This window comes from Streptomyces sp. NPDC014991 (assembly GCF_043080665.1).
In the GTDB taxonomy this organism is placed as follows: domain Bacteria; phylum Actinomycetota; class Actinomycetes; order Streptomycetales; family Streptomycetaceae; genus Streptomyces.
This window is the reverse complement of the sequence record NZ_JBIBVY010000027.1, coordinates 1-56238: the sequence shown is the minus strand read 5'-3', so window position 1 is coordinate 56238 and position 56238 is coordinate 1. Positions and strand designations below refer to the sequence as shown.

Sequence of the window (56238 nt, the reverse complement as noted above, 5' to 3'; positions counted from 1 at the left end):
TCGGCGGCGCTGCGGGCCGGGCCGTCGGCCAGGTCGGTCAGCTCGGCCGGCACCTTCACCGGGGCGCCCGGTTCGGCCAGCAACTCCTTCTCGTCCAGCCCGAAACGAGCCGCGAGTGAGGCCCGCAGGCCGGGGATCGCGTTGGCCTGCCCGCCCCACACCTGCGAGGCGCGCAGCACGGCGAGGACGAGGTTCACCCGGGGTTCGCCGACCGGTCCGCCGCCGAGGATGTGCAGTCCGTCCCGGATCTGCACGTCCTTGATCTCGCACAGATAGCCGTCGATGTGCATGACGAACTCGTCGAACGCGGTGTCGTCCGGCTGCTCGTCCACGTGCAGGTCGTGGTGCAGCTCCGCCGCCTTGACCAGGGTCCAGATCTGGGCGCGGACGGCCGGGGCCTTCGCCGGATCGAGGTCGGAGACGAGGGCGTACTCGTCGAGCAGCTGCTCCAGCTTGGCCAGGTCGCCGTACGTGTCGGCGCGGGCCATCGGCGGGACCAGGTGGTCGACGACCGTGGCGTGCCCGCGCCGCTTGGCCTGGGTGCCCTCGCCGGGGTCGTTCACGATGAACGGGTAGATCAGCGGCAGGTCACCGAGCACCGCGTCCGGCGCGCAGCCGGCGCTGAGCCCGAGGCCCTTGCCCGGCAGCCACTCCATCGTGCCGTGCTTGCCCATGTGCACGACCGCGTCGGCGCCGAAGCCTCCCTCCGACGCCGGGGCCTCCAGCCACCGGTAGGCCGCCATGTAGTGGTGGGAGGGCGGCATGTCGGGGTCGTGGTAGATCGCGATCGGGTTCTCGCCGAAGCCGCGCGGCGGCTGGATCATCACGACGACGTTCCCGAACCGGAGCGACGCCAGCACGATGTCGTCACCGTCCACGTACAGGCCGCCCGGCGGCTCGCCCCACGCCTCGGTCATCGCGTCCCGCAGCCCGGGGTCCAGCTTCTCGAACCACGCCCGGTAGTCGGCCAGCGGCACCCGGGCGGGCGCGGCGGCCAGCTGTTCCTCCGTCAGCCACTCCACGTCGTGGCCACCGGCCTCGATCAGCCGGTGGATCAGCTCGTCACCGCCGGCGGGGTACTCGGTCAGGGAGTAGCCGGCGTCCCGCAGCGCGTCCAGCACCCGCACCGCGGACGCGGGCGTGTCCAGGCCCACCGCGTTGCCGACCCGGGAGTGCTTGGTCGGGTACGCGGTGAAGACCAGGGCGATCTTCTTCTCGGCGTTCGGCTTGTGCTTCAGCCGGGCGTGCCGCAGGGCGATCCCGGCGACCCGCGAGGCCCGCTCGGGGTCGGCGACGTACACCGGCACGTCGTCGGGACCCTGCTCCTTGAAGGAGAACGGGACGGTGACGAGGCGGCCGTCGAACTCCGGGATCGCGACCTGCATCGCCGCGTCCATGGGGGACAGGGCCGCGTCGGACTCCTCCCACGCGGCCCGCGAGGAGGTGAGGCACAGGCCCTGGAGGACGGGCACGTCGAGGTCGGCGAGGGCGCCGATGTCCCAGGCCTCCTCGTCGCCGCCCGCCGATGCCTGGGAGGCGTGCGTGCCGCCGGCCGCGAGGACGGTGGCCACCAGCACGTCGGCCCGCTCCAGCAGCCGGTACAGCCCGGCGTCCGCGCCGCGCAGCGAACCGCAGTACACGGGAAGGGCGTTGGCGCCCCGTGCCTCGATCGCGTCGCACAGCGTGTCCACGAAGGCGGTGTTGCCGCTCAGTTCGTGCGCCCGGTAGAAGAGGACGCCCACGGTCGGGCGGCCGGCCACGACCGGGCGGTCGCCGTGCACGCCGTACTCCGGCATGCCGCGCGGCTCCTCGAAGCCCTCACCGGTCAGCAGCACGGTGTCCGACAGGAACCTGGACAGCTCCAGCAGGTTCTCGGGCCCGCCCTCGACCAGGTACTTCAGCGCCTCGGCGACCACACCGGCCGGCACGGACGACTCGGCCATCAGCTCGGCGTCCGGGACGGCCTCGCCGCCCAGCAGCACGGTCGGGATCCCGGACGCCCGCAGCACCGCCAGCCCGTCCTCCCAGGCGCGCTTGCCGCCCAGCAGCCGTACGACGACGATGTCCGCGCCCTCGACCAGGGCCGGCAGTTCCCCGGCGACGTCGACGCGGGTCGGGTTGCCGATGCGGTAACCGGCGCCACAGGCCCGGGCCGCCAGCAGGTCCGTGTCGGCGGTCGACAACAACAACACTGTGCTCATGCGGGCGCTCCCGGTGGAATGAAAGGCAGTCCTTGCGGCGCGCCCGACTCGATGAGCCGCCAGAGCGCGTCCGTGTCAGCGTGCTGTTCGATCAGGTCGCCGAGCCGGTCGAGCTGCTCCTCGCGCAGCGCGGCGAAAGAGGTGTCCGGCGCGGGTACGAAGCGGCGGCCCGCGGCGGCGGCCACCTCGCGCAGGAAGGCCCGCCGGAAGCCGTCCGACTCCAGCGAGCCGTGCCAGTGGGTGCCCCAGGTCGGGCCGACGCGGCAGCCGTCCAGGAAGGCCTCCCCGCCGGTGACCTCGGCGACCCCGTGATGGATCTCGTACCCCTCGACCCGTTCGCCGAGGGCCTGCCCGACGGGCCGGGTGAGGGTCTTCTCGGGGGCGAAGCGGACCCGGACGGGGAGCAGGCCGAGCCCGGGGACGTGTCCGGCGCGGGACTCGACCTCGTCCTCGATGTGCTCGCCGAGCATCTGGAAGCCGCCGCAGATGCCGAGCACGGGGCGCTCCTCGGCGGCCCGCCGTACGAGCGCGTCCGCCAGTCCGCGTTCCCGCAGCCACTGGAGCGCCCGTACGGTTCCGCGCGTGCCCGGGACCACCACGAGGTCGGCGTCGGCCAGCTCCTCCGGGCGGTCCACGAAGCGCACGACGACGCCCGGTTCGGCGGCGAGGGCGTCCACGTCGGTGAAGTTGGACATCAGCGGGACCGCGCAGACGGCGACCCGCAGCACGTCCGCGCCGACCGGGGGCGTCACGGAGGACTCGCGGACGGTGCCCCGCAGGGACACTCTCAGCCCGTCCTCCTCGTCGATGCCGAGGCCGTGCCGGAAGGGCAGGACGCCGTACGTCCGCCGTCCGGTGAGCCCGTGCAGCATGTCCAGGCCCGGTTCCAGCAGCGACACGTCGCCGCGGAACTTGTTGACGAGGAACCCGGCGACCAGTTCCTGGTCCTCGGGGGAGAGCAGGGCGACGGTGCCGAAGAAGGACGCGAAGACGCCCCCGCGGTCGATGTCCCCCACCACCAGCACGGGCAGCCGCGCGTCACGGGCGATGCCCATGTTGACGATGTCCGTCCGCCGCAGGTTGATCTCGGCCGGACTGCCCGCCCCCTCACAGATCACCGCGTCATACGTGCCCCGCAACTCGGCCAGGCAGTCCAGCACCGTGCCGAGCAGCCGCTGCTGGCGCCCCCCGTGGTAGCCGCGCGCGCTCAGCTCCCCGACGGGCTTGCCGAGCAGCACCACCTGGCTGCTCTGCTCGCCACCCGGCTTGAGCAGTACGGGGTTCATGAGCGCGGTGGGCTCGACCCGGCAGGCCTGCGCCTGCATGGCCTGCGCCCGCCCGATCTCCGCGCCCTCGAGGGTGACGAACGAGTTCAGCGACATGTTCTGCGCCTTGAACGGCGCCACCTTCACGCCCTGGCGGACCAGCCAGCGGCAGATCCCGGCCGTCACGACGCTCTTGCCGGCGTCGGAGGTGGTGCCGGCGACGAGGAGACCCCCGTTCACTTCCCACGTCCCTTCATCAGGCCGCGCGCGGCGAGCGTGGTGCCGAGCGCGAGCAGGCCGACGCGGCGGGAGAGCCGTACGGCCCGGTCGATGTCGGTGACCCGGACCGGTCGTCCGGTGCCGCCGTTGAGCACGGGCCGGTGTTCCACCCGGCCGCCGTAGGAGAGCGTTCCGCCCAGCCGTACGCCGAGGGCGCCCGCGAACGCGGCCTCCACGGGACCGGCGTTGGGGCTCGGATGCCGGGAGGCGTCGGCCCGCCAGGCCCGCGCGGCACCGCGCGGATCGGGTCCGGCGAGGGTGGCGAGTACGGCGGTGAGCCGGGCCCCGGGCCAGCCGGCGACGTCGTCGAGGCGGGCGGAGGCCCAGCCGTAGCGCCGGTGGCGGGGCGACCTGTGGCCCACCATCGCGTCCAGGGTGTTGACCGCCCGGAATCCGAGCAGCCCCGGGACGCCGGCCACGGCGCCCCAGACGAGGGCGCCGACCACGGCGTCGGAGGTGTTCTCGGCGACCGACTCGACCACGGCCCGGGCGATGCCGTCGGCGTCGAGCGCCTGCGGGTCCCGGCCGCACAGGTGGGGCAGCCGGGCCCGGGCGGCGTCGACGTCCCCGGCCTCCAGCGCGCGCCCGACGGTGCGCGCCTCGCGGGCGAGCGAGGTGCCGCCGACGACGGCCCAGGTGGCGGCGGCGGTCAGCGCGGCGGAGACGGCGGGACGGGGGCGTGCGGCGCGTGCGGCCGACGCGCCCAGCGCGACGGCGCCGCCGGCGCACACGACGGTGTGCAGGGCACCCCAGCCGCGGTGGTCGTGCCACAGGGCGCGTTCCACGGCTCCGGCCGCCCGGCCGAACGCGGCGACCGGATGCCCGCGGCGCGGATCGCCGAGGAGCAGGTCACCGAGGAGGCCGGCGGCGGCGCCGTACGCGTATGTGCGATCGGCACCCATCGGCTCAGCCGGCCGTGGGGAGGGGAGCGGTCCGGGTACGGGTCCTCGCTGGGCAGCCGAGCATGTCGCTGTAGGTCCTCACTCAGGGTGTCCGCGCCCTGGTTCGACGTGAATCGGCGGCGAGAGTTCCTGGCTCCCGGGGATCGCTCCCCGGTGACAGTGGCGGGACCGCGCCGGATTCGCACCGGCTTCCTCTTCTGCCGCCGTAGATGGCCTGGGCAGTCCACCACGCACCCGGAAGGGCCGTCAACTTGCCGTTGACCTGCGTGGGGAGAGTGTGCCGATCCCCACACCTCGCGGGATGTGCGGGCCGGGCGGGGACATGACGGAGGCTCCCCCGCACGACCGGTGCGGGGGAGCCTGTGAGGGAGTCCGGGTCAGGCCTTGGCCACGACCAGGTGGATGCCGTACGCCACCGCAGCCGCGCAGGCCGCGAAGCAGAGGTAGGCGCCGGTGACGGCGAGGCCGGCGGTGCCGCCCTGCGCAACGGCCTTCTCGCGCCGGTTCAGGCCCGCGATGCCGATGGTGAACAGGGTCACCAGGCCCACGGTGGCCACGAGGCTCACTCCGAAGACGGAGCCGAGGGCCGCCCAGTCGATCTTCATGGGGATGCTTCCTTCGGTAACCGGGGTGACCGGGCTCAGACGGTGGCGGCCGGGGCTGCCGGGGGAGCGGGCTCGGCGGCCGGGGCCGGGCTGGTGGCCTGCCGCGGGAAGGTGAGGTCCAGGTCGATGGCGACCGGGCCGGCCGGGGGCGGGGTGACGGCGGCGATGGCGGTGGTGACCACACCGGCCGGCTCGCCGGTCTCGTGCACCACGTTCGTGTGGTCCACGACCTCGCGGCGGGAGAACTTCCAGATCGCGGCGCTGGAGGCGACGAGGAAGACGGCGACGGCGGCGGTGCCCCAGTCACCGAGGTCGGTGACGGACTCGGCACCCGCGCCGACCAGCGCGGCGGCCGGGAGGGTGAGCGCCCAGGCGACGAACATGCGGGTCGCGGTGGACCAGCGGACCACACCGCCCTTGCGGCCGAGGCCCGCGCCCATCACCGAGCCGGAGACGACGTGGGTGGTGGAGAGGGAGAAACCGAGGTGGGCGGAGGCCAGGATGGCGGTCGCGGCGCTGGTCTGGGCGGCGAAGCCCTGGCGCGGCTCCAGGTCGGTCAGGCCCTTGCCCATGGTGCGGATGATGCGCCAGCCGCCGATGTAGGTGCCGAGCGCGATGGCCAGGCCGGCGGAGAGGATCACCCAGGTGGGAGGGTTGGAGCCGGGGGCGATGGAGCCGCCCGCGACGAGGGCGAGGGTGATGATGCCCATCGTCTTCTGGGCGTCGTTGGTGCCGTGGGCCAGGGAGACCAGGCCGGCGGAGGCGATCTGGCCGGCGCGGTAGCCCTTGCGGGTGGCCTCGCCGTCGGCGATGCCGCCGATGCCGTAGGAGAGCCGGGTGGCCAGCAGCGAGGCGAGGCCCGCCACGATCGGCGCGGCGACCGCCGGGAGCAGCACCTTGGTGACCAGGACGTCACCGTGGACGGCACCGAAGCCGGCGGAGGCGACGGTGGCGCCGACGAGGCCGCCCATCAGGGCGTGCGAGGAGCTGGAGGGCAGGCCCACCAGCCAGGTCAGCAGGTTCCAGAGGATCGCGCCGACCAGGGCGGCGAAGATGACCTCGGGACGGATGCCGCCCTCGTCGACGAGCCCCTTGGAGATCGTGTTCGCGACCTCCACGGAGAGGAAGGCGCCCACAAGATTGAGTGCGGCGGACAGGGCCACCGCGATCTTGGGCTTCAGGGCGCCTGTGGAGATGGTGGTGGCCATCGCGTTGGCGGTGTCGTGGAAACCGTTCGTGAAATCGAACGCGAGAGCGGTTACCACCACTATCGCGAGGATCAGCGAGAAGCTTTCCATTTACCCAGGCAATCGTTCGAGGTCATTGGCGGGTCGAACGTAAGCAACCTGGGTGAACGGAAGATGAACTGGGACCGGCATGAGAGTGACTGTCGGACGGGTTCGGTGTGCCGCTCGGCCCGGCCGCCCCAGACGCCCCTTGGCTGCCGGCCGCGTGCCGACGTCCGCAGCCGGCTCAGGGAGCCGTCGAAGAGATTCTGGTCACCCGGCAGCGCGCCCCCGATGCCGTACTGCCAGAACGTCCAGCACCGCCGGCCGCCCGGCAGCGCACCCGGCCGTGCGGTGCCGTGCCGGGCGATCCACGACGGGTGCGAGGCGGAGAAGGCGCGGCTGTCGCCGGTGCACAGCTTCCACCACGGGTTCGTGGTGTGGATCACCGGACGGCGGCCGGTCCGTCGCCTGACCTGGTCGCTGAACGACCGGATCCAGCCGACCGTCCGCGCCTTGCCCAGGCCGTAGCACCTGTGCCGGGTGCTGTACGGGTTGTACTCGATGTCCAGCGCCGGCGGCAGCGTCCAGCCGTCCGCCCGCCGCCGTGGTGCACGAAGTACGCGGCCTGCCGGGCGCCGGAGCAGCGGTCCGGCAGGGCGAAGTGGTACGCGCCCCGGACCAGGCCCGCCGTGCGCGCACCGGTGTACTGCCGGGAGAAGCAGGGATCGCGGTACGCCGTGGACTCGGCCGCCTTGACGTACACGAACCGCGCCCCTCGCCCGGGCGGCCGGCCGGGCGACCCGCTTGGGCTCCTCCCGGCACGGCTCGCGACGAGAACTGGCCGGCCGCCCCCGGGGCAGCGGGCCGGCTGGCAGGATCGCCGCATGGCTGAACTGCGGCGGAACCCGGCGGACGCGCAAGACACCCGGCCGGAAGAGACACGCCTGTGGACGGAACTGGTCGCGACGGCACGCCGGACCGTCGCCGACGGACTCGTGGTCGGCACCTCCGGCAACGTCTCCGCGCGTCTCGGGGACCTCGTGCTGGTCACCCCGACGGGCGTCCCCTACGACCGGCTCACCCCCGGCGACATCACCGGCGTCGACCTCACCGGCCGCCAGGTGCTGGGCAGCCTGGCACCGACCAGCGAACTGCCCATGCACCTCGCCGTCTACCGCACCACCGACGCCCGGGCCGTCGTCCACACCCACGCCGTGCACGCCACCGCCGTCTCCACGCTCGTGCCCGCGCTCCCGCTGATCCACTACATGGCCGGCGCCCTCGGCGGCCCCGTCCGGGTCGCCCCCTACGCCACCTACGGCACCGACGAGCTGGCCGAGCACATGCTCCGCGCCCTCGACGGCCGCTCCGGCTGCCTGCTCCGCAACCACGGCACGATCACGTACGGCGCCACCCTCGACCAGGCCTACGACCGCACCGCCCAGCTGGAGTGGATGTGCCGCCTGTGGCTCACGGCGTCCTCCGTGCCGGGCCTGACACCTTCCCTGCTGTCGGAGGCACAACTGGCCGAAGCCGGGGAACGCTTGAAGGGGTACGGCCAACGGAGGTGACCCCTTGCCACCCAGCTCCGCACCACGCCCACCGGACAGGACCCCCCGCACCCCGACCGTCGGCACGCCCCCGTCCCGCCTTCTCCGGCTCCGCCGCGGCTTCAAGAGCCGGGCCCTCCGGTTCCGCCGCGCCGCGGCAGGCCGGTCGCGACCGGCCCGGCCGCCCTGGTTCCGGCGCGGTTCCGGGGGCCGGCTGCGGTCGGCTCGGCCGCCTCGGCCCCGGCGCGGCTCCGCGGGCCGGTTGCCCTGGTTCCGCCGCGCGTCGGGAGACCGGCTCCCCTTCATCCGCCACGGCGGTGCTCGGCCACGGCGTACGGGGCCGGCGGCGGGCCGGGTCGCAACACCCCGGAACGCACCCCGGGTCGCACCGCCCCGGACCTCACCCCCGCCCACCGCTCCGCTGGCCGGTGGCGCACACCGCCCCGACACTGGACCCGTGCGCACCGTCAGAGCGACCGCCACCGCCCTCACCGCCGCCGTCGCCGCCGGCCTGGCCTCCGTGGCCGCCGGACGGCTCGCCAGCGACGCCGCGCTGAAGGCGCCGGCGGGCCGCCCCCTGCCCACCGAGCCCCGTCTCACCGTGCACGGCACGGACGCCGGCCGGATCACGCTGACCCGCGACCTGGCCACCCTGCGCCCCGGCACCTACGGCCTCGCCGGCAACGGCAGCCACGCGGTCGTCGGCCCCGTCCTGGAGGCGCCCCGGCACACCGCCGACACCGTCGTACGCCGCCTGGAACGCGTCACCCACGGCACCTTCGCCCCCGGCGACGCGGTGTGGCTCACCCCCAACCTGTACGTCGGCAACCCGGGCACCGCCCTCGGTCTCGACCACACCGACGTCGACCTGCCCGGCGAACTCGGCCCGCTGCCCGCCTGGTTCCTGCCCGGCCACCGGGACACCTGGGTGATCGCCGTGCACGGCCTCGGCACCACCCGCGAGCAGGCCCTGAACGTCATGGGCTTCCTGCAGGGCCGCAGCCTGCCGGTCCTCGCCCTCGCCTACCGCGGCGACCTCGGCGCCCCACGCCCGCCGGACGGGCTGAACCACCTGGGCGAGACCGAGTGGCGCGACGTCGACGCGGCGATCCGCTACGCCGTCGGCCGCGGCGCCCGCCGGGTCGTCCTGCTCGGCTGGTCCACCGGCGCCACCATGGCCCTGCACGCCGCCGGGCACTCCACCGTCCGCGAGCGCATCGCCGGACTCGTCCTCGACTCGCCGGTGCTCAGCTGGCAGGCCACACTGCGCGCCCTGGCCACGGCCCGCCACACGCCCCGGCCGCTGCTGCCGCTCGCGGTCCGGGCCGCGCAGGGCCGTGCCGGGCTGCACACCGGCCGCGTCACCGAGGACACCGGACCGGCCCTGCTCCGTGTCCCCACCCTGCTCATCCACGGCCCGGACGACCAGGTCGCCCCCTGGCAGTTCTCCCGCCGGCTCGCCCGGCGCCGCGCCGACCTCGTCGCCCTGCACACCGTGCCGGGGGCCCCGCACGCGGCGATGTGGAACGCGGACCCCGGAGAGTACGAGGAACAACTGCGCCGGTTCCTGACCCCGCTGATGTGACCCCCGGTGCCGGGGCGCGGCCTGCCCCGGCCCGAACCGTTCCGCTTGTGGCCGTACGACTGGCCGGAACACGTCCTCCCGAGCGCCCTGTCACCCCGTGCGTTGGCCACCCCCGTCGCCCCCCGTGACATTCCGTTTGGGTTTTCGGACCATCAACCGGAAGACTGCACCCGTGACGTCCCGTATCCCGCGCGACTCCAGGCTCCGCCTCGTCCGACCACGACCCCTGGCCGCCGCCCCCAGAGCTGTGAACCAGCGGCGCCCGCGCCGCGCCGCACCCCGGCCGCCGGAGGGCACGCCCGCACCCGCCGAACTGGCCGGAATGGCCCGCACCGGCCTGGCCGGCGCGGTCCGCGTGGCCCGCTGGGCGGACGCCGCCCTCGGCCCCGGCCGGGACGGCGCCACCGCCGACGGCAAGGCCACGCTCTCCGAGGCCACCGCGGAACGCGCCGCCACCGACCTGGGACTGAGCGCCGCTCAGATCCGCGCCGACTGGGACACCGCCCGCCTCGCCGGGCTCATCGAGGTGCACGGCGACGACGCCCGCCCCGGCTGGCGTCTGCGCGCGTGGGACCGCGACGACAGTGCCGTCCTGCGCGGCTGGGTCGCCCTCTTCGACGCCTGGTCGCTCGCCTGCCCGGAACCCGACGCGCACGAGCCCGCCGCCGTCGCCGAGGTCGTCTCGGCCATGCCCCAGGTGCTCTCCTTCCTCCAGCTGTCCGCCGGTCCCGTCCCGGTCGAGCAGCTGCTCGACCTGCTCCAGCAGCGGGTCACCGAACTGCGCACCGAACGCTGCGAGGTGTCCTACGAGCCCGGCACCGGCCGGCCCGCCGGATCCCCCGTCCCGGCGGATCCCGCCCCCGCCGTCGACGCCTCCCTCGCCCCGCTCCTCGACTGGGCGCTGCGGGCCCTCGCCTCCGTCGGCGCCCTCACCTACGGCGCCGGCCAGGCCACCCTCACCCCGCTGGGCAGTTGGGCGGTGTGGGTCAAGCTGGAGCAGATCTGCGTGGCCGCGCAGAGCCCGGCCGGCAACATCGAGCAGTCGGCCGAGGACATGCTCCGCGGCTGCGCCCAGCTCCGCCCCAACGCGGCCCGCGCCGAGTACCGCGCCTGGCTCGCCGCCCGCCCCGTCGGCAGCGCCGTCACCGAGCTGATCCACGCCGCCCGCGGCGACGACGCCCTGCTGCGCGGCCTGGCCTTCGAGGCGCTGCGCGTCGTCGGCGCCCCCGCCGAGCCGGACGTGCGGGCCGTCGTGGACGAGCCCGCCCTGCGGCCGTACGCCCTGCTCTGGCTCGCCGAGCACGACGGTGTCGACCCGGAGGACGCCCATGAGGTCCTCACCCGCGAGGAGGCCACCTGGCTGTGGGTGGACACCGCCGCCGCCGTCGCCGACCACGGCGAGGCGCCGATGCTGGTCCGGCATCTGGAGTCCGCGGTGCAGCCCACCGTCCCCCGGCTGCTCGACGAGGTCCGCGCCGTCGGCCACCCCCGCACCGTGCAGGTCCTGGTCGCGCTCGCCGCCGCCCACCCCGACCCGGCCCTGGCCAAGGCCGTGCGCCGGGCCGCGTTCCAGGTGCACACCGGCAGGTGAGCGGAGCGGCGCCGGGTCAGACGCCGATCTCGGGGGCGTACGTGCCGAAGCTCCAGACGTTGCCCTCGGTGTCCCGGGCGAGGTAGTCCCGCGAGCCGTACTCCTGGTCCGTCGGCGGCATCAGGATCTCCACGCCGTGCGCCACGGCCCGCTCGTGGTGGGCGTCCACATCGTCCACCACGACGTACACCCCGGCGGGCCCGCCGTCCCTCAGCGCCGTGTCGAAGACGCCGCCGCGGCCCCTGGAGCCGATCATCACCGCGCCGTTGCCCTGGACCAGCTCGGCGTGCAGCACCGTGCCGTCCACCGTCTCGTACACCGACAGCTCGGTGAAGCCGAGGGCCTCCGTCAGCTGTCTGATCGCCGCCTTCGCGTCCACGTACAGCAGCGTGGGGCAGATGCCCGGCCGTGCGCCGCCCGTGCCCGCCATGCCGACCACTCCTTCGCGCATAGCTTCCGGTGCCTCCGAGTGTCGCAGGCACCCCCGGCAACGCCCCGGGCCGAGCGGCCCGCGCGCCGGCGCCGCCCGGCCACCCGGACGGGCGACGGACCGGCCCCGCCGGCGCCCCGGCACCCCCGCCCGGCCCCCGGATGCGGGCTACGCTCGCGCCCGGTCCATGGCCGGGAACAGCGGAAAGGGGGGCCGAGGTGGCGGCTCCATCCCACCGGACCCGTCCGTCCCGAACCGTCCCCGAGTACCCCCGGGAGGCCGCCGAGGCCCCGCGAACCGCCGGGCGGGACCGCGCGGCCCCCGCTTCCCGCCACCCCGCCGCCCGCCCCGTCCCACCGCTTCGGACGGTGCCGCCGTACGCCCGCCGGGTCTGCGGTCTCCTTCTCGCGTTCTGCCTCCTCGTGGTGGCCCATCACCTGCGGCCCGCCCCCTACGGCGACCGCCTGACGACCTCCGCGCGCGTGGCGCGGCAGCCGCGCGGCGGGCCCTGGACGCCGAGCGCGCGGGGGAGCGCCGTGGCCGCCCGTGACGCCCGTACCGGCGCCGTCCGCTGGCGGTACGCGCGGGTGGGGCACCGGCCGGCCGCCGTGCTCTCCGCCCGCGCGGAGGTGATCGCGCTCTGGGAGGACGGGCTGCTCACGGACACCGACGGCCGCTCCGTGCGCTGGCACCGCGCCCTGCCGGACGCGGCCGAGTGGCTCCCCGCCCAGGGCGGCACCGGCGTCCTGCGCCCCCTCGGCCGGGGCATCCTCGGGGTCGTCACCCCGCACCGCGTCACCGCGTACCGCATCGCCGACGGCGACCTGCGCTGGGTGCTGCCCGCCCACGAGGGCTGCGCCTTCCGGCCGCGCGGCGCCGTACGGCGGGGCGCGGCCCTGCTGCTCGCCCAGCCGTGCGCGCACACCGCCTGGACCGGGCAGCTCGTCGCCCTGGACGACCGGGGCCGGATCACCCCCGGCCGCACCCCGCTCGGCAACGGCCTCCCGCGCCGGGGCCCTCACGCGGACGTAGGAAAACCGCTTGCCCGGCCCCGTTAGACTTGGCCCATGGCCATTCTCCTCGCGCATTAGACGGCGGGAACGTCCGCAGCCGCCCACCCGCCAATCCCGTACGCCCTGGAGTCTGTCCGTGATTTCCGCCTCCGGTATCGAGCTGCGCGCCGGTGCGCGCGTCCTCCTCGAGAACGCCACCTTCCGTGTCGCCAAGGGCGACCGCATCGGTCTCGTCGGCCGCAACGGCGCCGGCAAGACCACCCTCACCAAGTGCCTGGCCGGTGAGGGCGTCCCCGCCGGGGGCACGATCACCCGCTCCGGCGAGGTCGGCTACCTGCCGCAGGACCCCCGCACCGGTGACCTGGACGTCCTCGCCCGCGACCGCATCCTGTCCGCGCGCGGCCTCGACATACTGATCCGCAAGATGCGCGACAACGAGCAGCGCATCGCCAACGGCCAGGGCGCCACCCGCGAGAAGGCCCTCAGGCAGTACGAGCGCCAGGAGACCGAGTTCCTCACCAAGGGCGGGTACTCCGCCGAGGCCGAGGCCGCCACCATCGCCGCCGCGCTGAACCTGCCCGACCGGGTGCTCGGCCAGCCGCTGCACACCCTCTCCGGTGGCCAGCGCCGCCGTATCGAACTGGCCCGGATCCTGTTCTCGGACGCGGACACCCTGCTGCTCGACGAGCCGACCAACCACCTCGACGCCGACTCGATCGTCTGGCTGCGCGACTACCTGAAGACCTACCGCGGCGGCTTCATCGTGATCTCCCACGACGTCGACCTGGTCGAGACGGTCGTCAACAAGGTGTTCTACCTGGACGCCAACCGCTCCCAGATCGACGTCTACAACATGGGCTGGAAGCTGTACCAGCAGCAGCGCGAGGCCGACGAGAAGCGCCGCAAGCGCGAGCGCGCCAACGCCGAGAAGAAGGCCGCCGCGCTGCACTCGCAGGCCGACAAGATGCGCGCCAAGGCCACCAAGACGGTCGCCGCGCAGAACATGGCCCGCCGCGCGGACAAGCTGCTGTCCGGACTGGAGGCGGTCCGCCAGTCCGACAAGGTCGCCAAGCTGCGCTTCCCCGACCCCTCGCCCTGCGGCAAGACCCCGCTGATGGCCGAGGGCCTGTCGAAGTCGTACGGCTCGCTGGAGATCTTCACCGACGTCGACCTGGCCATCGACCGGGGCTCCCGGGTCGTCATCCTCGGCCTCAACGGCGCCGGCAAGACGACACTGCTGCGTCTGCTCGGCGGGGTCGAGAAGCCGGACACCGGTCAGGTCGTCCCCGGTCACGGCCTCAAGCTCGGCTACTACGCGCAGGAGCACGAGACCCTCGACCCCGAGCGCACGGTCCTGGAGAACATGCGCTCGGCCGCCCCCGACATGGACCTGGTCGAGGTCCGCAAGGTGCTCGGCTCGTTCCTGTTCTCCGGCGACGACGTCGACAAGCCCGCCGGTGTCCTCTCCGGCGGTGAGAAGACCCGGCTGGCCCTCGCCACGCTCGTCGTCTCCTCGGCGAACGTGCTGCTCCTGGACGAGCCGACCAACAACCTCGACCCGGCCAGCCGCGAGGAGATCCTCGGCGCCCTGCGCACGTACAAGGGCGCGGTCGTCCTCGTCACCCACGACGAGGGCGCCGTCGAGGCACTCCAGCCGGAGCGGATCATCCTGCTCCCGGACGGCGTCGAGGACCTGTGGGGTTCCGACTACGCGGACCTCGTCGCCCTGGCGTGATCGAAAGTCTGATCCACTGAGTATGGATCATTCGGCCGATCCGTGATCCACCATCTGTGTGAGATCTCCTCGTATCGAGGTGTGTCGTACACGGATTTTCCGGCCGATCCCCCGGCAGTCGGGGGATCGGCCGTTTCGCGTCTCTGACCTGGCACTTCGCGAATCCACCCGTTCGGACCCACGAACGCCACCGCTCGGATTGTCTGATTCCGATTGTGGGGACCGACTCCTGTCGTCACAACGATGTCGCACGGACCTTGCCGAATGGGTGGCCATCACGCCCGGAAGGGGTGATCATGAGGAGACCAGAGCGCACTTCCCATGAGGAGGCACGGGTGGCCGAGACTCTGAAGAAGGGCAGCCGGGTGACCGGCGCCGCGCGCGACAAGCTCGCGGCAGACCTGAAGAAGAAGTACGACTCCGGTGCGAGCATCCGGGCGCTGGCCGAGGAGACCGGCCGCTCGTATGGCTTCGTGCACCGGATGCTCAGTGAGTCGGGTGTCACGCTGCGTGGACGCGGCGGGGCCACCCGGGGCAAGAAGGCCGCATCGTCCTGACGTCGGGCGGCCCATCGGCTTCGATGGTGGCCACCCGGTCGGCGGACTGACCGGCCGGGTGGTTACTGTGCAGTCACTTAGCTCTGCTCTGCTGACCGCACCCATCGGAGGCGCCCCATGGCTTCGCCCGACCAGGACCTCGCTCCAGTACTCGACAAGGACGGCGTACGGCTCACCGTCGACGACGCGCTCGCCACGGTGACGCTGACCAACCCGGCCAAGCGCAACGCGCAGAGCCCCGCTCTGTGGCGGGCGCTGGCCGAGGCCGGTCAGCTGCTGCCGGGCTCCGTCCGGGTGGTCGTGCTGCGCGGCGAGGGCAGGTCCTTCTCCGCCGGGCTGGACCGGCAGATGTTCACCCCGGAGGGGATTGAGGGCGAGCCGTCCTTCATGGAACTCGCGCGCCGTGACGACGCCGGGCTCGACGCGACCATCGCCGAGTACCAGGAGGCGTTCACCTGGTGGCGGCGGAACGACATCGTGTCCATCGCCGCCGTCCAGGGCCATGCCATCGGCGCCGGCTTCCAGCTCGCGCTCGGCTGCGACCTCCGGGTCGTCGCCGAGGACGTGCAGTTCGCCATGCGCGAGACCAGCCTCGGACTCGTCCCCGACCTGACCGGCACCCACCCGCTGGTGAGCCTCGTCGGATACGCCCGCGCGCTCGAGATCTGCGTGACCGGACGGTTCGTCGGGGCAGAGGAGGCGGTGACGAGCGGCCTGGCCAACCTCGCCGTGCCCGCGGCGGAACTCGACGCGGCGGTGCGGGACCTGGCCGCGGCGGTGCTGGCCGCGCCGCGGGACGCCGTGGTGGAGACCAAGGCGCTGGTGCGGGGTGCGCAGGACCGGGACTACGACACCCAGCGCGCCGCCGAGCGCGCCGCACAGACCCGCCGCCTGCGAGACCTGGCCGGCCTCGGCGAATAACCCCACACGCGCGTGACGGTCGTACCACCGCCGCCGGCACCGGCCGGCTCCGGTACGGCGTCCGGGCCGCCGGGCCGATCCACGGTCCGGCGGTCCGCCGCCATCGGGTGCTAGAACCCGTGCATCATGCCCCCGTCGACGGGCACCATGAGGCCTGTCAGATAGGACGCGGCCGGGGACAGCAGGAACGCGGCCACCTTGCCGAACTCCTCCGGGGTCCCGTACCGGCGCAGCGGGATCCGCGACTCGTTCGCCGTCCGGGTGGCCTCGGGGTCCGCGGACAGGGCGTCGAGTTCACGCACCCGGTCCGTGTCGATCCGCGACGGCAGCACCCCCACCACCCGGATCCCGCGCGGCCCCAGCTCGTCCGCGAGCGACTTGGCGAATCCCGCGAGCCCGGGCCGCAGGCCGTTGGAGATGGTCAGCCCCGGGATGGGCTCGTACACCGACCCCGACAGCACGAACCCGATGACACCGCCCGCCGCCAGCTCGGCCGCCGCCGCGCGGGCCAGGCGTACCGCACCGAGGAACACCGACTCGAACGCGCCGCGCCACTGCTCGTCGGTGTTGTCGGCGACGAACCCCGGCGCCGGCCCGCCCACGCTCACCAGCACCCCGTGGAAGCCGCCGAAGTGCTCGCGTGCGGCGGCGATCAGCCGCTCGGCGGCGTCCGGGTCGGCGTTGTCCACGGCCACGCCCACCGCGTTCGGGCCCAGAGCCGCGGCGGCGTCGGCGACCCGCTGCCCGTCCCGGCCGGTGATGACCACCTTCGCCCCGTCGGCGACGAGTTCCCGCGCGGCGGCGTTGCCCAGCCCGCGCGTGGCTCCGGTGACGACATACACCCGGTCCTTCAGTCCAAGATCCATGGCCCCTATCCTGCCTCGTCGGCCCCGAACAGGGTGAGGGCGGTGTTGACCAGACCGACGTGACTGAACGCCTGCGGGTAGTTGCCCAGCTGGCAGCCGTCCACCGGGTCGTACTCCTCGGCCAGCAGACCCACGTCGTTGCACAGGCCCACCAGCCGGTCGAACAGCTCCCGCGCCTCCGTCGTCCGGCCGATCCGGTGCAGCGCGTCGGCCAGCCAGAACGAACAGGCCACGAAGGCGCCCTCGGCGCCGGGCAGCCCGTCGACCCGCGAGCCCGAGTCCTCCGTGTCGTAGCGGCGCAGCAGGCCGCCGTGCCCGAGGCCGTCGCGGATCGCGTCGACCGTGCCGACGACCCGCGGATCGTCCGGCGGCAGGAACCCGACGCGGGGGATGAGCAGCAGCGCGGCGTCGAGTCCGCGGGAGCCGTAGTACTGGGTGAAGGTGTTCCGCTCCCGGTCGAAGCCCCTCTCGCACACCTCCCGGTGGACCTCGTCGCGCAGTGCGCGCCAGCCCTCCAGGTCGCCGCGCAGCTCCGGGTGCCGCTCCATGGTCCGCACGGCCCGGTCGAAGGCCACCCACACCATGACCTTGGAGTGCACGAAGTGGCGCCGGCCGCCCCGCACCTCCCACAGGCCCTCGTCCGGCTGCCGCCACGCCGACGCCAGGTACCTCATCAGCGCACGCTGCAAGGCCCACATGTGCGGCTTGGTGGGCAGGCCGGAGCCGCGGGCCAACGACAGCGAGTCCATCACCTCGCCGTACACGTCCAGCTGGAGCTGGTCGACGGCGCCGTTGCCGGTCCGCACGGGCGAGGAGCCGGCGAACCCGGGCAGCCACGGCAGTTCCGTCTCCGGCAGCCGCCGCTCGCCCGCGACGCCGTACATGATCTGGAGGTCGGCCGGGTCACCGGCGACCGCGCGCAGCAGCCAGTCCCGCCAGGCCTCGGCCTCCTCCTGGTAGCCCGCGGTGAGCAGCGAGCCGAGGGTGAGGGTGGAGTCGCGCAGCCAGCAGTAACGGTAGTCCCAGTTGCGCACACCGCCCGGCTGCTCGGGCAGCGACGTGGTCGCCGCGGCGACGATCCCGCCGGTCGGGGCGTAGGTGAGAGCCTTGAGGGTGATCAGCGACCGGACGACCGCGTCCCGGTGGGGGCCGTCGTAGCGGCACCGCCGTGCCCACCGCCGCCAGGCGGTGACGCTGTGCTCCAGCGCCTCGTACGGGTCGATCAGCCGCGGGCGTTTCTCGTGCGAGGGGTGCCAGGTGAGCACGAACGCGATCCGCTCGCCCTCCTCGACGGTGAACCGCGCGTGCGTGGCGTGGTCCTCGCCCCAGGCGTCCACGGCAGGCTCGGTGCGCAGCCAGACGGAGTCCGGGCCCGCGACGGCCACCCGGTGACCGTCGGCACGCCGCATCCACGGCATGGCCGACCCGTAGTCGAAGCGGAGGCGGAGCGTGCTGCGGACGGTGACCCGGCCGCTGAGGCCCTCCACGATCCGTACGACGTCGGGGGCGCGATCGCGGTGCGGCATCAGGTCGGTGACCCGCACCGTGCCGTCGGCGGTCTCCCACTCGGTGTCGAGGACGAGGGTGTCGGACCGGTAGGCGCGGCGGGTGCAGACGTCCGCCCCCTCGGGAGCGATACGCCAGTGGCCGTGGGTCTCGTCGCCCAGCAGCCGGGCGAAGCAGGCGCCGGAGTCGAAGCGGGGCAGACACAGCCAGTCGACCGAGCCGTCCCGCCCGATCAGGGCCGCGCTCTGCTCGTCGCCGATGAGGGCGTAGTCCTCGATGCGCGCGTTCACGGAATGCGGCTTCCCGGTGGGCCAGGGGGCCAACCAGGTGGTGCGCCGGCGGGGTGAGGCTTCCCGGTGGTCGCAGCGCCCCGGTGGTCGCAGCGCCCCGGTGGGCGGAGAGCCCGGTGGGCGGAGGCCGCCTCAGACCGTGGCCGGTTCGCTCTCCTCAGGCCTCGGCTCGGCCGCGGCCTCCTCCCGGTCGCGGATCTCGCGCCGGACCAGGAACCACCAGCCGACCGGTACGGCCGCCGCGAACAGCCACCACTGGATCATGTAGGCATAGTTCAGCGGGGCGTCCTCGCTGCCCGGGTCGGAGATCTGTTCGGGGGAGCCGCCCCGTGCCGCGGGCGCGGTCTGCTCGACGTAACCGCCCAGTACCCGCGCGCCCAGGCGGTGCGCCTCCTCCGCGCTGTTGATCAGCATGATCTGCCGGTCGGGGAGGCCCTCGACGTTCTTGATGCCGCTCGCCGCGGTCGTCTCGTCGGCCTTCAGCCGTCCGGTGATCGTGGTCCGGCCGGCCGGCGGAGCGGGGATCTTCGGGAACGCGGTCTGCACGCCGTTCGCGGGGATCCAGCCGCGGTTGACGAGCAGCACCCTGCCGTCCGTGAGCACCAGGGGGGTCAGGACGTGGAAACCGACCTCACCGTCGGAGCTGGTGCGCCGCCGGACCACGACCTGCCTGGCGGTGTCGAAGGTGCCGGTGGCGGTGACCGTGCGGTACTTCTCGGTGCGGGTCACGGCGTGCCCGGGAGACGTGAGCCGCTCGACCGGGACCGGTTCGGCGTGCAGCGCGGCGGAGACGAGGTCGTTGCGGGCGGTGCGCTCCTGGTACCGGTGCTGCTGCCAGAAGCCCAGCTCGATCATCGTCGGGATCAGCGCGATCGCGACGACGGTGAGGATCACCCACTGGCGGGACAACAGGAAGCGGTAGCGGTGCACCCCACGACGGTACCTCCGGGCCGCGGGGTGCAATCAGGCGGGTACCGGGTCACACCCGGTCGACGATGCCCGCGTTTCCCTCGGCGCGGGCGCAGTGCGCGCCGCAGTACCAGTGCCCCTCGACCTCGACGCCCTGGCCGATGATCTGCACGCGGCAGTGCTCGCAGATCGGGGCCATGCGGTGGATCGCACAGGAGAAGCAGTCGAAGACGTGCACCGCGCCCTGCGCGTGCACCTCGAAGGTCATTCCGTAGTCATTGCCGCAAACTTCACATGTCGCCATGCGCCACAGGGTGAGCCGTCGCCGATCCGCGGGCGAGCGGGCACCGGGTGAGTCGTGCGGCAATCACCCGTTCGTACGGTGAGCCGCCGGGGTGGGGGTCCACCGGCGGGCCCGCCGCCCGGCCGGTTCACCCGTCGGCGGGCTCGACGTCTCCGAGCAGCTGTCCGAACGCGGCCTCGTCCACGACCGGCGTGCCGTACTGCCGGGCCTTGACCGTCTTCGAGGTGCCCGAGTCGGGGTCGTTGGTCACCAGCAGGCTGGTCAGCCGGGAGATGCTGGTGGCGACGTGCAGTCCGGCCTCGACGGCCCGGTCCTCCAGCAGTTCGCGCTCGGTGGACGTGTCACCCGAAAAGGCTACCCGCATGCCCTGTTTGAGGCGTTTGCCTTCCTCGTAGCGACCCGGGTTCGGATGCGGGCATACGGGGCGTTTGCGGGAGGGGCGCCAACTGCCGGACGGGTAGCCGCCGTAGCCGCCCGAGGCCTGCCGGGGCACGGACCGGTCCGACCACTCGGTCAGCGGCCGGCACTCCAGCAGCGGCAGCCGTACGCCGCCCGCCGCCGCGGCCCGCAGGCTGGGCCGGAACGCCTCCGCCAGCACGCGCGCGTCGTCCAGCGCGTGGTGCGCCCGCTGCTGCACCACCCCGAAGTGCGCCGCCAGCGACTCCAGCTTGTGGTTGGGCAGCGGCAGGCCCAGCTCCTTGGAGAGGGCGATGGTGCACAGCCGTTGCCGCACCGGCGCCTGGCGCCGCACGCGCGCGTACTCGCGGGCGATCATCTGCCAGTCGAAGACGGCGTTGTGCGCCACGAGTACCCGGCCGTCCAGGCGGGCCGCGAACTCCTCGGCGATGTCCCCGAACAACGGCGCGCCCTCGAGCACGTCACTCGTCAGACCGTGTATCCACACCGGCCCCGGATCGCGCTCCGGGTTGACCAGCGTGTACCAGTGGTCCTCGACCTCGCCGCGCCCGTCCAGCCGGTACACGGCCGCGGAGATGATGCGGTCGTCGCGGGCCAGACCGGTGGTCTCCACGTCAACGACCGCGTAACCCTGCGGATACGCGGCCGGCCACGGGGTGGAGGAGGACACTGCGGTCGCACGGTCTTCGAGCATGGTTCATGAGGATACGGGCCACGACTGACAGCACCCTCCGTCAGGTACCGGCCGTGCCGCACGGGCTCGCCCCCCGCGCACACGCTCGCACCGCAACGACGAGCACACCCCCGCACGTTCGGTCCGCGCCCACGACGGCTTCCCGACACCACCACCGGGCTCCGCACGGCGGCCGGTACGGCCGCATACGGGGCCGGCAACGCGTGCTTCCCTGCGACGCCTTCACCCGCGCGGACACGATCGCCCCGTCCGCCCATCGCCCCGCCGCCCCGAGGGCCCGCACCCGGGCAGGGGGGATATGCCCCCTTTGGTCCCTCGGCCCGCTCCGGTCGGGGCCCTTGCGGCCCCAGGGGTACGACGCCCCGTCGCCCGGGCGCCGGTTGGCCGGTACTCCGGCGAACTCCTGCGTTGGTACGCCGGGTTGGCGCATCCGCGGCCGAGGGCAGGCCCGGCGCGGCACCCGGCCCGTCGAGCGCCGCCCGCCGTGCCCGCCGCTCCGGCCGGGCCCCGCCGGCCCCCTGCACCGGCGACGGCCGTGCCGAGACGGCACCGGCAGGAGCGTCGGTAGGGTGCCGTGACCCCCGGGATGGCATCCTCCCTGCTGTGACGGAACCCACCCAGGACGAGGCCCGCAGCGGCGCGCTCGGCTCCCGGCTTAACTGGCTCCGGGCTGCCGTGCTGGGCGCGAACGACGGCATCGTCTCCACCGCGGGACTGGTCGTCGGCGTGGCCGGGGCGACCGGGAGCCGGGCCGCCCTGCTGACCGCCGGACTGGCCGGTCTGCTCGCGGGCTCCATGTCGATGGCGGCCGGTGAGTACGTCTCCGTCTCCACCCAGCGCGACTCCGAGTTGGCCGCGCTGGCAGTGGAGCGCCGGGAGCTGCGCGAGCAGCCGGAGGCCGAACTCGAGGAGCTGACCGAGCTGCTGGAGGCGCGCGGCCTGTCCCGGCAGGTGGCCCGCGAGGCCGCCGAACAGCTCACCGCGCGGGACGCGTTGAGGGCCCACGCGCGCGTGGAGCTGGGCATCGACCCCGACGAACTGACCAACCCCTGGCACGCGGCCTGGGCGAGCTTCCTGGCCTTCACCGTGGGCGCTCTGCTGCCGCTGCTGGCCATCGTTCTGCCACCGGCGGGTCAGCGGCTCCCGCTCACCGTGGCCTGTGTGCTGGCCGCGCTCGTCCTCACCGGCTGGAGCGGCGCCCGCCTCGGCGCGGCGGATCCCGGGCGCGCGGTGCTGCGCAACGTGGCGGGCGGCGTGCTGGCGATGGGCGTGACGTACGCGGCGGGGAGCCTGCTGGGCGCGGCGGGCGTCTGACGGTCGACGCGACGGGCCGGCCGGCAGGCACATCCGGCGGGCCCCCGCGAGCCGACGACCTGCCCGAAGTGAGCTCGGTCACCGAGACGACCCCTCTTCGAGAGGAACACCCGCCACGCGCGACAACGACCTGTGGACGTACCGCCGAGAGGCGGCCCGGCACCGGGGCCGGCGGCGCCCCCGGCCCCTGAGCGGGCACCGGCGGCCGCTGACCGGGACCACCACGGCGAACCCGGCGACGCCAGGGCCGCCCCGAAGCCCCGAAGGCGCCGGCGGCCGCTGACCGGGACCACCACGACGGCGAACCGTGGCGACGCCGAGGACGCCCGGGGCGTCACGACCAGCGGGCCGGGTCCGAGCCCCACGGTCCCGGTGGGCGGGCCCACGCGGTGGGGCCGCCGGTGAAGGACACGGCCGGGCGGGCGTGCCGCAGCCGGCCCAGGGGGCCGTCGGTCCCGGTCAGCCAGTCCTCCGGGCCCGGGTACGGCGCCCCCTCTCCCGGGTCCGGAGCGATGCCGGCCGTCAGCCAGTGGGCGGTCCGGGCCAGCGCCAGCCGGACCAGCCGGCTGCCGCCGTCGTACGACTGCTCGGTCAGCGCCCGCAGCACGGCCGCCGCCAGCAGGTAACCGGTGCCGTGGTCCAGGGCCTGCGCGGGCAGCGCGCCCGGATTCCCGGCCGAGCCCTCGGTCACGGCGATGCCGGTGGCGGCCTGCACCAGGCTGTCGAAGCCGCGCCGCGCGCCCCACGGCCCGTACGCGCCCCACGCCGACACCTGCGCCACGACCAGGCCGGGGCGCCGCGCGGCCAGCTCCCGCGGGGAGAGCCCGAACCGGTCCAGGGCACCGGGCCGGTACCCGGTCACCACGACGTCGGCCGCGCTCAGCAGGTCCTCGAAGGTGTCCCGGCCGGCCGCCAGGTCGAGCGTCGCGGACCGCTTCCCGAAGCCCGTGTCGGCGTGCTGGTCCGGAAGCTCCGGCAGCGTCGGGGCGTCCACGCGCAGCACGTCCGCGCCGAGCAGGGCGAGTGTGCGGGTGGCGACCGGGCCCGCCAGGACCCGGGTCAGGTCCAGCACGCGCAGTCCGGCGGCGGGCAGCAGGGGAGTGGTGGCCGCATCGAGCGGGGGGAGCTCGCGCGTGCGTGCCGCGTCCAGCCGCTCGCGCTCGACCAGCGGCCGCAGGGCCACCTCGGCGGCCTGCTCGTGCGCCCGCCACTGCGCGGGCGTGCGCAGAGCCACCGCGAGGCCGCCCGCGCCGCACACCGCGTCCTCCGCCTCCAGGGCGGTCAGCGCGGCGAGCCGGCCGGCGACGTCCTCCACCGGGGCGTCCCTCGGCAGATCCAGTGCGCCGAGCAGCCGGGCCCGGTGGTGCGGGTAGTTGGCGTGGGTGCGCACCCAGCCGTCGGCCGTCCGCCAGAACCGGGACAGCGGCGCGAAGAGAACCGGCGGCCGTCCGTCGACCCGCAGGAGACGCTCGCTGTGGAAGGCGGCCGCGACCGCGCCGTCGTCGACGCGGACAGCCGGCACCTCACCGAGTCCGGCCCGCCGGGCCGCCAGCTCGGCGGCGGCCAGCGCGCACGCGCCGACGCACGCCCGCGCCAGCTGACGTACGGGAAGACGGGCCGGGAGCACGTCTTCCCGCGCGACGGTGGTGAGCCGTGCGAGCCGGGCGGGATCACCGCCCAGCGCGGACCACGCGTACTTGATTTCAGTCATGACTGCACTATGCAGTATTGATTCAATCAATATACGGAGGGTGGCGGCCCTACCTCGTCACGGCTGCCAGCGCGTCCGCCGTCCCCCAGCCGTAGAAGCCGTTGTGGTTCCTCGTCCCCTCGCACACCGCGTCCACCTTGCCGTCCCCGTCGATGTCGTACGGGTCCGTGCACGGCGTCGCGTCGGCCTCCGCGTACAGCAGTGCCTTGACGAGAGCCGCGGAGGCGTGCGGATGGGTCGACTTGATCAACGCGGCGACTCCGGCGACATGCGGCGTCGCCATGGACGTCCCCGCCATGTAGCCCCACTTGCCGCCGGGCAGCGGGCCCAGGACGAGGCCGCTGGTCGCCGGAGCGCGCGGCGCCTGGTAGGCCGTCGAGTCGCCGCCGGGCGCGGCGATGTCGATCACGCCGAGGCCGTAGTTGGAGAAGGACGACTTCAGGCCCTTGGCACCCGTCGCCGAGACCGTCACGACACCGGGCAGCTGGGTCGGTATGTCGTAGCACGCGTGCGGATCGATCACCCGCTCGGAGGGCGTGCCGTCGTTGGGGGAGACCGGGTCGGTGATCGAGTGGGACGCGAGGTCGTAGCGTTCGTTGCCGGCCGCCGCGACGTTGACCGTGCCCTTCCTCTCCGCGTACCGCGAGGCGCGGGTGACGGCGTCCACGAGTGCCTTCTGGTCCGGGTCGGTGGTGCAGTTGAAGTACCACGGGTCGGTGTAGTAACTGTTGTTGGTCACGTCGACGTGGTGCTCGGCCGCCCACACGAAGCCGCAGACCACGGCCTCCGTGTAGAAGTACCCGTCCGGGTTGCCGACCTTGATGCCGGCCACCCTGACGCCCGGTGCCACACCTGTGACACCCACGCCGTTCTTCGCCGCCGCGATCTCGCCCGCCACGTGCGTGCCGTGCGGGCTCTCCGACGCGCTCGGCCGCCATGAGCCGTCCGTCGTGTCCGGCCTGCCCGACACGCAGTTGGCGGACGCCTCGCGGTCGAAGTTGGGCGCGATGTCCGGGTGGGTGTCGTCGACGCCCGTGTCGATGACGGCGACCGTGACCTTCCGGCTGCCCAGGGTTCTCTCGTGCGCCTTGTCCGCCTTGATCGCCGGCAGGTCCCACTGGAGCGGCTCCAGCGGGTCCTGGCCGTCGGCCGCCCGGACGCCGGCCTCGGCGGCCTCCTCGGCACCGAGCACCTTCGGCGTGCCGACGTCGGTGGTGGACTGGGCGGGCAGCGGCGCGTTGCGCGTGGCACCCGCCGACTCGACCCCGCGCACCGTGCGGACGGCCTCGGCGAACCCGGGGTTCGCGGAGTGGACGACGATCACACCGATCCGGTCGTACGCGATCACCACCGATCCTCCGGCCTCGGCGATCGCCTTCCGGACGCGGTGCGCGACACCGTGTCCCGGGCCGACGTTGACGACATAGCTGAGCACGGGCCCGTCGGCGGCGGATGCCGGGGCGCTCCCGGCGGCGGACGCCGTGGTGCCGGGCAGGAACGCCAGTGCCGTGGCGAGGGCCATCCCCGCCGGGAGGGCGAGGGCGCGACGGTGGCGTGGCTTGAACGCGGTCATGGGTCGTCTCTCTCCAGTTCGTTCGCGGTACGAGCGGGTCGTGCGGGACGCTGCGGCGGAACGCCGTCCTGGCGGCGGCTATCCGACCGCGCGCAGCGCGTCGACGACACCGGAGCCGTAGAGGCCGTTCACGTGCCGGCCGCCGGCGCAGACGGCGTCCACGACCCCGTCGCCGTCCCCGTCGTACGGGCCGGCCGGGCAGCCCGGGTTGTCCGCCTGGGCCTTCAGCAGCGCCTGCAACCGCGCGGGAGTGGCGTGCGGGTGGACCGACTTGAGCAGCGCGGCCACCGCGGCCACGTGCGGGGAGGCCATCGAGGTGCCCTGGAGGAAGCCGTACTGGTTGCCCGGCAGGGTCGACAGGACGCGGCCGTTCTCCGACGGCGTGTCCGGGATCTGGTACTTGTCGCCGCCCGGCCCCGCCACGTCGATCACGCCCCGGCCGTAGCTGGAGTAGTACGACTTGGCGCCCTTCACGCCCACCGCGCTCACCGTCACCACGCCCGGCAGCTGGGTCGGTACGTCGAAGCACTCGTGCGGGTCGACCGAGCGGGTGCGGGCCGTCGAGTCGTCCGGGCTGGAGTCGTCCACGAGCGTGTCCGCGTCCAGGTCGTCGTTGGAGTTGCCCGCCGAGGCGACGTTGAGCGTGCCCTTGCGCTGGGCGTAGGACTGAGCCCTGTTGACCGCGTCAACGATGGCACGTTGATCCGGATCGTCCATGCAGTTGTACAGCCACGGATCAACGTAGTAGCTGTTGTTCGTTATCTCGATGCCGTGGTCCGCGGCGAACACGAACGCGCACACCACGCTCTCCGGGTAGAACAGCGACTTCTCGTCCGGCTGCGCCACATTGATGCTCGCGACCCTCACCCCCGGCGCCACCCCGGCCACGCCCGTGCCGTTGCGGGCCGCGGCTATCTCACCCGCCACATGCGTGCCGTGGTAGTGGCCGGCGTCCGCCGGCCGCCAGGCGCCGTACGTCGTGTCCGCCCGGCCGCTCACGCAGTTCGCCGACTGCGACGCCGAGAAGTTGGGCGCGATGTCCGGGTGGGTGTCGTCGACGCCCGTGTCGATCACGCCGACGGTCACGTTCCGGCTGCCCGGCCGGATCTTCGCGGCCCGGTCGGCGCCGATCGTCCGCAGATCCCACTGGTCCGGCTCCAGCGGCTCCTGGCCCGGCGCCGCGCTCCGGGCGACCCGGGCCCGCTCCGCCGGGGACAGCACCCGCACCGCGCCCTCGTCCGTCGTCCCCGCCGCGCTGAGTGGCGCGGTGCGGGTGGCACCCGCCGAGGTGACCCCGCGCACCGCGCGCAGCCGGGCACCGAAGTCCGGGTCCGCGGAACGGGCGACGAAGACGCCGATCCGGTCGTAACGCGCGACGACCGTGCCGCCGTCGCGCGTGATCTCGCGCTGTACGGCCCCGACCGTGCGGTGGTCCGTACGGGTGTTCACCACGTAGACGAGGTCCGGGCCGTCCGCCGCCCGCACCGTACCGCCGGTGGCGGGCGCCGCCGAGGCCGCCGAAGGCAGCAGACCGAGCGAGGCGGTGAGCGACAGCACGACCGGCACGGCGAGTGCGAGCCGGCGTCCGGAACGCAGATGAGCCATGGGATCTCCACTTCATCCGGGTACGGAACCGCCCGGGACACGGGTGGTGCTCGGGCAGGTACATGACGAGTGGTGCAGGCCGAAGCTATCTGCCGCGCCCGGTCTCCGGAAGAGCCCGACGCGTGCCGCGCCCAAGCCGCGCACCCGCGCACTCCCGCGCGCGTGCTGCCGCGGAACGGAACCGGCGTGAACCGCTCCGCGCGCGGCGCCGTGACCGTGATCAGGGGGGCCGACGGGATCACGGCTCCTCGTGAGCACGCAAAGCGAGGCGCCACTTGACGTCCGGTCACGTGGGGCCCGTCCAGCCGAGTCAGCCAACGCGCAGGTCCGTCACCCGAGGAGACTCCGTGGCCACCGAGACACCGCCCCCCGCGACACCGGGGGCCCCACTTCCCTCCACCGAGGAGTTCACCGAGGTGCAGCAGAGCGCGGAGTTCGGTGAACTGCGCCGCGCACACCGCTCCTTCGCCTTCCCGCTCACCATCGCCTTCATCACCTGGTACCTGCTGTACGTCCTGCTGTCCAACTACGCGGGCGGCTTCATGGGCACCAAGGTGGCCGGCAACATCAACGTGGCCCTCGTCCTGGGCCTCGCCCAGTTCCTCACCACGTTCCTCATCGCCTGGTGGTACGCGCGGCACGCCGCCGCCGAGCTGGACCCGCGGGCCCAGGCCATCAAGTCCCGGATGGAGGGCGGCGCATGACCCCCGCACAGCACACCCTGTCGGCCACCGGCCAGGCGTCGCACACCCTGCTGGCCGCAGGCGAGGCGAGCGAGCACCGGACGCTGATCATCACCCTGTTCGCGGTGTTCGTCGCCGCGACCCTCGTCATCACCGTCTGGGCCGGCCGGCAGACCAAGGACGCCGCCGACTTCTACGCCGGCGGACGGCAGTTCACCGGCTTCCAGAACGGACTGGCCGTCTCCGGCGACTACATGTCCGCCGCGTCCTTCCTCGGCATCGCCGGCGCCATCGCCCTGTTCGGCTACGACGGCTTCCTGTACTCCATCGGCTTCCTCGTCGCCTGGCTCGTCGCCCTGCTCCTCGTCGCCGAGCCGCTGCGCAACTCCGGCCGCTACACGATGGGCGACGTCCTGGCCTACCGGATGCGCCAGCGCCCCGTCCGCACGGCCGCCGGCACCTCCACGATCGTCGTGTCGATCTTCTACCTGCTGGCCCAGATGGCGGGCGCCGGCGTCCTCGTCTCGCTGCTGCTGGGCATCACCAGCGACGGCGGCAAGATCGGCATCGTCGCCCTGGTCGGCGTACTGATGATCGTGTACGTCACCATCGGCGGCATGAAGGGCACCACCTGGGTGCAGATGGTCAAGGCGGTGCTGCTGATCGTGGGCGCCCTGCTCCTGACCTTCCTGGTGCTGCTCAAGTTCGACTTCAACGTCTCGGACCTGCTCGGGAAGGCCGCCGCCAACAGCGGCAAGGGCTCGGCGTTCCTGGAGCCCGGCCTGAAGTACGGCGCCACCGGCACCACCAAGCTGGACTTCCTCTCGCTCGGCATCGCCCTGGTCCTCGGCACCGCCGGCCTGCCGCACATCCTGATCCGCTTCTACACGGTCCCCACCGCGAGGGCCGCCCGTAAGTCGGTCATCTGGGCGATCGGCCTGATCGGCACCTTCTACCTGATGACCCTCGCCCTCGGCTTCGGAGCCGCCGCACTGATCAAACCGGACGAGATCACCGGCTCCAACAAGGCGGGCAACACCGCGGCCCCCCTCCTGGCGCTGCATCTGGGCGGCCTCCACTCCGACTGGGGAGCCGTCCTGCTCGCCACCATCTCGGCGGTCGCCTTCGCCACCATCCTCGCGGTCGTCGCGGGCCTGACCCTGGCCTCGTCCTCGTCCTTCGCCCACGACATCTACGCGAACGTCATCAGGAAGGGCCGGGCCACCGAGAAGCAGGAGATCAACGCGGCCCGCTACGCGACCGTGGGCATCGGTGCCGTCTCGATCCTCCTGGGCGCCCTGGCCCGCGACCTGAACGTGGCCGGCCTGGTGGCCCTCGCCTTCGCGGTCGCCGCCTCCGCCAACCTGCCGACCATCCTCTACAGCCTGTTCTGGAAGCGGTTCACCACCTCGGGCGCCCTGTGGTCGATCTACGGGGGCCTGGTCACGGCGGTCGGCCTGGTGCTGTTCTCGCCGGTGGTCTCCGGCAAGGAGTCCTCGATGTTCCCCGGCGTCGACTTCCACTGGTTCCCGCTGGAGAACCCCGGGATCATCTCCATCCCGGTCGGCTTCCTGCTCGGTGCCGTGGGCACCCTGCTGTCGAAGGAGGTCCCGGACACCGGGAAGTACGCGGAGCTGGAGGTGCGGTCCCTGACCGGCACCGGAGCGCACTGACGCCGCGTTACGGACGGCCGCGTCGCGGGGGACTGTACGGTCCTACGACGCGGCCGTGCCGCACCTCGTGGGATCGGGCCGCTGTCGATGTCGGTGGGGTCACGTAGGCTCGCAGGTGACAGGAGACACGCAGCCGATTCGGAACAAGTGGTCCGGAGAGGGAGGGGGCCCACGTGCTCATCGACACCTACGGCCGGGTGGCCACCGATCTGAGGGTCTCGCTGACCGACCGGTGCAATCTGCGCTGCACCTACTGCATGCCCGAGGAGGGCCTCCAGTGGCTGGCCAAGCCGGACCTGCTCACCGATGACGAGATCGTCCGGCTCATCGGTATCGCGGTCCGCACGCTCGGCATCGAGGAGGTCCGCTTCACCGGTGGCGAGCCGCTGCTGCGCCCGGGCCTGGCCGGCATCGTCGAGCGCGTCGCGGCCCTCGCCCCGCGCCCCCAGATGTCCCTCACCACCAACGGCATCGGCCTCAGGCGCACCGCTGCCGCGCTGAAGGCGGCGGGCCTGGACCGGGTCAACGTCTCCCTGGACACCCTCCGCCCGGACGTCTTCAGGACGCTCACCCGCCGCGACCGTCACAAGGACGTGCTGGAGGGACTGGAAGCCGCCCGCGAAGCCGGTCTGACCCCCGTCAAGGTCAACTCGGTCCTGATGCCGGGCCTGAACGACGACGAGGCTCCCGACCTGCTCGCCTGGGCGGTCGAGCACGACTACGAGCTGCGCTTCATCGAGCAGATGCCCCTGGACGCCCAGCACGGCTGGAAGCGTGAGGGCATGGTCACCGCCGGGGACATCCTCACCTCCCTGCGCACCCGCTTCGACCTCACCCCCGAGGGTGCCCAGGAGCGCGGCTCGGCACCGGCGGAGCGCTGGCTGGTGGACGGTGGCCCGCACCGGGTGGGTGTGATCGCCTCGGTCACCCGCCCGTTCTGCGCGGCCTGCGACCGCACCCGGCTCACCGCCGACGGCCAGATACGGACCTGCCTGTTCGCCACCGAGGAGACCGACCTGCGCGCGGCCCTGCGTTCGGGCGCGCCGGACGAGGAGATCGCTCGCTTGTGGCGCCTGGCGATGTGGGGGAAGAAGGCCGGAGCGGGCCTGGACGACCCGTCGTTCGTACAGCCGGACCGGCCCATGTCCGCGATCGGCGGTTAGGGTCTTCCCGCGCCCCGGTGGGATCAGCGGGCGAGGGAGACGGCGAACGGCTCGAAACCGTGCCGGCGCAGCACGTGGGGCACGACCAGGATCATGGCCTCGGTGGCGCGGGCCGTGGTGACGTCCCCGAGGTCCTCGATCCATGCGGGCTGCCAGCCCAGGTCGCCGAGCAGGCCGGTGACCGCCGTCTTCGCGGGTGCGTCGTTGCCCGAGACGTACACGGTCGGCGGGGTGGCAAGCATGCCGGGGGCGGTCATGACCATGAACAGCATGGTGTTGAGGGTCTTGACCACACGGGTGTCGGGAAGGGCGGCCTGTAGCCGCTCGGCGAGGCTGCTGCCGGGATAGCACAGGTCGCCGGGCAGGCCGCCGGCGTCGCGGGTGGCGTTGGAGACGTCGACGAGGACCTTTCCGGCGAGTTCGGTGCGCAGGCCGGTGAGGCGGTCCAGGGCGCTGTCGCCGGGCGTCGCGTTGATCACGATGTCCGTGGTGCGGGCGGTGGTGCGCTGGTCCGAGAAGGCGACACGGGGGTCGACGGCGCCGGTGAGCGGCGCAGTCCGCTCGTCCGGGTTGCGGCGGCCGAGGACGACGTGGTGTCCGGCCGCGGCGAGCTTGCCGGCGAGGTTGGTGCCGACGCGGCCGGCGCCCAGAATGCCGATGCGGGTCATGAGGTGATGCTCCTTGCGGTGTCGGGCGGGAGGAACGGGAGCAGGCGGCAGGTCGCTCGCGGTCAGGCGATCGGCGACAGGATCTTGAGGGCGGCGGCGTGGACGCCGGGGGCGGCGGCCAGGAAGTCCCGGCCGGCCGTGCTCCACGGGTCGCCCGCCAGGTCGGTGACGGTTCCTCCGGCCTCGGCGACCAGCAAGGCACCGGCGACCAGGCCGGAGCGGACGTCGGAGAACTGCCAGAACGCGTCCATGCGTCCGGCGGCGACGTGGATGAGCTGCATCGTGGCGGGAACGGACACCCGTACGACGAGTCCGCCGGTGAGCATGGCGGTGACCGAGTCGCCGATCCGCCGGAAGGTGCGCATGTCCTCGCCGGGTCTGGCCTGACCGGTGCCGACGAGTGCCGCGCCCAGGTCGGTCCTGGCGGACACCTTCAGGGGCCGGTCGTTCAGGCGGGCCCCGCCGCCGGCGACCGCGGTGTAGGTGTCGCCGGTCAGCGGCAGGTGGACGACGGTGAGCACCGGCTGGTTGTCGCGGACCAGGGTGGCGGTGACGGCCCAGTCCGGCATGCCGTGGACGTGGTTGATGTTGCCCTCGGCGGGGTCGACGACCCACCACTCCCCGGGCGGGAGCGCGCCACCGGCCAGCTCGTCCTCGGCCCACTGCGATCCGTGCCGGGCCCGCAGCAGCGGTTGCCGCAGCATGTCCAGCACCGCGTCGTCGTTGGCGTGGATCTCGTGCACGACCTCGTCCAGGCTCACGCCCCGGGCGTGCGGCGTGTAGCGGTCGAGCAGCGTGCGGCCGGCGGTCCGCACCGCGGCTGTCACGTCGGACATGAGCGTCGTGCCGGCGTCGAAAGGCATGGCTGTGCTCACGGCGTGGCTCCCTGGGATTCGGTCGGCTGCGGGGCGGCTCGTCCGCGCCCGCATCTCGAAGGTAGGCCGCCCGATGATTAACAACAAGTGCATGCTTTTCACTCGTAGAGTTACTCTCATGCAACTGGATCTGAACCTGCTCACGGCCCTGGACGCGCTCCTGGAAGAGGGCAGTGTCGCCGGCGCCGCGGCCCGCCTCCACGTCACCGCACCGGCGATGAGCCGCTCCCTGGGCCGCATCCGCAAGGCCACCGGTGACCAGATCCTGGTCCGCACCGGCCGCAGCATGGTCCCCACCCCCCGCGCGCTGGCCATCCGCGCCCAGGTCCACGCCCTCGTACAGCAGGCACACCAACTCCTGTCCGCACACCGGGAACTCGACCTGGCGGCTCTGGAGCGGGTGTTCACCGTGCGCTGGCACGACGCCCTGACCACCGCCTGCGGCACGGCCCTCGTCACCGCCGTCCACCGCCAGGCCCCCGGCGTCCAGCTGCGCCTGACCGCCGAGTCCGGCACGGACACCCCCGAGCTACGACGGGGGGAGGTCGACCTCGAATCCAGCTCCGGCCGGCCGACGCTCCCCGACATCCGCCACCGCTTCGTCGGCCGCGATCAGCTCGTCGTCGCCGTCCGGCCCGGCCACCCGCTCGCCGAGGGCCCGCTGAGCGTCGAGCGCTACGCCGCCGCCGAACACCTCACCGTCTCGCGGCGCGGACGACTGCGCGACCCGGTCGACGACGCCCTGACCGCGTGCGGGCGCGAACGCCGCGTCGTCGCCACCGGCCCCACCCTCGCCTTCGCGCTGGACCTCGCCCCCGACACGGACCTGGTGCTCACCCTCCCGGACGCGGTCACCCGTGCGGCCCGGGACCGACTGGGGCTGCTCACCCTGCCCCTGCCGCTCCAGATGCCGGCCATCCCGCTGTACCTGCTGTGGCACCAGCGCCACGACGACGACCGCGCCCACACCTGGCTACGCGACCTGGCCACCGAAACCGTCCGGGCACTGTTCACGCCACCGCACGCCTCGCAACAGGACGCCGCTCCCTGAACCGGGCAGCGACGACCGGCACCTGCGGGCCGGGCAGGGTCTCGGGGGACCCTCAGCCCGCGATCGGCGGCCCGGCGTCCTCGGACGCCTGCCACTCCTCGAGCGTCACCACGTCCTTGAGGAACCCCCGCACCCCGAGGAACTGCGACAGATGTCCGCGGTGCTCGTCGCAGGCGAGCCACGTCTTGCGGCGCTCCGGGGTGTGGATCTTCGGGTTGTTCCACGCCAGCACCCACACGGCGTCGGTGCGGCAGCCCTTGGCGGAGCAGATCGGGGTCTCGTCACTCACGGGTTCGTCTCACGGAAACGGGGGGAACAAGGCGACGCCGAGCAGCCACGGGGGGAGCTGCCCGGCGTCGGTCTGTCGCTCCGACGGGGGATGCGGAGCGCGTACGCAGTATGTCACGGGTACCCCACCGCCCGGCACCGGAACAACAGGATTGATCTGAGGTTTTCTTGAGCTTGACACATGGCCGCGTTCCGCTTCCGCCGCGTCCGCCGCGCTCAGGCAGGACCGGGGCGCTCACCGGACATTCCGGACGGCTCCGCCTGTTCGTCCTCACTGCGTGGCGGCGGCGTGATCATCGGCCGCACGGGCGCGGTGACGAACGTCGACGGAAGCGACGGAGGCCTCTCCCGGCCCGCGTTGGCGATCACCACGGCGATGTAGGGGAGGACCCCGCCGAGCACGAGCGCGACGATGGCCACGTACCTCTCGACGTTCCACAGGGAGACCGCGAGGATCACCGAGAGGGTACGGATCGACATCGAGATCACGTACCGCCGCTGCCGGCCCCGTACGTCTTCGGCGAGTCCCGTCCGGGCCCCGGTGATCCGGAACACCTGGACGTCGTCGCCGTGCTGCTTCCGCATCACATTCCACCATCCGCCCGCTTCGGACTTCACCGGCTCGCGCCGCCGTCCACACCCGGCGGGGAAACCGGAGGGCTACCGGGCCGGGGCACTGTCAACGGTACGCCGCGCCCGCGTCGTCCACGAGACCGGGTCCCGCGCAACCTGCGGTGATGCCCGCCGCCCCCGCCGCGTACGGGGGAACCCGGCAGGCGCCGGACGGCGCACGGCAGCACACTGACCGTAATGCTCACGTCGAGCCGTACGAGGAGGCAGCCATGGGCTGGTTGTGGGCCATCATCGTGGGATTCGTGCTGGGCCTGATCGCCAAGGCGGTGATCCCGGGCAAGCAGCACAGCCCCCTGTGGCTGACCACCATCTGCGGCGTGCTGGGAGCCATCGTGGGCAACGCCGTCGCCCGCGCGCTCGGCGTGGCCGCGACCCCCGGCATCGACTGGAGCCGGCACGCCTTCCAGCTGGTGGCCGCGATCATCATCGTCGCCGCGGTGGACGCCCTGTACATGGCGACACTGGGCAAGCGGAAGCAGCGGCGCGCCTGACCCCGCACCGCGGGAGGGGCACGGGGGCGCACCGGCCACCACCACGAGGCGGACGCTCGCACGCACGTCGCACCCCCACGCCCCTACGGCGTCTCAGGCGCCGGTGACCTCCACCGCGGCCAGGTTCTTCTTCCCCCGCCGCAGCACCAGCCACCGCCCGTGCAGCAGCGCGTCGGTCCCCGGGACGAAGTCCTCGGCGGCGACCTTCACGTTGTTCACGTAGGCCCCGCCCTCCTTCACGGTCCGCCGGGCGGCGGACTTGCTGCCCACGAGACCGACCTCGGCGAACAGGTCGACCACCGCGGCCGGCTCGGCGACCTGGATGTGCGGCACCTCGGACAGCGCCGCGGCCAGCGTCCTCTCGTCCAGTTCCGCCAGCTCGCCCTGGCCGAACAGCGCCCTCGACGCGGCGATCACCGCGGCCGTCTGGCCGGCGCCGTGCACCAGCGTCGTCAGCTCCTCGGCGAGCGCGCGCTGCGCCGCGCGGGCCTGCGGACGCTCCTCGGTCTGCCGCTCCAGCTCCTCGATCTCCGCACGGGAGCGGAAGCTGAAGATGCGCAGGAACTTGGAGACGTCCCGGTCGTCCGCGTTGACCCAGAACTGGTAGAACGCGTACGGCGTGGTCATCTCGGGGTCGAGCCACACCGTGCCGGACTCGGTCTTGCCGAACTTGGTGCCGTCCGCCTTGGTGATCAGCGGGGTGCCCAGCGCGTGCACCGCGGCGCCCGGCTCGACCCGGTGGATCAGGTCCGTGCCGGAGGTGAGGTTGCCCCACTGGTCGCTGCCGCCGGTCTGGAGCGTGCAGCCGTGCCGCCGGTAGAGCTCCAGGAAGTCCATGCCCTGGAGGATCTGGTAGCTGAACTCGGTGTAGCTGATGCCCGCGTCGGAGTTGAGCCGCCGGGAGACGGCCTCCTTGGCGATCATCTTGTTGACCCGGAAGTGCTTGCCGATGTCCCGCAGGAACTCGATGGCCGACATGCCCTGGGTCCAGTCGAGGTTGTTGACCATGACCGCGGCGTTCGGCCCGTCGAAGTGGAGCAGCGGCTCGATCTGGGCGCGCAGCCGCTCCACCCACCCGGCCACGACCTCCGGCGCGTTCAGCGTGCGCTCGGCCGTGGGCTTCGGGTCACCGATGAGACCCGTGGCGCCCCCGACCAGCGCCAGCGGACGGTTTCCCGCCTCCTGGATGCGGCGCATCGTGAGGATCTGCACGAGGTTGCCGAGGTGGAGACTGGGCGCGGTCGGGTCGAAGCCGCAATAGAACGTGACGGGACCGTCCGCGAACGCCTTGCGCAGTGCGTCCTCGTCGGTGGAGAGGGCGATGAGCCCCCGCCACTTCAGTTCGTCGACGATGTCCGTCACGGTTCTCGTGTCTCCTCGAAGATGTCCGGGCAGTCGGGTGACAGCCGCCTACGAGGTTATACGCCCTGACTGACAGAGCTCATGTTGAAATCGGGGACGCGCAGCGCGGGCATCGCGGTCCGCGTGAACCAGTCGCTCCACTCGCGCGGCAGCGTCTTCTCGGTCCGGCCGGCCTCCGTGGCCCGGCCGAGCAGGTCCACCGGCGACTCGTTGAACCGGAAGTTGTTGACCTGCCCGGTCACCTCGCCGTTCTCCACGAGGTAGACGCCGTCCCGGGTCAGGCCGGTCAGCAGCAGCGTCGCCGGGTCGACCTCCCGGATGTACCACAGGCAGGTCAGCAGCAGGCCGGGCCCCCGCGTGTCCGCGACCATCTCCTCCAGGGAGCGGTCCCGCCCGCCGTCCAGGACCAGGTTCCCGAGCGCCGGGGCGACGGGCAGCCCGGTCAGGTCCGCGGTGTGCCGGGTGGTGGTCAGCCGCGTGAGCACACCGTCGCTGATCCACTCGGTGGGGCGGGCCGGCAGCCCGTTGTCGAACACGGAGCGGTCGCCGCCGGAGGAGTGCGCGACCACGAAGGGCGAGCACTCCAGGCCCGGCTCGTGCGGGTCACTGCGCAGGGTCAGCGGCAGCGCGCTCAGCTTCTCGCCGACCCGCGTGCCCCCGCCGGGCCTGGAGAACACCGTCCGCCCCTCGGCCGCGTCCCGGCCCGACGCCGACCACAGCTGGTAGATCAGCAGATCCGCGACCGCGGTCGGCGGCAGCAGGGTCTCGTACCGGCCCGCGGGCAGTTCGACCCGCCGCTCGGCCCAGCCGAGCCGTACGGCCAGCTCGGCGTCCAGCGCCCCGGGGTCGACGTCCTCGAAGTCCCGGGTGGACCGGCCGGCCCAGGCCGAGCGGGTACGGTCCGGCGACTTGGCGTTCATCTCCAGCGTGCCGCTGGGCTGGTCGTGCCGCAGCCGCAGCCCGGTGGACGTGCCGAGGTACGTCGACACCAGCTCGTGGCTGGCGAAGCCGTACAGCTCGCGGCCGCCCGCACGCGCGCGTGCGAACGCCTCGCCGAGCGCCGGGGCGAAGCCGGAGAACACGGCGGAGGAGGTCTCCGCGGGCGCGTCCGTGAAGTCCGGGGACTGCGGCACCCCGCCGACCAGCGGCTGCGCGTCCTCGGCGGGCCCGGCACCGCACGCGGCGGCCTCCGCCGCCCGTACCAGCGGCTCCAGCTCCTCGGGGGTGACCGCCGAGCGGGACACGACACCGGAGGCGGTGCCCTCCCGGCCGTTCACGGTCGCGATCACGGTGAGCGTACGGCCCCGCGTGACCCCGTTGGTGGTGAGCGCGTTTCCCGCCCAGCGCAGGTTGGCGGTGGAGTGCTCGTCGGCGATGACGACACAGCCGTCGGCGCGGGACAGCGCCAGGGCCTGCTCGACGATCTCGTGCGGCTTGGTGGTGCGGGCGCTCATCGACCGGCCTCCTGCGTCGTGTTGAGGATGTTCACTGCCCGGAACAGTGCGGAGGGGCAGCCGTGGGAGACGGCGGCCACCTGGCCCGGCTGGGCCTTGCCGCAGTTGAAGGCACCACCGAGGACGTACGTCTGCGGGCCGCCCACGGCGGCCATGGACCCCCAGAAGTCGGTGGTCGTCGCCTGGTAGGCGACGTCCTTCAGCTGCCCGGTGATCCGCCCGTTCTCGATCCGGAAGAAGCGCTGCCCGGTGAACTGGAAGTTGTACCGCTGCATGTCGATCGACCAGGACCGGTCGCCGACCACGTAGATGCCCCGGTCGACGCCCCCGATCAGGTCCTCCGTGGACAGACCGGCCGGGTCCGGCCGCAGCGACACGTTGGCCATGCGCTGCACCGGCACATGGCCGGGCGAGTCGGCGAAGGCGCACCCGTTGGACCGCTCGAACCCGGTCAGCCGCGCGATCCGCCGGTCGAGCTGGTAGCCCACCAGCGTGCCGTCCCTCACCAGGTCCCAGGACTGCGCCTCGACGCCCTCGTCGTCGAAGCCGACGGTCGCCAGGCCGTGCTCGGCGGTGCGGTCGCCGGTGACGTTCATCAGCTCGGAGCCGTACCTGAGCTTGCCGAGCTGGTCGAAGGTGGCGAAGGAGGTGCCGGCGTAGGCGGCCTCGTAACCGAGGGCGCGGTCCAGCTCGGTGGCGTGGCCGATGGATTCGTGGATGGTCAGCCACAGGTTGGACGGGTCGACCACCAGGTCGTACAGGCCGGGCTCCACGCTCGGTGCCCGCATCTTCTCGGCCAGCAGCCCGGGCATCCGCTCCAGCTCGGCGTCCCAGTCCCAGCCGGTGCCGGTCAGGTACTCCCAGCCGCGGCCCGCCGGGGGCGCGAGGGTGCGCATGGAGTCGAACTCGCCGCTCGACTCGTCGACCGAGACGGCCGTCAGCTCGGGGTGCAGCCGCACCCGCTGCTGGGTCGTGACGGTCCCGGCGGTGTCGGCGTAGAACTTGTTCTCGTGCACGGTGAGCAGTGAGGCGTCGACATGGTCGACGCCGTTCGCGGCCAGCAGCCGCCCGCTCCACTCGGCCAGCAGCGCGGCCTTCTCCTCGTCCGGCACCGAGAAGGGGTCGATCTCGTACGACGAGATCCACGTCCGGTCGGCGTGCACCGGCTCGTCGGCCAGCTCGACCCGCTCCTTCGACCCGGCCGCCCTGATCACCTGTGCCGAGAGCCTGGCCATCGCGACCGCCTGGGAGGCGACGCGCGCGGCGGCGTCCATGGTCAGGTCCACTCCGGAGGCGAAGCCCCACGTACCCCCGTGCACCACCCGGACCGCGTACCCGAGGTCGGTGGTGTCGGACGTCCCGGCGGGCCTGGCGTCCCGCAGCCGCCAGGACGCGCTGCGCACCCGCTCGAACCGGAAGTCCGCGTGCTCGGCCCCCAGCGCACGCGCGCGGGCCAGCGCGGCGTCGGCGAGGGCCCGTAGGGGAAGCGCCGTGAAGGCTTCGTCGATGGAATGAGGCACGGAGGTCTCCCTGCTGTCGTGGCCTGTCGTCCCGATCATGTCGTGCGGGCGGCCGGGTGGACCACACCTTCGGGTCGCGTACCGGCCGAATCTGTAGGGACCCGACAGCGACACTCCCGAGCCACTGTCGGTGCCCGAATGTCCCCGCGGGAATCCGGACCGATAGGTTTCTGGTGAAGCCGCCTGTCATCCAGGTGTCCGGGCGGATTGTCGGACTGCATCAGACCGCTATCGAAAGGGTGATCCGTTGAGCCGCTCGGTTCTCGTCACCGGAGGCAACCGGGGCATCGGCCTCGCCATCGCCCGCGCATTCGCCGACGCCGGCGACAAGGTCGCGATCACGTACCGCTCGGGTGAGCCGCCGGCCGCCCTGACGGAACTGGGCTGCCTGGCCGTCAAGTGCGACATCACCGACCCGGAGCAGGTGGAGCAGGCCTACAAGGAGATCGAGGAGCGGCACGGTCCGGTCGAGGTTCTGATCGCCAACGCCGGCGTCACCAAGGACCAGCTGCTGATGCGCATGTCCGAGGAGGACTTCACCTCGGTCATCGACACCAACCTCACCGGCACCTTCCGTGTCGTCAAGCGCGCCAACCGCGGCATGCTGCGCGCCAAGAAGGGCCGGGTCGTCCTGATCTCGTCCGTGGTCGGCCTCCTCGGCTCGGCGGGGCAGGCGAACTACGCCGCCTCCAAGGCCGCCCTGGTCGGCTTCGCGCGTTCCCTCGCCCGGGAGCTGGGTTCGCGCAACCTCACCTTCAACGTCGTCGCGCCCGGCTTCGTCGACACCGACATGACGAAGGCGCTCTCCGACGAGCAGCGCAAGAACATCGTCTCGCAGGTGCCGCTCGGCCGTTACGCGCAGCCGGAGGAGATCGCCGCGACGGTGCGGTTCCTCGCCTCGGACGACGCCTCGTACATCACTGGAGCCGTCATTCCCGTTGACGGCGGACTGGGAATGGGTCACTGATCACCATGAGCGGAATTCTCGAGGGCAAGCGCATCCTGGTCACGGGTGTGCTGATGGAGTCCTCCATCGCCTTCCACGTCGCCAGGCTCGCCCAGGAGCAGGGCGCCGAGATCATCCTGACCGCGTTCCCGCGGCCCACGCTGACCGAGCGCATCGCCAGGAAGCTGCCGAAGCCCGCCAAGGTCATCGAGCTGGACGTGACGAACGAGGAGCACCTCGCGCGCCTGGCCGACGTCGTCGGCGAGGAGCTGGGCGGCCTCGACGGCGTCGTGCACTCCATCGGCTTCGCCCCGCAGGACGCGCTCGGCGGCAACTTCCTCAACACGCCGTTCGAGTCGGTCGCCACCGCCATGCACGTCTCGGCGTTCTCCCTGAAGTCGCTGACCATGGCCTGCCTGCCGCTGATGCAGAACGGCGGCTCGGTCGTCGGTCTCACCTTCGACGCCCAGTACGCCTGGCCGCAGTACGACTGGATGGGCCCGGCCAAGGCCGCCCTGGAGGCCACCAGCCGCTACATGGCACGCGACCTCGGCAAGCAGAACATCCGCTGCAACCTCATCTCGGCGGGCCCGATCGGCTCCATGGCCGCCAAGTCCATCCCGGGCTTCAGCGACCTGGCCGCCGTGTGGGACACCCGCTCCCCGCTGGAGTGGGACCTCAAGGACCCCGAGCCGGCCGGCCGCGGTGTCGTCGCCCTGCTGAGCGACTGGTTCCCGAAGACCACGGGCGAGATCATCCACGTCGACGGCGGTCTGCACGCCATCGGCGCCTGACCCTCGCCGGACCTCACCGACGCCCCGTTTCCCGCCGTCACGAGCGGGGAGCGGGGCGTCACCCGTTCGGCTCACCCCCCGGGCCGCCCGGGCCGGGGCGGCGCACTGTGGACTGCACCGGTCCCCCGCAGGTCCCTCCGCAGCCGGCCGAGGAGGTCCCCTTGTGCGCCTTTCCCGCAGCCTCGCCCCGGTGACCGTGGCCCTGGCCCTCGTCCTGTCCCTGCCGTACGACGCGCTGCCGCACGCGCGCCCGAGCGACGGGAAACCGCCCGCGCCGAGTCGCTTCGGCGCCGCCTGCCGCACGGCCGTCCGCGGCTCCCGCGTGGTGGCCTACTGCCACAACCCGTACGTCGACACCGATCGCGTGCGTCTGCACATCGAGTGCGCCCGCTGGTGGGACATCGACACCGACAGCGCCCCGGTGGACGCCGGGGCCGCCCTGACCGTACGGCTCACCGGCCGGTGCTGGAAGGAGGTCCGTACCGTCTGGGTCAGCCACCAGAAGGCGCGGTGAACCGGCCCGGACGGCACAGGAACGGGTAGCTCGCGGCCTCCTCCGCCGCCGACTCCGCGTCCCCCGCGCGGATCGCGTCCAGCAGCCGCGTATGGTCCATGTGCGTCCCCGGAGTCAGCTCCGCGCCGACGTCCGCGCGCAGCCAGTCCCGCAGCACCTCGCCCAGGTCGGCGTACATCGCGGTCATCACGTCGTTGTGGGAGGCGGCCACCACGGCCAGGTGGAACGTGGTGTCGGCCGTCACGAAGGCCTCCGTATCGCCGGTCCGCCAGGCCTCCTCGCGTCGCGCCAGCAGCGCGTCCAGCTGCTTGAGGTCCTTCTCGGTGCGCCGCTCGGCGGCCAGCTTCGCGGCGGCCGACTCCAGCGTGGAACGCAGTTCGGCGATGTGGCGCGGGTCGGCGCCCGCGAACCGCCGGTGCATCACGCCGGCCAGCTCGCTCGTCGCCACGACGTACGTGCCCGAGCCCTGCCGGATGTCCAGCAGACCGTTGTGCGCCAGCGCGCGGACGGCCTCGCGGACGGTGTTGCGGGCGACCCCGAGCTGCTCGACCAGTTCCGGCTCCGTCGGGATGCGTGAGCCGACCGGCCATTCACCGGAGGTGATCTGGTTCCGCAGTGCGGCGATGACCTGTTCGGACAGCGCCGAACGACGGGGGTGGCTCAAGGGCATGGCACACCTTCGCACGCGAGGCCCGGGCCGGGACGTCCCGGGGATGGACAACCAATCATCCCATGATTCTATGATGGACCTCATGGTGAGTGAGGAAACCCGGACGGCGGACACCCGTACGGCAATGTCTGCGACCGAGCGCGGTACGGCCCCCGAGGCGCGCCCCGACGGAACGACCCCCGGCGCGCCCCGCACGCGTGGCTGGGCGGCCCGGCTGGTCGTCGTCGCCATCGTGCTCTCCGCGCTCAACCTCCGCCCGGCCATCACGAGCCTCGGCGCACTCCTGGAGGAGGTCCGCGACGGCCTCGGCATGAGCGGCAGCGTGGCCGGCCTGCTCACCTCCGTGCCCCCGCTGTGCTTCGCCGTCTTCGGCGTCGCCGCCCCCCGTCTGGCCCGCCGCTTCGGACCGGCCGCCGTGGTCTGCGCCGGCATGGCCGCCATCACCGCCGGCCTGCTCGTGCGGCCGTACGCCGGGACCACCGCCGGCTTCCTGGCCGGCAGCGCCCTCGCCCTGATGGGCATCGCCGTCAGCAACGTCCTCATGCCGGTCATCGTCAAGCGCTGGTTCCCCGACCGCGTCGGCTCCATGACCGGCCTGTACTCGATGGCCCTCGCCCTCGGTACCTCCCTCGCCGCCGCGGTCACCGTCCCCCTGACCGGTGTCCTGGGCGGCGACTGGCAGCCCGGGCTCGCCGTGTGGGCGGCCGTCGCCGCCGTCGCCGTCCTGCCCTGGCTGCCGCTCCTCCGGGACCGCGGCACGGCCCCGGCCGGGGAACACCGGCAGACGCGGCCGGAACCCGCCCGGGCCGCTCCGCTGCGGATCTCCCGCAGCCGCACCGCCTGGGCCCTCGCCGTCTTCTTCGGCCTCCAGGCCACCGCCGCCTACATCACCATGGGCTGGATGCCGCAGATCTTCCGGGACGCCGGCGTCCCGGCCGGCACCGCGGGCGTGCTCCTCGCCGTCACCATGGTGATGGGCGTGCCGCTGGCCTTCGTCATCCCGCGGGTCGCCACGCGGCTGCCCCACCAGGGGCCCATCGTGCTGGTCCTGGGCGCCTGCGGGCTCGCCGGATACGCCGGGCTGTACCTCGCCCCGGCCGGCGGCGCCTGGGCCTGGGCACTGCTCCTCGGCGTCTCCAACTGCGCCTTCCCGCTCGCACTGACGATGGTCGGCATGCGGGCCCGCAGCGGTCAGGGGGTGGCCCAGCTGTCCGCGTTCGCCCAGAGCACCGGTTACCTGATCTCGATCCCCGGCCCGCTGCTGGTCGGCGTGCTCTACCAGCGGAGCGGCGGCTGGGGCCTGCCGATCGCCCTGATGGCGGGCCTCATGCTGCCGCAGATGGTGGTGGGCTTCCTGGCGGGCCGCGACCGTACGGTGGAGGAGGAGGCGGCGCGCTGACCCGCCCGGGCGCCCCGGCGGCCGGATCCGGGGGACAAGGTGCGAGACTGGGCGCATGCAGCCTGTGCTCGACCCGAACCCGCAGAACGGCCAGAAGAAGATGCTGCTCGTCTTCGGCTCGTTCTTCGCCATCTTCGTGATCATCGCCATCATCGCGATCATCGCGTCTCCCTGAACGACCGCCCCGCCCCACCCCACGGGACGGCCACGGCTCCCGCCGGACGGCCGCCCCGCCCGCAGCCGCTTTCCGCGGCGGACGGTGGGGCTGGCACCACCATCCCCTAGGGGGCCAGGGTCAGGGTGAACTGGGTGGAATTCCGGATGGGTTGGACGCCCCGGATTCCGTAGCTTCGAGAGGTGACCGCACCCGGCGGTGACGGACCCGCTCGAGGACTCACGGAGGCGATCATGCCGACCCGCACCCACTCCCGGCCCCACCCGGCGACCCCGGGCGGCGTCGGCATGAAGCTGCCCTGGTGGTCGCTCGCCCTGCCCGCCCTCGCGTTCCTCGCCCTGCTGGCGCTGATACTGAACCCGTCGGACGCCCACGCGGCCGGCGGCGCCCCGGCCACAGCGCGCCTCCTGGAGCACGCCCACCGGCTCCTCGCGCGCTGACAGGGCCCCTCACGCGGTGAATCCGCATGTCAACTCCCTGAGCCGGGTGGCCTGTTTCATGCGAAGCTGGATTCCATGAGCGTCGCAGAACCCCGCAGGATCGCCCTCTTCCGGCACGCGAAGGCCGACTGGCCCCAGGTCTCCGATCATGAGCGCCCGCTCGCCGAGCGGGGCCGCCAGGACGCCGCAGTCGCCGGACGCAAGCTGGCCGACACCGGCATCACCTTCGACCTGGCCCTGTGCTCCACGGCCACCCGGACCCGCGAGACCTGGAAGCTCGCCGTCCACGAGCTGTCGCACCGGCCGAGGACGGTCTACGAGGAGCGGGTCTACGACGCCTCGCCCGGTGAGCTGATCGCCGTGCTGGACGAGATCCCGGACGACGTGCGGAACGTGGTCCTGATCGGCCACAACCCGGGCGTCCACGGTCTGGCCGAGGTCCTGGCCGGCTCGGCCGAGGGCGACGCCCGCGAACGGATGGACCGCCGTGGCTTCCCCGCCGCCGGGTTCGCCCTGCTGACCTTCGACGGCCCCTGGAAGAGCGTGGAGCCGGGCGTGGCCACTCTCACGGACTACTGGGCGCCCTCCGAGTGATCCCGGCCGGTGCACCCCGGCGGGTGACCTCCGGCTGACCGGGTGCGCCGCAGGGTCCGGCATCACGCCGGGTGCCGGACCCTCCGGCGCACCCGCCCGGGGACCCGGGGCTCACTCCTCGTCGTGGGTGTCCGCCGCCTCGACCTCGTCGCGGGTGATGCCGAGGAGATACAGGACCGTGTCGAGGAAGGGGAAGTTCACCGCCGTGTGCGCGGCCTCGCGCACCACCGGCTTGGCGTTGAAGGCCACGCCCAGCCCCGCCGCGTTCAGCATGTCCAGGTCGTTGGCGCCGTCACCGATCGCCACGGTCTGCGACAGCGGCACCCCGGCCTCGGCCGCGAACCGGCGCAGCAGCCGCGCCTTGCCCGCCCGGTCCACGATCTCGCCGACGACCCGGCCGGTCAGCTTCCCGTCGACGATCTCCAGCGTGTTGGCCTGCGCGAAGTCCAGCCCGAGCCGCTCCTTCAGGTCGTCCGTGACCTGGGTGAAGCCGCCGGAGACCACGCCGACCTGGTAGCCGAGCCGCTTCAGGGTGCGGATCAGCGTGCGCGCGCCCGGCGTCAGCCGGACCTCGTCGCGCACCTTCTCCACCACCGACGCGTCCAGCCCCTCCAGCAGCGCCACGCGCGCGTGCAGCGACTGCTCGAAGTCCAGCTCCCCGCGCATCGCCGCCGCGGTCACCTCGGCGACCTGGTCCTCGCAGCCCGCGTGGGCGGCGAACAGCTCGATGACCTCGTCCTGGATCAGGGTCGAGTCCACGTCCATGACCACCAGCCGCTGGGCCCGCCGGTGCAGACCCGCCGAGACGACCGCTATGTCGACGCCCAGTGCCGCCGCATCGGAGACCAGGGCCGTGCGCAGCGGCTCGGTCTCCACACCGGACACCGCGAACTCCACCGCCGTGACCGGGATCTTGGCGAGCCGGAAGATACGGTCGATGTTGCCACCGGCCTTCGCGATCCGCGCGGCGATCGCGGCCGTCGACTCGGCGGTCAGCGGGTGACCGAGGACGGTCACCAGGGAGCGTCCGAGGCCGCGCGGGCGGTTGTCGCCGTGCCCGGAGATGATCTCCGCCTGCATCTTCATCGACTCGGCCCAGCTGTGCACGGTGGCCCGCAGGTCACCCTCCAGGCCGGCCGGCGGCTGCGTCACCAGCGCGCACAGCACCAGGCGGCCCCGGGTGACGACCTGCTCGATGTCGACCACGTCCACGAGGTAGGCGGCAAGGGTGTCGAAGAGGCCGGCGGTGATGCCCGGCCTGTCCTTGCCGAATATCTTGACGAGGAGGGTGGGCACCTCGGGGGTCTGCGAAGCGGGGATCTGCGAAGCGCTCATGGTGTCACCACCGTATCCGGCACCCCGTGCCTCCTGCCGCCGAGGTCCGCCTGACGGACACGGAACAACAGGTGTGGGGCCGGTGTCGACCAGCTTGCCACCGAACGTCGGCGCCACCCCGCACACGCGGTACCGGCCCGGCTCCCTCCGAGGATCCCACGGCCGGCACAGGACGGCAGATCCGGGCGACGATCACCGCGCCGCTTCGTAGCCACCGGCCGGGCGGAGGCAGCGGCCCGGCGGGGGAGGAGCCGCGGGGGAGGAGCACCTCCTCGGCGTGCCCGGCTCCGCGAGCCCCCCCCGGGGCGACAGGAAAGCGAGGTGGGCGGCGAGCGACTCGACGACCAGGACCACCGTGCCCGTACGGGCGGGCAGTTCGGCCGGCGCGGTCACAACCCGGCCGCGTGCGAGGGCCGTAGGCACGACCACGGCGGCGGCAGGGCGCCACCCGGCCTCTCCCCGAGTGGCGCGAACACGACGCAGGTGCGGGCCATCCCGACGACCTGACCGAGCCGCCCACCCCGAGTGCCACAACGGCCTCCGCCTGCGCCCGGGGCCGGATCGGCGCGGAGCCGAAGCGCCCGCCGACACCCTTGGCAAGGCCCGGATTTCGGTCAGGGGGCCGAGCCTGAAATAGTTCCCCACGATGTTCGACATCCCTAGACTCCCCGCGACGGGGGCAATTCGGGGGACAACTCAGTGGGGCATGGAGTGCCGGAACTCGTACTCGAAACAAACGGACGTACCTGGACGCTCGATCCGTCCAGGACCTACACCCTCGGACGCGATCCGCAGGGAGACATAGTCTTCGACGACGCCAGGGTGTCCTGGCGGCATGCCACGGTCAGCTTCGACGGCCGCGGCTGGGCCATCGAGGACCACGGCAGCACCAACGGCACGTTCGTGCAGGGCCGACGGATCCAGCACATGGAGATCGGCCCCGGCGCGTCGCTGCACCTGGGCAACGCGACCGACGGGCCGCGGCTGAACCTGTCCGCGGCCGCCGCGCCGGCCGGCAACCCGGCCCAGCAGCCGGCGCCCTACGCGGCGGCCGGCGCACCCGGCTGGTCCCAGCAGGCGCCCGCGCACCAGCAGTCCGACCCGCACCAGGCGCCCGCGCACCAGCCGTCCGTGCCGCACCAGGCGCCCGCACACCCGCAGGGTCCCGGGCCGGAGTGGCAGCAGGCGCCCGCGTTCCCGCAGCAGCAGGGCGGCCCAGCGGAGCAGTACGCGCAGAAGACGCCCGGTGGTGGCGCGGGGGCACCGCCGGTCCACGGCGACCGCAGCCCGACCACGTTCCACCAGTTCTCCCTCGGCCGCGTGATGCGCATCGGCCGTGCCCTGGAGAACGACCTGGTCGTCTCCGACCTCCAGGTCTCCCGCAACCACGCGGAGTTCCACGCCACGCCCGACGGCCGCCTCGAGATCCGCGACCTCGGCTCGCACAACGGCACCTACGTCAACGGCCAGCCGATCGCCAAGGGCGGCAGCGCGCTGCTCGGCCCGACCGACATCGTCGGTGTCGGCCACTCCGCCTTCCGCATCGTCGGCGACCGCCTCGAGGAGTTCGTCGACACCGGTGCGGTCTCCTTCTCCGCGCGCCACCTGACCGTCACGGTCGACGGCGGCAAGCAGATCCTGAAGGACGTCTCCTTCGGCGTCCCGGAGAAGTCGCTGGTCGCGGTGATCGGCCCGTCCGGCTCCGGCAAGTCGACCCTGCTCAAGGCGCTCACCGGCTACCGGCCCGCCAACCAGGGCGAGGTCCTCTACGACAACCGGAACCTGTACAAGCAGTTCGCCGAGCTGCGCCAGCGCATCGGTCTGGTCCCGCAGGACGACATCCTGCACAAGGAACTGACCGTCAGGAAGGCCCTGAAGTACGCGGCCAAGCTGCGCTTCCCGGCCGACACCACCGCGCAGGAGCGCAACGCCCGCATCGACGAGGTGCTGGGCGAGCTGAAGCTCGACATCCACAAGGACAAGAAGGTCACCTCGCTCTCCGGTGGCCAGCGCAAGCGGGTGTCGGTGGCCCTGGAGCTGCTCACCAAGCCGTCGCTGATCTTCCTGGACGAGCCGACCTCCGGTCTCGACCCGGGCATGGACCGTGACGTCATGCAGCTGCTGCGCGGCCTCGCCGACGACGGCCGCACGGTCCTCGTCGTCACCCACTCCGTGGCCGAGCTGGCACTGTGCGACAAGCTGCTGGTGATGGCGCCGGGCGGCGCGGTCGCCTACTTCGGTCCGCCGGAGGAGGCGCTGAACTTCTTCGGTTACGACAGCTGGGCCGACGTCTTCTCCGCCTTCGAGAACTACCGCGACTACGACTGGGCGGGCCGCTGGAAGGGCTCGCAGCACTACCAGATGTACGCGGCGGACCTCGACTCGGTCGCCCCGCAGTCCGCGTCCGTGCCGGTGCCCCAGGCCGTCAGGCCGCCCAAGCCGCAGGGCTGGGGCTCGCAGCTGATGACCCTGATCCGGCGCTATGTGTCGGTCATCGCCTCCGACAAGGGCTTCCTGGCGCTGACGGTGATCCTGCCGGCGGTCCTCGGCGCGGTCAGCCTGCTGATCGACCACAGCCGCGGTCTGCTGGTCAACGAGACGATCAACCCGAGGACCGGCGCGCACGTCCCGAACGGCACCGCCACCACCGTTCTGCTGATCCTCGCCGTCGGCGCGTGCTTCGCGGGTGCCGCGAACTCGGTCCGTGAGCTGATCAAGGAACGGGTGATCTACGAGCGGGAGCGGGCGACGGGTCTGTCCCGTTCGGCGTACCTGATGTCGAAGGTGGTCGTGCTCGGCGCCGTCACCGTGCTGCAGGGCCTGATGGTCGGCGTGATCGGCTTCGCCAGCAGGGAGATCCCCGCCGAGGGGCTCGTCCTCGGCGGCTCGACGCTGCTGGAGCTGTGCCTGCCGATCATGGCGCTGGGCTTCACCTCGATGATGGTCGGCCTGGTGATCTCCTCGCTGGTGAAGACCGCCGAGAAGACCATGCCGCTGCTCGTCATGTTCGCGATCATCCAGGTCGTCTTCACCGGCTGTCTGTTCGCGCTGCACGGCACGCTCGGCGTCAACGAGTTCTCGTACCTGATGCCGTCGCGCTGGGCGGTGGCCGCGGCCGGTACCACGCTGGACTTCAACAACATCGCCCCGAACACCGACGACCCGGGCAGTACCGACCCGCTGTGGGACCACACGGCCTCGGCCTGGGGCCTGGACATGGTCGCGCTGATCGCGCTCGGTGTGGCCTGCGGCTTCTTCGTGGCCCGCTTCCTGCGCCGCCACGAACCGGAGGTCATGCGCAAGTGACGCGCCCGTACGACACGCGCGAGCAGCCCGTGACCGTACGACGCCGAAGGGCGGCGCCCCGCAGTGGGGGTGCCGCCCTTCGGCGTCGTCACCGAGGTCCGCGCCGGCCCTCAGTACGCGCTGTTGACGTTGTCGATCGAGCCGTACTTGTCCGCCGCGTAGTTGGCGGCGGCGGTGATGTTGGCGACCGGGTCGTAGATGTTCCAGGACGTGCCGGAGACGTGGTACGCGGTGAAGGTCGGCGGGATGACCTGGAGCAGGCCCTTGGACGGGATGCCGTTGACGGCGTTCACGTCCCAGTTGTTGATGGCCTGGGGGTTGCCGGAGGACTCCCGCAGGATGTTGCGGTGCAGCCCGTTGTAGGAGCCCGGGATGCCCTTGGTCTTCATGATGTCCAGGGCCTGCCGGATCCAGCCGTCGAGGTTGTCGGCGTACGTCTTCGCGGCGACCGGCTGCATCTGCGGGCGCTGCGCGGAACGGTCGGCCGCCTGACGGGTGGCGCGCTCCTGCGCGGCCTTCCGGGCGGCGGCGGCTTCCGCGGCCTTCTTCTGCGCGGCGGCTTCCGCTGCCTTCTTCTGTGCGGCGGCGTCGGCCGCCTTCTTCGCGGCGGCCGCGTCCACGGCCTTCTTCTGCGCCGCGTACGCGTCGAGCTTGACGTTCGTGCCGGCCAGCTGGTCGGTGACCGTGCCCCTGACGTTCTTCAGGGAGGTGCCGGCAGCGACCTGCGCGGTCGTGGCGGGGGCGCCGGTGGTGACGGTCTCGGCGCTGCTGGGGACGGCCGAGAAGGCGAGGGCGGCGGCGCCGAGCGCGGCGACACCGGAAAGGGCGATCCCGTGCTGTTTCGTCAGGGCACGACTGCGGGCACGGCCGAGGATGTTCTGGGGCATGGCTGATGGACCTCTTCGATAGCGCGGAGGCCGCTCTGCGTCCGCCGGGGGCATCGGGTCCCCCCGCACGAACGCCGCGGGCGGAACCCGCGGCGCTGAGCGACGGATGCAATTCTTAGCTGGCGCAAAATCCCCAGGCAAAGGTGTGACGTACTATCCCGGGTAGTGGATCAGGGAGGGGCAAAATAGGACAGACGGGACCGTCTTTCCCGTTCATGTGGGGCGGTTCGTCTCCTATGCCCCTTCGTACGTGATGCAGGCCCTATGCGCGGGCTCACACCGCGCCTCCCGGACTCTCACGGTGCGTTGCCGCCGCAACGCTCTGGGTGAGGACTTTCGCGGCGGGAGGACGAGAGGGGCGTCGGGGCCCGGCGACGGCCGCCGGCATCAACGGATACGAGGCCTCCGGCTCGGGCAGCCCGGTCAGCGGACCGTCCACCACTCGTACCCCGCGTTCGGGCGTCCCGTGCACCCGCCGGCCCCCCGCCCGTCGTCCCCGCGGCTGGACGCCGTGCGCTCCACGCCCGGGCCCGGCGGCCTACGCCAACCGTCCTAGGTCAAGCGGACCGGGCCCGCCCGCACGGGACCGATCCGCGCTGCCGCACCCCGCCGGTACCGTGAGCACATGAGTCAAGGCCCCCGGTCCGGCCTCGCCGCGGTGAGTTCCGCGCTGCTGGCCATGAGCAGGCACCTGGAGGTACGCGACGTCCTCAAGACGATCGTCGCCTCCGCCCGTGAACTGCTCGACGCGCAGTACGCAGCCCTGGGCGTCCCCGACGACCACGGCGGCTTCGCCCAGTTCGTCGTGGACGGCGTCAGCGACGAACAGTGGCGCGCCATCGGCCCGCTCCCGCGCCAGCACGGCATCCTCGCCGCGATGCTCAGCGAGGCGAAGGCCGAGCGCCTCGCCGACGTGCGCAAGGACCCCCGCTTCGAGGGATGGCCGTCCGCCCACCCCGAGCTGGCCGACTTCCTGGGCCTGCCCATCCGCGACGGCGACGAGGTCATCGGCGCGCTCTTCCTCGCCAACAAGCTGTGCGCTCCGCCAGGACACCCGCAGCGCCCCGGACCCGAGAGCGGGTGCGGCTTCACCGAGGAGGACGAGGAACTGCTCGGCATCCTCGCCCAGCACGCCGCCATCGCCCTCACCAACGCCCGCCTCTACGAGCGCAGCCGCGAACTGACCATCGCCGAGGAACGCTCCCGGCTCGCCCACGAACTGCACGACGCGGTCAGCCAGAAACTCTTCTCCCTGCGCCTGACCGCCCAGGCCGCCGCAGCGCTCGTCGACCGCGATCCCGCCCGCGCCAAGGACGAACTGCACCAGGTCGCGGCCCTCGCCGCCGAGGCCGCCGACGAACTGCGCGCCGCCGTCGTGGAGCTGCGGCCCGCCGCACTGGACGAGGACGGCCTGGTCGCCACCCTGCGCACCCAGGTCCAGGTGCTGGACCGCGCCCACACCGCGCGCGTGACCTTCACCGGCAGCGGCTTCCGCGCCCTGCCCGCCGCCCAGGAGGAGGCCATGCTCCGGGTGGCCCAGGAGGCACTGCACAACGCCCTGCGCCACTCCGGCGCAGCCCGGGTCGACGTCAGCGTGCGGCGGCGCGGCTGCGGAGCGGTCCTGCGCGTCACCGACGACGGCGTCGGCTTCGACCCGACGTCGGTCCGCCGCGCCGGACGCCACCTCGGCCTGGTCTCGATGCGGGACCGGGCGAGCGGGGTCGGAGGCACGCTGACCGTGGAATCGGCGCCCGGAAAGGGCACCACGATCGAGATGGAGGCCCCCGGTGGGTGAACCGATCAAGGTGCTCCTCGTCGACGACCACCAGGTCGTCCGCCGGGGCCTGCGCACCTTCCTGGAGGTCCAGGAAGACATCGAGGTCGTCGGTGAGGCCGCCGACGGCGCCGAGGGAGTGGCCCGCGCCGAGGAGCTGCGGCCCGACGTCGTCCTGATGGACGTCAAGATGCCGGGCACGGACGGCATCGACGCCCTGCGCCGGCTGCGCGAACTCGACAACCCCGCGCGCGTGCTCATCGTCACCAGCTTCACCGAGCAGCGCACGGTCGTCCCGGCGCTGCGCGCGGGCGCCGCCGGGTACGTCTACAAGGACGTGGACCCCGACGCCCTCGCCGGCGCCATCCGCTCCGTGCACGCCGGGCACGTCCTGCTCCAGCCGGAGGTCGCCGAGGCCCTGCTCTCGCAGGAGGAGACCGGCACCGGTCACGGCAGGGGCAGCACGCTGACCGAGCGGGAGCGCGAGGTGCTCGGCCTGATCGCGGACGGCCGCTCCAACCGCGAGATAGCCCGCGCCCTCGTACTGTCCGAGAAGACCGTCAAGACACACGTCTCCAACATCCTGATGAAGCTCGACCTCGCCGACCGCACCCAGGCCGCGCTGTGGGCCGTACGCCACGGCATGGCCGGCTGAGACGCCCGGCCGGCACCTCACCCGACCCCGAGGTCCGACCCCGAGGTCCGCCCCCGATGTCCGCCCCCGGCACCGGCCGGGCGGCGAGGAGCCCGGCCGGCGCTCAGCGCACTCCCCGCTCCCGCTCCTCCACGACCGCGTTGTACGCCGCGACCTGCGCCCGCCGGGCCGTCCGCTCGACCGGCCGCAGCGCCTCGGCACGCGCCGCCATCTCGGCGGAGCTGACCGCACCCCCGTGCCCGTGGTCGTACGCCAGCGACACCAGCAGCCCCACCCGCTGCGCCAGCTCCAGCACCCGCACCGCGCGCGGCGGATATCCCGGCGCCAGCACCTCCCGGCCGCGCTCGGCCCGCGCCCGGTACGCGCCGATGGCCGCCTCCGCCACCGGACCCGACCCGGCGACGTCCAGCCCGGACAGCACCTCGGTCGCCTCCCGCAGCGCCTCCGCCAGCTCCCGCTCGGCCTCACCCAGCGACGGCACGTCCGCGGGCGGCGCCTCCCGCACCGGCAGCACGTGCCACACCACCTCCACGTGCACATCACCCTCCGGCCCGGCCTCGAACACCTCGGGGACCAGCCCGGCCGCCGCGCCGTGACAGATCACCGCCTCCCCGGCCTCCAGCGCACGTGCGTTGAACTCGACGGGTCCGCTCAGCCCCAGCGGATGCCCCGGCGCGGGCAGCGCCACCCGCAGCCCGGCCACCCCCAGCGCGCGCAGCCGCCCCAGCGCCAGCGTCAGCCCGACCGGCGCGGACTCACCGGGCAGTCCCTCCACCCGGTGCACCGCGTCCTCGCCCACGATGGCGAGCACGGCGTCGTCCGGAGAGACAAGTCCGGCCAGAAGGGCGTTTCCCCAAGCGGCGAGGCGTCCTGAACGCGATTCCGAGAGCATGCCCCCACCCTAAGGACCGGACCGATGGAATGGTGGCGGACGCTCGTGGCGTAGATTTCATAAGGGCTGCGCCCGCGGGCGTGGCGGACCCGAGCCACAGGCGTACGCGACAGCCGAGACCGGCGACACTGCAAGGGGAGACAACACGCTCATGAGCGATGTTCTGGAGCTTCAGGACGTATCCGTGGTCCGGGAGGGCCGGGCTCTGGTGGACCAGGTCTCCTGGTCGGTGAAGGAGGGCGAGCGCTGGGTCATCCTCGGTCCCAACGGCGCCGGCAAGACCACCCTCCTGAACGTCGCCTCCAGCTACCTCTACCCCAGCAAGGGCACCGCCACCATCCTCGGCGAGACCCTCGGCAAGCCCGGCACCGACGTCTTCGAACTGCGCCCCCGCATCGGCATGGCCGGCATCGCCATGGCGGAGAAGCTCCCCAAGCGTCAGACGGTCCTCCAGACGGTCCTCACCGCCGCCTACGGCATGACCGCCGGCTGGCAGGAGGTCTACGAGGCCGTCGACGAGCAGCGCGCCCGCGCCTTCCTCGACCGCCTCGGCATGAGCGACTACCTGGACCGCAGGTTCGGCACCCTCTCCGAGGGCGAGCGCAAGCGCACCCTGATCGCCCGCGCCCTGATGACCGACCCCGAGCTGCTCCTGCTCGACGAGCCCGCCGCCGGCCTCGACCTCGGTGGTCGCGAGGACCTCGTCCGCCGCCTCGGCCGGCTCGCCCGTGACCCCATCGCCCCCTCGATGATCATGGTCACGCACCACGTCGAGGAGATTGCCCCCGGCTTCACCCACGTCCTCATGATCCGCCAGGGCAAGGTCCTCGCCGCCGGCCCGATCGAGCTGGAACTGTCCTCCCGCAACCTCTCCCTCTGTTTCGGCCTTCCGCTTGTCGTGGAGCAGGTCGGTGAGCGCTGGACCGCCCAGGGCCTGCCCCTGTCCTGACCCGCCCCCGGGCCGGTTCCGCTCCCGTTCGCGCCCTGTCCGCCGCCCGGTCGCGGTCCTACCATGACCTTGTGAACGACATCGGCGCATGGGTGTGGTGGCTCGTCGGCGCGGCGGCGCTCGGAATCCCGCTCGTCGTCACCGCCATGCCCGAGTTCGGCATGCTCGCGGTGGGAGCCGTCGCGGCGGCGGTCGTCTCCGCCCTCGGCTTCGACGCGGTCGTCCAAGTCCTCACGTTCGTCGCCGTCTCCGTCGCCCTCATCGCGGTCGTCCGCCCCATCGCGGCCCGGCACGGCAGACAGCGTCCCCGACTCGCCACGGGGATCGAGGCATTGAAGGGCAGACAGGCCGTGGTACTGGAGCGGGTCGACGGCTCCGGTGGCCGTATCAAGCTCGCCGGCGAGATCTGGTCGGCCCGCGCGCTCGACACCGCCCGTGCCTACGAAGTGGGCCAAGAAGTGGACGTCGTGGACATCGAAGGGGCCACCGCGGTCGTCATCTGAGGACAACTCACCGAGAACGACTCACGAGTTGCGCGACGGTCTGTCAGACTCGACCAGCAAGATCCTCAACAGTCATGAGATCTGCCGAAGGCGCCGAAGCGGAGAAGGGTACGGGGAGCGACGATGGAACCGGTCATCATCGTCCTGATCATCCTGGTGGTGTTGGTTTTCATCGCCCTGATCAAGACGATCCAAGTCATCCCACAGGCCAGCGCCGCCATCGTCGAGCGCTTCGGCCGCTACACGCGGACGCTCAACGCGGGCCTCAACATCGTGGTCCCGTTCATAGACACCGTCCGCAACCGCATCGACCTGCGTGAACAGGTCGTCCCGTTCCCGCCCCAGCCGGTGATCACCCAGGACAACCTGGTCGTGAACATCGACACGGTCATCTACTACCAGGTCACCGACGCCCGGGCCGCCACCTACGAGGTCGCCAGCTACATCCAGGCGATCGAGCAGCTCACCGTCACCACGCTGCGCAACATCATCGGCGGCATGGACCTGGAGCGCACCCTGACCTCCCGCGAGGAGATCAACGCGGCCCTGCGCGGCGTCCTCGACGAGGCCACCGGCAAGTGGGGCATCCGCGTCAACCGCGTCGAGCTGAAGGCCATCGAACCACCCACCTCCATCCAGGACTCGATGGAGAAGCAGATGCGCGCCGACCGTGACAAGCGCGCGGCCATCCTCACCGCGGAGGGCACGCGCCAGGCCGCCATCCTCACCGCGGAGGGCGAGAAGCAGTCCCAGATCCTGCGCGCCGAGGGCGAGGCCAAGGCAGCCGCCCTGCGCGCGGAGGGCGAGGCCCAGGCCGTCCGCACGGTCTTCGAGGCCATCCACGCCGGCGACCCGGACCAGAAGCTCCTTTCCTACCAGTACCTCCAGATGCTCCCCAAGATCGCCGAAGGCGACGCCAACAAGCTCTGGATCGTCCCCAGCGAGATCGGTGACGCCCTCAAGGGCCTCTCCGGCGCGATGGGCAACTTCGGCCCCTTCGGCGGCGGTTCGGGCAACGGCGGCAACTCCGTCCCGCCCCAGAACACCGGCCCGGCCACGGATCGCCGCGAGAAGCCGACCATCGACTGAGCCTGCCCAGGGGGGCGTTCGGCCAGACCGAGCCCGCATCGGCCACCGGGTCACCGCCGTTGGCCCCGCGCGCTCACGGGCACCCTCCCACCGGGCGCGGTCCGGCCCACCCCAGGACCGGACCGGAATGCCCCCGGTGCGCACGGTCACCAGCCCGGCGTCGACCTGCCGGCACGACCGGTCCGGGTCAGCACACCTAGGGCCTCTCTTTTTGCAGCTGCACGCACCAGACCCCGCTCGGGTAGGCCATGCGGCGCCCGCGATCCCGGCCGGCCTGTTCCGAAAGAAAGGCCCTAGGTGTGCTGTCTCGGGACGTTGGTGACACGCGGGCTGGGTGCTTGAACAGGTGAGGGCCTTCTGGGTTCGGTGTGGATTGCGACATCTGCACCAACGCTCAGGAGGC

Annotated in this window: 52 protein-coding genes, 2 pseudogenes and 1 riboswitch (1 of these 55 only partly in view); of the genes and pseudogenes, 27 read left to right on the top strand and 27 right to left on the bottom strand. The window is 72.8% G+C overall.

Going from position 1 to position 56238, the window contains the following annotated elements; genetic code table 11:
* From cobN to ACF1BE_RS30875, 6 genes and pseudogenes are all read right to left on the bottom strand, one after another.
* On the bottom strand, window positions 1-2201 hold the 5' portion of the coding sequence (gene cobN, locus ACF1BE_RS30900; protein WP_392202306.1) for a cobaltochelatase subunit CobN. The gene continues 1465 nt to the left of window position 1, outside the view; 2201 of the gene's 3666 nt are visible here — the first part of the coding sequence; the start codon lies at window positions 2199-2201; its stop codon lies off the left edge, out of view.
* A complete protein-coding gene (locus ACF1BE_RS30895) occupies window positions 2198-3706 on the bottom strand; it encodes a cobyric acid synthase (protein ID WP_392202305.1) in 1509 nt (502 codons plus the stop codon). The genes cobN and ACF1BE_RS30895 overlap by 4 nt, the downstream gene beginning before the upstream one ends.
* Window positions 3703-4647, bottom strand: coding sequence for a cobalamin biosynthesis protein (locus ACF1BE_RS30890; RefSeq protein WP_392202304.1), 945 nt, complete (start codon window positions 4645-4647; stop codon window positions 3703-3705). Before ACF1BE_RS30890 ends, ACF1BE_RS30895 begins: the two co-directional genes overlap by 4 nt.
* Before the next feature lie 100 nt (window positions 4648-4747).
* Window positions 4748-4890, bottom strand: a riboswitch (cobalamin riboswitch).
* Window positions 4891-5024: 134 nt separating this feature from the next.
* Entirely contained in the window at window positions 5025-5252 is a 228-nt protein-coding gene (locus ACF1BE_RS30885; protein ID WP_392202303.1) for a hypothetical protein, read from the bottom strand.
* A 35-nt stretch (window positions 5253-5287) separates the two neighbouring features.
* Window positions 5288-6550 (bottom strand): anion permease, encoded by a 1263-nt coding sequence (locus tag ACF1BE_RS30880; protein WP_392202302.1) that lies wholly within the window; start codon window positions 6548-6550, stop codon window positions 5288-5290.
* A 149-nt stretch (window positions 6551-6699) separates the two neighbouring features.
* A pseudogene (locus tag ACF1BE_RS30875) lies at window positions 6700-7401 on the bottom strand (GH25 family lysozyme); the annotation flags it as partial.
* Here ACF1BE_RS30875 and ACF1BE_RS30870 point away from each other — a divergent pair.
* From ACF1BE_RS30870 to ACF1BE_RS30860, 3 genes are all read left to right on the top strand, one after another.
* Entirely contained in the window at window positions 7366-8052 is a 687-nt protein-coding gene (locus ACF1BE_RS30870) for a class II aldolase/adducin family protein (RefSeq protein ID WP_392202301.1), read from the top strand. The pseudogene ACF1BE_RS30875 and the gene ACF1BE_RS30870 sit on opposite strands and share 36 nt — an antisense overlap.
* Before the next feature lie 436 nt (window positions 8053-8488).
* Entirely contained in the window at window positions 8489-9616 is a 1128-nt protein-coding gene (locus tag ACF1BE_RS30865) for an alpha/beta hydrolase (RefSeq protein WP_392202300.1), read from the top strand.
* A gap of 322 nt (window positions 9617-9938) precedes the next feature.
* Entirely contained in the window at window positions 9939-11207 is a 1269-nt protein-coding gene (locus ACF1BE_RS30860) for a hypothetical protein (RefSeq protein WP_392202339.1), read from the top strand.
* 16 nt (window positions 11208-11223) lie between these two features.
* Here ACF1BE_RS30860 and ACF1BE_RS30855 read toward each other — a convergent pair whose 3' ends face one another.
* Window positions 11224-11637: a VOC family protein gene (locus tag ACF1BE_RS30855; RefSeq protein WP_392202299.1), complete on the bottom strand. Its 414-nt coding sequence runs from the start codon at window positions 11635-11637 to the stop codon at window positions 11224-11226.
* A 368-nt stretch (window positions 11638-12005) separates the two neighbouring features.
* Here ACF1BE_RS30855 and ACF1BE_RS30850 point away from each other — a divergent pair, with 368 nt between their 5' ends.
* From ACF1BE_RS30850 to ACF1BE_RS30835, 4 genes are all read left to right on the top strand, one after another.
* On the top strand, window positions 12006-12695 hold the full coding sequence (locus ACF1BE_RS30850; RefSeq protein ID WP_392202298.1) for a hypothetical protein: 690 nt from the start codon (window positions 12006-12008) through the stop codon (window positions 12693-12695).
* Between the two features lie 91 nt (window positions 12696-12786).
* Window positions 12787-14385, top strand: coding sequence for an ABC-F family ATP-binding cassette domain-containing protein (locus ACF1BE_RS30845; RefSeq protein ID WP_392202297.1), 1599 nt, complete (start codon window positions 12787-12789; stop codon window positions 14383-14385).
* Window positions 14386-14720: 335 nt separating this feature from the next.
* A complete protein-coding gene (locus ACF1BE_RS30840; RefSeq protein WP_004002281.1) occupies window positions 14721-14942 on the top strand; it encodes a helix-turn-helix domain-containing protein in 222 nt (73 codons plus the stop codon).
* Window positions 14943-15059: 117 nt separating this feature from the next.
* Entirely contained in the window at window positions 15060-15863 is an 804-nt protein-coding gene (locus ACF1BE_RS30835) for an enoyl-CoA hydratase/isomerase family protein (protein WP_392202296.1), read from the top strand.
* Between the two features lie 110 nt (window positions 15864-15973).
* On the opposite strand, the gene ACF1BE_RS30830 is transcribed toward ACF1BE_RS30835, so the two are convergent.
* From ACF1BE_RS30830 to ACF1BE_RS30810, 5 genes are all read right to left on the bottom strand, one after another.
* Window positions 15974-16729, bottom strand: coding sequence for an SDR family oxidoreductase (locus ACF1BE_RS30830; RefSeq protein WP_392202295.1), 756 nt, complete (start codon window positions 16727-16729; stop codon window positions 15974-15976).
* 5 nt (window positions 16730-16734) lie between these two features.
* A complete protein-coding gene (locus ACF1BE_RS30825; protein WP_392202294.1) occupies window positions 16735-18525 on the bottom strand; it encodes a glycoside hydrolase family 15 protein in 1791 nt (596 codons plus the stop codon).
* Window positions 18526-18657: 132 nt separating this feature from the next.
* A complete protein-coding gene (locus ACF1BE_RS30820; protein ID WP_392202293.1) occupies window positions 18658-19455 on the bottom strand; it encodes an SURF1 family protein in 798 nt (265 codons plus the stop codon).
* Window positions 19456-19504: 49 nt separating this feature from the next.
* A complete protein-coding gene (locus tag ACF1BE_RS30815) occupies window positions 19505-19738 on the bottom strand; it encodes a hypothetical protein (RefSeq protein WP_392202292.1) in 234 nt (77 codons plus the stop codon).
* A gap of 127 nt (window positions 19739-19865) precedes the next feature.
* Entirely contained in the window at window positions 19866-20849 is a 984-nt protein-coding gene (locus ACF1BE_RS30810; RefSeq protein WP_392202291.1) for a DEDDh family exonuclease, read from the bottom strand.
* 603 nt (window positions 20850-21452) lie between these two features.
* Here ACF1BE_RS30810 and ACF1BE_RS30805 point away from each other — a divergent pair.
* Window positions 21453-22163, top strand: coding sequence for a VIT family protein (locus tag ACF1BE_RS30805; RefSeq protein WP_392202290.1), 711 nt, complete (start codon window positions 21453-21455; stop codon window positions 22161-22163).
* Window positions 22164-22497: 334 nt separating this feature from the next.
* On the opposite strand, the gene ACF1BE_RS30800 is transcribed toward ACF1BE_RS30805, so the two are convergent.
* The 3 genes from ACF1BE_RS30800 to ACF1BE_RS30790 form a co-directional block, all read right to left on the bottom strand.
* The gene (locus ACF1BE_RS30800) at window positions 22498-23874 is read right to left on the bottom strand and encodes a CoA transferase (protein WP_392202289.1); all 1377 of its coding nucleotides are present in this window, start codon (window positions 23872-23874) and stop codon (window positions 22498-22500) included.
* Between the two features lie 49 nt (window positions 23875-23923).
* Window positions 23924-25447: a S8 family serine peptidase gene (locus ACF1BE_RS30795; RefSeq protein ID WP_392202288.1), complete on the bottom strand. Its 1524-nt coding sequence runs from the start codon at window positions 25445-25447 to the stop codon at window positions 23924-23926.
* A gap of 78 nt (window positions 25448-25525) precedes the next feature.
* Window positions 25526-27052, bottom strand: a complete 1527-nt coding sequence (locus ACF1BE_RS30790) for a S8 family serine peptidase (protein WP_392202287.1) — start codon at window positions 27050-27052, stop codon at window positions 25526-25528.
* Window positions 27053-27399: 347 nt separating this feature from the next.
* Here ACF1BE_RS30790 and ACF1BE_RS30785 point away from each other — a divergent pair, with 347 nt between their 5' ends.
* From ACF1BE_RS30785 to moaA, 3 genes are all read left to right on the top strand, one after another.
* Entirely contained in the window at window positions 27400-27756 is a 357-nt protein-coding gene (locus ACF1BE_RS30785) for a DUF485 domain-containing protein (RefSeq protein WP_392202286.1), read from the top strand.
* Window positions 27753-29408: a cation acetate symporter gene (locus ACF1BE_RS30780; RefSeq protein WP_392202285.1), complete on the top strand. Its 1656-nt coding sequence runs from the start codon at window positions 27753-27755 to the stop codon at window positions 29406-29408. Before ACF1BE_RS30785 ends, ACF1BE_RS30780 begins: the two co-directional genes overlap by 4 nt.
* Before the next feature lie 173 nt (window positions 29409-29581).
* Window positions 29582-30571, top strand: a complete 990-nt coding sequence (moaA, locus tag ACF1BE_RS30775) for a GTP 3',8-cyclase MoaA (protein WP_392202284.1) — start codon at window positions 29582-29584, stop codon at window positions 30569-30571.
* Window positions 30572-30594: 23 nt separating this feature from the next.
* Here the strand turns inward: moaA and ACF1BE_RS30770 are convergent, their stop codons facing one another.
* Window positions 30595-31239: an NADPH-dependent F420 reductase gene (locus tag ACF1BE_RS30770; RefSeq protein WP_392202283.1), complete on the bottom strand. Its 645-nt coding sequence runs from the start codon at window positions 31237-31239 to the stop codon at window positions 30595-30597.
* 62 nt (window positions 31240-31301) lie between these two features.
* Window positions 31302-32102: an inositol monophosphatase family protein gene (locus ACF1BE_RS30765; RefSeq protein WP_392202338.1), complete on the bottom strand. Its 801-nt coding sequence runs from the start codon at window positions 32100-32102 to the stop codon at window positions 31302-31304.
* A gap of 130 nt (window positions 32103-32232) precedes the next feature.
* On the opposite strand from ACF1BE_RS30765, the gene ACF1BE_RS30760 reads away from it, so the two are divergent.
* On the top strand, window positions 32233-33165 hold the full coding sequence (locus tag ACF1BE_RS30760; RefSeq protein WP_392202282.1) for a LysR family transcriptional regulator: 933 nt from the start codon (window positions 32233-32235) through the stop codon (window positions 33163-33165).
* Window positions 33166-33217: 52 nt separating this feature from the next.
* Here the strand turns inward: ACF1BE_RS30760 and ACF1BE_RS30755 are convergent, their stop codons facing one another.
* Window positions 33218-33454, bottom strand: a complete 237-nt coding sequence (locus tag ACF1BE_RS30755; RefSeq protein WP_392202281.1) for a hypothetical protein — start codon at window positions 33452-33454, stop codon at window positions 33218-33220.
* Between the two features lie 215 nt (window positions 33455-33669).
* Window positions 33670-34038, bottom strand: coding sequence for a DUF3099 domain-containing protein (locus ACF1BE_RS30750; protein ID WP_392202280.1), 369 nt, complete (start codon window positions 34036-34038; stop codon window positions 33670-33672).
* 257 nt (window positions 34039-34295) lie between these two features.
* Here ACF1BE_RS30750 and ACF1BE_RS30745 point away from each other — a divergent pair, with 257 nt between their 5' ends.
* Window positions 34296-34577 carry a GlsB/YeaQ/YmgE family stress response membrane protein gene (locus tag ACF1BE_RS30745; RefSeq protein WP_392202337.1) on the top strand — a complete coding sequence of 94 codons (282 nt, stop codon included), beginning with the start codon at window positions 34296-34298 and terminating at the stop codon, window positions 34575-34577.
* Window positions 34578-34670: 93 nt separating this feature from the next.
* Here ACF1BE_RS30745 and tyrS read toward each other — a convergent pair whose 3' ends face one another.
* Genes tyrS through ACF1BE_RS30730 form a run of 3 tightly spaced genes read right to left on the bottom strand, consistent with a single transcriptional unit; the run spans window position 34671 to window position 38952 of the window.
* Window positions 34671-35939 carry a tyrosine--tRNA ligase gene (gene tyrS, locus ACF1BE_RS30740; RefSeq protein WP_392202279.1) on the bottom strand — a complete coding sequence of 423 codons (1269 nt, stop codon included), beginning with the start codon at window positions 35937-35939 and terminating at the stop codon, window positions 34671-34673.
* Between the two features lie 56 nt (window positions 35940-35995).
* A complete protein-coding gene (locus ACF1BE_RS30735; RefSeq protein WP_392202278.1) occupies window positions 35996-37393 on the bottom strand; it encodes a metallopeptidase TldD-related protein in 1398 nt (465 codons plus the stop codon).
* Window positions 37390-38952 (bottom strand): TldD/PmbA family protein, encoded by a 1563-nt coding sequence (locus ACF1BE_RS30730; protein WP_392202277.1) that lies wholly within the window; start codon window positions 38950-38952, stop codon window positions 37390-37392. Before ACF1BE_RS30730 ends, ACF1BE_RS30735 begins: the two co-directional genes overlap by 4 nt.
* A 208-nt stretch (window positions 38953-39160) precedes the next feature.
* On the opposite strand from ACF1BE_RS30730, the gene fabG reads away from it, so the two are divergent.
* The 3 genes from fabG to ACF1BE_RS30715 all read left to right on the top strand — a co-directional run bounded on the left by fabG (window position 39161) and on the right by ACF1BE_RS30715 (window position 41167).
* A complete protein-coding gene (fabG, locus tag ACF1BE_RS30725) occupies window positions 39161-39880 on the top strand; it encodes a 3-oxoacyl-[acyl-carrier-protein] reductase (RefSeq protein WP_392202276.1) in 720 nt (239 codons plus the stop codon).
* Between the two features lie 5 nt (window positions 39881-39885).
* Window positions 39886-40653 carry an enoyl-ACP reductase FabI gene (fabI, locus tag ACF1BE_RS30720; RefSeq protein ID WP_392202275.1) on the top strand — a complete coding sequence of 256 codons (768 nt, stop codon included), beginning with the start codon at window positions 39886-39888 and terminating at the stop codon, window positions 40651-40653.
* A 163-nt stretch (window positions 40654-40816) separates the two neighbouring features.
* A complete protein-coding gene (locus ACF1BE_RS30715) occupies window positions 40817-41167 on the top strand; it encodes a hypothetical protein (RefSeq protein WP_392202274.1) in 351 nt (116 codons plus the stop codon).
* Here the strand turns inward: ACF1BE_RS30715 and ACF1BE_RS30710 are convergent.
* The gene (locus ACF1BE_RS30710) at window positions 41145-41837 is read right to left on the bottom strand and encodes a FadR/GntR family transcriptional regulator (protein ID WP_392202273.1); all 693 of its coding nucleotides are present in this window, start codon (window positions 41835-41837) and stop codon (window positions 41145-41147) included. The two genes, ACF1BE_RS30715 and ACF1BE_RS30710, sit on opposite strands and share 23 nt — an antisense overlap.
* Before the next feature lie 124 nt (window positions 41838-41961).
* Here ACF1BE_RS30710 and ACF1BE_RS30705 point away from each other — a divergent pair, with 124 nt between their 5' ends.
* The 4 genes from ACF1BE_RS30705 to ACF1BE_RS30690 all read left to right on the top strand — a co-directional run bounded on the left by ACF1BE_RS30705 (window position 41962) and on the right by ACF1BE_RS30690 (window position 44445).
* The gene (locus tag ACF1BE_RS30705) at window positions 41962-43236 is read left to right on the top strand and encodes a CynX/NimT family MFS transporter (RefSeq protein WP_392202336.1); all 1275 of its coding nucleotides are present in this window, start codon (window positions 41962-41964) and stop codon (window positions 43234-43236) included.
* A 55-nt stretch (window positions 43237-43291) separates the two neighbouring features.
* The gene (locus tag ACF1BE_RS30700) at window positions 43292-43411 is read left to right on the top strand and encodes an SGM_5486 family transporter-associated protein (protein WP_276209447.1); all 120 of its coding nucleotides are present in this window, start codon (window positions 43292-43294) and stop codon (window positions 43409-43411) included.
* A 233-nt stretch (window positions 43412-43644) separates the two neighbouring features.
* Window positions 43645-43851, top strand: coding sequence for a hypothetical protein (locus ACF1BE_RS30695; protein WP_392202272.1), 207 nt, complete (start codon window positions 43645-43647; stop codon window positions 43849-43851).
* 75 nt (window positions 43852-43926) lie between these two features.
* Window positions 43927-44445, top strand: a complete 519-nt coding sequence (locus tag ACF1BE_RS30690; protein WP_392202271.1) for a SixA phosphatase family protein — start codon at window positions 43927-43929, stop codon at window positions 44443-44445.
* A 111-nt stretch (window positions 44446-44556) separates the two neighbouring features.
* Here the strand turns inward: ACF1BE_RS30690 and serB are convergent, their stop codons facing one another.
* Window positions 44557-45780 (bottom strand): phosphoserine phosphatase SerB, encoded by a 1224-nt coding sequence (gene serB / locus ACF1BE_RS30685; RefSeq protein ID WP_392202270.1) that lies wholly within the window; start codon window positions 45778-45780, stop codon window positions 44557-44559.
* 321 nt (window positions 45781-46101) lie between these two features.
* Between serB and ACF1BE_RS30680 the strand changes: the two genes are divergently transcribed.
* On the top strand, window positions 46102-46287 hold the full coding sequence (locus ACF1BE_RS30680) for a hypothetical protein (RefSeq protein ID WP_392202269.1): 186 nt from the start codon (window positions 46102-46104) through the stop codon (window positions 46285-46287).
* A gap of 204 nt (window positions 46288-46491) precedes the next feature.
* Complete coding sequence (locus ACF1BE_RS30675; RefSeq protein WP_392202268.1) at window positions 46492-49086, top strand: FHA domain-containing protein; 2595 nt, start codon at window positions 46492-46494, stop codon at window positions 49084-49086.
* A gap of 110 nt (window positions 49087-49196) precedes the next feature.
* On the opposite strand, the gene ACF1BE_RS30670 is transcribed toward ACF1BE_RS30675, so the two are convergent.
* The gene (locus tag ACF1BE_RS30670) at window positions 49197-49973 is read right to left on the bottom strand and encodes a transglycosylase SLT domain-containing protein (RefSeq protein ID WP_392202267.1); all 777 of its coding nucleotides are present in this window, start codon (window positions 49971-49973) and stop codon (window positions 49197-49199) included.
* Window positions 49974-50247: 274 nt separating this feature from the next.
* Window positions 50248-50493 (bottom strand): annotated as a pseudogene (locus ACF1BE_RS30665) (hypothetical protein); the annotation flags it as partial.
* A gap of 105 nt (window positions 50494-50598) precedes the next feature.
* Between ACF1BE_RS30665 and ACF1BE_RS30660 the strand changes: the two are divergent.
* Window positions 50599-51768 carry a GAF domain-containing sensor histidine kinase gene (locus ACF1BE_RS30660; RefSeq protein WP_392202266.1) on the top strand — a complete coding sequence of 390 codons (1170 nt, stop codon included), beginning with the start codon at window positions 50599-50601 and terminating at the stop codon, window positions 51766-51768.
* Complete coding sequence (locus ACF1BE_RS30655; RefSeq protein ID WP_392202265.1) at window positions 51761-52402, top strand: response regulator; 642 nt, start codon at window positions 51761-51763, stop codon at window positions 52400-52402. Before ACF1BE_RS30660 ends, ACF1BE_RS30655 begins: the two co-directional genes overlap by 8 nt.
* A gap of 103 nt (window positions 52403-52505) precedes the next feature.
* Here the strand turns inward: ACF1BE_RS30655 and ACF1BE_RS30650 are convergent, their stop codons facing one another.
* Window positions 52506-53294, bottom strand: coding sequence for a hypothetical protein (locus ACF1BE_RS30650; protein WP_392202264.1), 789 nt, complete (start codon window positions 53292-53294; stop codon window positions 52506-52508).
* Between the two features lie 151 nt (window positions 53295-53445).
* Here ACF1BE_RS30650 and ACF1BE_RS30645 point away from each other — a divergent pair, with 151 nt between their 5' ends.
* The 3 genes from ACF1BE_RS30645 (at window position 53446) to ACF1BE_RS30635 (ending at window position 55835) form a co-directional block, all read left to right on the top strand.
* Window positions 53446-54243, top strand: coding sequence for an ABC transporter ATP-binding protein (locus tag ACF1BE_RS30645; RefSeq protein ID WP_392202263.1), 798 nt, complete (start codon window positions 53446-53448; stop codon window positions 54241-54243).
* 71 nt (window positions 54244-54314) lie between these two features.
* Window positions 54315-54746 (top strand): NfeD family protein, encoded by a 432-nt coding sequence (locus tag ACF1BE_RS30640; RefSeq protein ID WP_373911042.1) that lies wholly within the window; start codon window positions 54315-54317, stop codon window positions 54744-54746.
* Window positions 54747-54869: 123 nt separating this feature from the next.
* A complete protein-coding gene (locus tag ACF1BE_RS30635; protein WP_392202262.1) occupies window positions 54870-55835 on the top strand; it encodes an SPFH domain-containing protein in 966 nt (321 codons plus the stop codon).
* Window positions 55836-56238: the final 403 nt, after the last annotated feature.

Excerpts from the sequence above, each read along its gene's own strand:
- ACF1BE_RS30695 (WP_392202272.1), top strand. The coding sequence starts at position 43,645 with ATGCCGACCCGCACCCACTCCCGGCCCCACCCGGCGACCCCGGGCGGC.
- ACF1BE_RS30890 (WP_392202304.1), bottom strand. The coding sequence starts at position 4,647 with ATGGGTGCCGATCGCACATACGCGTACGGCGCCGCCGCCGGCCTCCTC.
- ACF1BE_RS30795 (WP_392202288.1), bottom strand. The coding sequence starts at position 25,447 with ATGACCGCGTTCAAGCCACGCCACCGTCGCGCCCTCGCCCTCCCGGCG.
- ACF1BE_RS30870 (WP_392202301.1), top strand. The coding sequence starts at position 7,366 with ATGGCTGAACTGCGGCGGAACCCGGCGGACGCGCAAGACACCCGGCCG.
- ACF1BE_RS30780 (WP_392202285.1), top strand. The coding sequence starts at position 27,753 with ATGACCCCCGCACAGCACACCCTGTCGGCCACCGGCCAGGCGTCGCAC.
- ACF1BE_RS30700 (WP_276209447.1), top strand. The coding sequence starts at position 43,292 with ATGCAGCCTGTGCTCGACCCGAACCCGCAGAACGGCCAGAAGAAGATG.
- ACF1BE_RS30645 (WP_392202263.1), top strand. The coding sequence starts at position 53,446 with ATGAGCGATGTTCTGGAGCTTCAGGACGTATCCGTGGTCCGGGAGGGC.
- ACF1BE_RS30730 (WP_392202277.1), bottom strand. The coding sequence starts at position 38,952 with ATGATCGGGACGACAGGCCACGACAGCAGGGAGACCTCCGTGCCTCAT.
- ACF1BE_RS30650 (WP_392202264.1), bottom strand. The coding sequence starts at position 53,294 with ATGCTCTCGGAATCGCGTTCAGGACGCCTCGCCGCTTGGGGAAACGCC.
- ACF1BE_RS30750 (WP_392202280.1), bottom strand. The coding sequence starts at position 34,038 with ATGCGGAAGCAGCACGGCGACGACGTCCAGGTGTTCCGGATCACCGGG.
- ACF1BE_RS30815 (WP_392202292.1), bottom strand. The coding sequence starts at position 19,738 with ATGGCGACATGTGAAGTTTGCGGCAATGACTACGGAATGACCTTCGAG.
- ACF1BE_RS30860 (WP_392202339.1), top strand. The coding sequence starts at position 9,939 with ATGGCCCGCACCGGCCTGGCCGGCGCGGTCCGCGTGGCCCGCTGGGCG.
- ACF1BE_RS30745 (WP_392202337.1), top strand. The coding sequence starts at position 34,296 with ATGGGCTGGTTGTGGGCCATCATCGTGGGATTCGTGCTGGGCCTGATC.
- fabI (WP_392202275.1), top strand. The coding sequence starts at position 39,886 with ATGAGCGGAATTCTCGAGGGCAAGCGCATCCTGGTCACGGGTGTGCTG.
- ACF1BE_RS30765 (WP_392202338.1), bottom strand. The coding sequence starts at position 32,102 with ATGCCTTTCGACGCCGGCACGACGCTCATGTCCGACGTGACAGCCGCG.
- ACF1BE_RS30885 (WP_392202303.1), bottom strand. The coding sequence starts at position 5,252 with ATGAAGATCGACTGGGCGGCCCTCGGCTCCGTCTTCGGAGTGAGCCTC.
- ACF1BE_RS30880 (WP_392202302.1), bottom strand. The coding sequence starts at position 6,550 with ATGGAAAGCTTCTCGCTGATCCTCGCGATAGTGGTGGTAACCGCTCTC.
- ACF1BE_RS30760 (WP_392202282.1), top strand. The coding sequence starts at position 32,233 with ATGCAACTGGATCTGAACCTGCTCACGGCCCTGGACGCGCTCCTGGAA.
- ACF1BE_RS30800 (WP_392202289.1), bottom strand. The coding sequence starts at position 23,874 with ATGACTGAAATCAAGTACGCGTGGTCCGCGCTGGGCGGTGATCCCGCC.
- ACF1BE_RS30855 (WP_392202299.1), bottom strand. The coding sequence starts at position 11,637 with ATGGCGGGCACGGGCGGCGCACGGCCGGGCATCTGCCCCACGCTGCTG.
- ACF1BE_RS30690 (WP_392202271.1), top strand. The coding sequence starts at position 43,927 with ATGAGCGTCGCAGAACCCCGCAGGATCGCCCTCTTCCGGCACGCGAAG.
- ACF1BE_RS30790 (WP_392202287.1), bottom strand. The coding sequence starts at position 27,052 with ATGGCTCATCTGCGTTCCGGACGCCGGCTCGCACTCGCCGTGCCGGTC.
- ACF1BE_RS30810 (WP_392202291.1), bottom strand. The coding sequence starts at position 20,849 with ATGCTCGAAGACCGTGCGACCGCAGTGTCCTCCTCCACCCCGTGGCCG.
- ACF1BE_RS30735 (WP_392202278.1), bottom strand. The coding sequence starts at position 37,393 with ATGAGCGCCCGCACCACCAAGCCGCACGAGATCGTCGAGCAGGCCCTG.
- ACF1BE_RS30835 (WP_392202296.1), top strand. The coding sequence starts at position 15,060 with ATGGCTTCGCCCGACCAGGACCTCGCTCCAGTACTCGACAAGGACGGC.
- ACF1BE_RS30710 (WP_392202273.1), bottom strand. The coding sequence starts at position 41,837 with ATGCCCTTGAGCCACCCCCGTCGTTCGGCGCTGTCCGAACAGGTCATC.
- ACF1BE_RS30660 (WP_392202266.1), top strand. The coding sequence starts at position 50,599 with ATGAGTCAAGGCCCCCGGTCCGGCCTCGCCGCGGTGAGTTCCGCGCTG.
- ACF1BE_RS30830 (WP_392202295.1), bottom strand. The coding sequence starts at position 16,729 with ATGGATCTTGGACTGAAGGACCGGGTGTATGTCGTCACCGGAGCCACG.
- ACF1BE_RS30635 (WP_392202262.1), top strand. The coding sequence starts at position 54,870 with ATGGAACCGGTCATCATCGTCCTGATCATCCTGGTGGTGTTGGTTTTC.
- ACF1BE_RS30705 (WP_392202336.1), top strand. The coding sequence starts at position 41,962 with ATGTCTGCGACCGAGCGCGGTACGGCCCCCGAGGCGCGCCCCGACGGA.
- serB (WP_392202270.1), bottom strand. The coding sequence starts at position 45,780 with ATGAGCGCTTCGCAGATCCCCGCTTCGCAGACCCCCGAGGTGCCCACC.
- ACF1BE_RS30670 (WP_392202267.1), bottom strand. The coding sequence starts at position 49,973 with ATGCCCCAGAACATCCTCGGCCGTGCCCGCAGTCGTGCCCTGACGAAA.
- ACF1BE_RS30770 (WP_392202283.1), bottom strand. The coding sequence starts at position 31,239 with ATGACCCGCATCGGCATTCTGGGCGCCGGCCGCGTCGGCACCAACCTC.